The following is a 56,130-nucleotide window of genomic DNA, read 5'->3' as shown; positions in this document are numbered from 1 at the left end:
GACGTGATATCCGTCCAGGCCGTTTTCGTTTTGCAGCTTCCAGTTGCCGTCGTAGGTGTAGGCGGACTTGCCCGGCAGCACTTCCAGCTCACCGGTGGCCGATTGCGCCACCATCATGTCGAAGAACACTTTGGCATCGCCCAGGAAGTCCTCCAGGCTGTTGGTGCCGTTCACGTCCAGGCTGATAAACACAAAGCCCCTGTAGCTTTCGATGCGCGCTTTTTTCAGGCCGCGGGTGGCCTTGTCGAAACCTTCCGGGTATTCCCCCGGCGCCTTGACCTTTACCAGTCGGCCATCGCTCTTGTAGCACCAGGCGTGGAACGGGCAGGTGAAGGTGGACTGGTTACCCTTGCCCACGCGGGTGAGGGTGGTACCGCGATGCTGGCAGGCGTTGATCAACGCGTTGAGTCGGCCTTCGCCGTCACGGGTGATGATCATCGGCTGGCGCCCGGCGCGCATCGTCACGAAGTCGTGGTTATTGGCCAGTTCGCTTTCGTGGCAGGCATAGATCCAGTTCTTCTCGAAGATCAGCTCCATCTCCAGGTCGAACAACTCGGGCTCGGTGAACATGTCGCGGGCGATGCGGAACACTTCATCCGCCGGGCGAAAGTCCAGGCAGCTTTCGATAAAGGATTTCCATTGCTCGACGGTTCTTGCACCACTCATGGGAGGCACCTTTTGATCATGGCTAAACGGTGAGCCATTAAGCGGCTGCGATGCGGTGGCGGGCTATCCGCTTAATGGGGGAACGTAGGCCGCAAAGTTGGGCAGCAAATACCCATGGCGGTGCGCGCCGGTGACGGCATGCGCTACTGTGATGGCGGGCGATGGTCGCAAAACCCTGGGGTTTATCCACATAGTCGACTGTTGCTATCCACTCAGTGAGAACTGCGCTGGCGTGGCCTGGAACTTGCTGTCGACGTTCAACGACGCGCCGTCAGAGCGCGCAAACGCCTAACCGCCGTGGGTGCACCCTGATGACTAGTCAGACACGCGATATTCATATTCAACGCTTCGACCTGGAGGGCGCGTGCAGCTGGATGTCCGGCATCTGCGGGCCCCATCGCCTGGCGACGGCAACGCCCGAGCGCCTGCGCTTTCACCACAGCGCCAACGTGTTCAAATCCCGCGCCACCACCCTGGGCGTGATCGAGTACGGCACCGATGTGACCATCGACATCGAAGACGCCGAGCACTTCAGCAGCTACAGCTTGAGCCTGCCACTGGTGGGCGAGCAGGAGCTGAGCAAGAACGGTGAGCGCCTCAGCTCCAACCGCGACCAGGGCGTGATCATTTCACCCAATGAGCATCAGGTGCTGGCGATTTCCGGTGACTGCCGCAAGTTGCAAGTGGTGATCACCCGCGCAGCGATGAGCGAGTCGCTGGAAGGTTTGCTGCAACGGCCCATTGATGCACCGCTGCGCTTTGAGTCGGTGATGGATGCCGTGGACGGCGCCCCGGCTTCGTGGTGGCGCATGGCGCGTTACTTCATCGCCGAACTGGAATGCAGCAGCGAACTGTACGAACAGGCGGCGTTTACTCGCGACCTGGAAAGCTCGCTGATCAAGGGCCTGATCCTGGCCCAACCAAATAACTACTCTGAAGAACTGCGCGACGTGCTGGGGGTGAAACTGCCGCACTACCTGATTCGCGCCCGGCAATTTATCCACGACAACGCCCGTGAAGCGCTGCACCTGGAAGACCTGGAAGCGGCGGCGGGCGTGTCGCGGTTCAAACTGTTCGATGCGTTTCGCAAGTACTTCGCGCTGTCGCCCATGGCGTATCTGAAGAAGCATCGGTTGGGGGCGGTGCGCCAGGAAATTCTGGAGCAGGGCTCGATTCGCACTATTTCTGAAATCGCGCTGGGGTGGGGGTTTACGCATTTGGGGCGGTTTTCGGCGGAGTACCGCAAGCTGTTCGATGAGTCGCCCAGCCAGACATTGCAGCGCAAGCGCCTGCGCGTTACTTGAACCGGCTGGGGATCAAAATGTGGGAGCTGGCTTGCCTGCGATAGCGGTCGGCCAATCAATACGATGCCAACTGATCCAACGCCATCGCAGGCAAGCCAGCTCCCACATGGACTATGGGGCGCCTGGAAAATCTCAGATCAACTCTTCAACCAGTTGCAGGCAATGAGTCAGCCCCGGCGACTGATCATTCACCCGCCGGCTGAGGATGATCGGCGAGCTCGCCGTTGCCTCCACCACCGGCGTATAGCCAATATCCGCCCGATGCAGCACCTGCACCGACGCCGGCACCAGCGTCACCCCCATGCCTGCGCCGACCAGGCCGATAGCGGTCTGCAATTCGTTGGTCCACTGCGCCACCTTCACGCTCAAGCCATGGGCGTCGAACAGTGCGATCACATGGTCGGCATAACTGGGGCGCGGGTTGCCGGGGTAGAGCACAAAGGGTTCGGCGGCCAACTGGGCGAGGGTGGCCGGGGCGCCCAGCAACGGGTGACCGCTGGGCAGCACGGCCACCAGGCGGTCTTCCACCAATACACGCTGGACGATGGCCGGGTCGTCAATGCGAATACGCCCGAAGCCCACGTCAATGCGGCCCGCCTTGAGCGCTTCGACCTGCTGCAACGTCGTCATCTCCGACAAGCCCAACTCCAGTTCCAGGGCCTCGTGAGTGCGCAGGCGCCGAATCAATTCCGGCAGCACGCCGTACAAGGTCGAGGGCGCAAAGCCGATGCCCAGCCAGGTTTTCTCGCCTTGGCCGATGCGCCGAGTGTTATCGCAGACCTTGCCCAGTTGTTCGAGCAACACATTGGCATGCTCATAGAAAAACCGTCCGGCCTCGGTCAGGCGCAATGGCCGACTGCGTTCCAGCAACACCACCCCGAGTTCATCCTCCAGTTGCTGGATCTGCCGGCTCAACGGCGGCTGGGCGATGTGCAAACGTTCGGCGGCACGGGTGAAGTTGAGGGTCTCGCCCAACACCTGGAAGTAGCGCAGGTGACGCAGTTCCATATCGACTCCTTTTATACCTTGAGGGTATTGCTTGAGACCAATTCTATATTGGAAGCCCGAAAAAATGCGGAACAGAATCGACGCAAATCTATAAAGAACCCAACGGGTATTGCCATGCCGATTTGCGCCATCAAGTCGATCGAAACTGTCATCGTCGACCTCCCCACCATACGCCCGCACAAGCTGGCGATGCACACGATGCAAAACCAGACCCTCGTTATCATCCGTCTGCGTTGCACCGACGGCATCGAAGGCATCGGTGAAGCCACCACCATCGGCGGCCTGAGCTACGGCAACGAGAGCCCCGACAGCATCAAGGTCAATATCGACCGCCACTTCGCGCCGCTGCTGATCGGCCAGGACGCGAGTAACGTCAATGCCGCCATGTTGCGCCTGGAGCGCAGTATTCGCGGCAACACCTTTGCCAAGTCCGGTATCGAAAGCGCCTTGCTCGACGCCCTCGGCAAACGCCTTGGGCTGCCGGTCAGCGAGCTGCTTGGCGGGCGTGTGCGGGACGCGTTGCCAGTGGCCTGGACCCTGGCCAGTGGTAATACCGAACAAGACATCAACGAGGCCGAGAAGATGCTCGACCTGCGCCGTCACCGTCTCTTCAAATTGAAGATCGGCGCGGGGGAGGTCAACCGCGACCTGGCCCATGTGATCGCGATAAAAAAGGCCCTGGGCGAGCGCGCCAGTGTGCGCGTCGACGTCAACCAGGCCTGGGATGAAGCCGTGGCCCTGCGGGCGTGCAAGGTGCTCGGCGACCACGGTATCGACCTGATCGAACAACCGATCTCACGCAATAACCGTGGTGGCATGGCCCGGCTCAACCTGTCGAGCCCGGCGCCGATCATGGCCGATGAGTCCATCGAATGTGTCGAAGACGCCTTCAACCTGGCGCGTGAAGGCGCGGCCACGGTGTTCGCCCTCAAGATCGCCAAGAACGGCGGCCCTCGCGCTGTATTGCGCACGGCGGCGATTGCCGAAGCGGCCGGCATCGGCCTGTACGGCGGCACCATGCTTGAAGGTGGCATTGGCACCCTGGCCTCGGCCCATGCCTTTCTCACGCTGGACACACTGGCGTGGGGCACCGAACTGTTCGGCCCGCTGTTGCTCACCGAAGACATTCTTGCCGAGCCACCGGTGTACCGCGATTTCCAGCTGCATGTGTCCACTGCGCCGGGCCTGGGCCTGACGCTTGATGAAGAGCGCCTGGCGTTCTTTCGCCGTGACAAACACTAAGAGGCCCTTGCCATGTTGTTCCACGTAAAAATGACCGTGAACCTGCCCCTCGACATGCACCCCGAGCGCGCCGCCAGCCTCAAGGCCGAGGAGAAAGCCTTGGCGCAACGCCTGCAACAAGAGGGCAAATGGCGCCACCTGTGGCGCATCGCCGGGCACTACGCCAACTACAGCGTGTTCGATGTCGACAGCGTGCAGGACCTGCACGACCTGCTGATGCAACTGCCGTTGTTCCCCTACATGGCCATCGAAGTGAATGCGCTGTGCCGCCATCCGTCGTCGATCCATGCGGACGACCGCTGAGCCGGCTTGCACCTATAACTACAAGATGAGGAATGCACCATGTCCATCCGCCTGTCCCAGACTGCCCACGCCCAACAGTTTCTCGAAGAAGCCAGCGGTAACCTCAATGACGCGGGCAACCCACGCACCAAGGCGCTGATCTACCGGCTCCTGCGCGACACCGTGAACATCATCGAAGACCTGGAAGTGACCCCGGAAGAGTTCTGGAAGGCGGTCAACTACCTCAATGAGCTGGGCAAAAACCAGGAGGCCGGCCTGCTCGCGGCCGGCTTGGGCCTGGAGCATTACCTGGACCTGTTGATGGACGCCGCCGACGAGCAGGCCGGCAAGTCGGGTGGCACGCCGCGCACCATTGAAGGCCCGTTGTACGTGGCCGGTGCGCCGCTGTCCAAGTACGAGGCACGGCTGGATGATGGCAAGGACGACGCGGTGCCGTTGTTCATGCGCGGGCAAGTACGCGATACCGAGGGCAAGCCGTTGGCAGGGGCAATTGTGGATGTGTGGCAGGCCAACACGGGCGGGACCTATTCGTGGTTCGACCCGAATCAGTCTGAGTTCAACCTGCGCCGGCGCATCGAGACCGACGCCCAGGGCAACTACCGTTTTCGCAGCATCGTACCTTCGGGCTACGGCTGCCCACCGAGCGGGCCGACGCAGCAGTTGCTCGACCAGTTGGGGCGCCACGGGCAGCGGCCGGCGCATATCCACTTCTTCATCTCGGCGCCGGGGCACCGGCACCTGACCACGCAGATCAACCTGTCGGATGACCCGTACCTGCATGATGACTTTGCCTATGCCACCCGGGATGAGCTGATTGCCGAGATTCGCTTCAGCGACGACCCGCAACTGGCGCGGGAGTTTGGCGTGCAGGGGCGGTTTGCGCAGATTGATTTTGACTTTGAGTTGCAGGTGGCGGATGCGCCAATAGAGCAGCAGCGCATGCAACGAGTGCGTGCTCTGGAAGACTGATCAACTCGGTCAACTGTGGGAGCTGGCTTGCCTGCGATAGCGGTGGAACATTCACCACCGCTATCGCAGGCAAGCTAGCTCCCACATTGGTTTTAGGGTGTTTGTGTTATTTGCGCACGACCAGGTCCAACACCTCATCCCGGTCCTTGATCTTCTGCAGCACGATCTCCGAACGGATATCCATCACCCCCGCCGTGCGGTTCAGGTGGTTCACGATGAAGTCCGAGAAGTGCTTGAGGTTGCGCGCCTGCACCCGCAGCACATAGTTGCTGGCGCCAGTGATCACATAGGCGCTCGCCACCTCCGGCCAGCCTTGCACCTTCTTGATGAACGTCTCATGCCAGTCCTCCACATCCTGGCGCAACGACAGGTGCACGATGGCTTCCAACTCGATCCCCAACTGCTCGGCATTCAATACCGCGCGGTAACCGCTGATGATTCCTTCGCTCTCCAACAGGCGCAAACGGCGCAGGCACGCCGACGGCGACAGCGCGACTTTTTCCGCCAGTTCCTGGTTGCTGATGCGGCCATCCTGTTGCAGGAAATGCAGGAGGCGCAGGTCGGTGGCGTCGAGAATCATGCTTGGAAGATATCCGCGTATTTGGAGGTTAAATTCGAATTTCCTACAGCTTAAATAGCCGTTTACCCACCACTTTGCACGAAAATTCTCTAAAAGTTCGTTCATTATTTGGTCCATCCTCACTTATAAAACCAGGACGACCCATGACCACTCGAAGCCATTGCCAAGCCCTCGACGCCCAGGACCCGTTGGCCTCCCTGCGCGCCCAATTCGCCTTGCCCGAGGGGGTGATCTACCTCGACGGCAACTCCCTCGGCGCGCGCCCGGTGGCGGCGCTGGAGCGGGCACAACAGGTGATCGCCGAGGAGTGGGGCAATGGCTTGATTCGTAGCTGGAACAGCGCCGGCTGGGCGGATTTGTCCCAGCGCCTGGGCAATCGCCTGGCGCCGTTGATCGGTGCGCGTGACGGCGAGGTGGTGATCACCGATACCACCTCGATCAACCTGTTCAAAGTGCTCAGCGCCGCCTTGAGTGTGCAGCGCCAGCGTACGCCGGCGCGTAAGGTCATCGTCAGCGAAGCGAGCAACTTTCCCACCGATTTGTATATCGCCGAAGGCTTGGCCGAACTGCTGCAACAAGGCTATTCCCTGCGCCTGGTGAACAGCCCGGCCGAACTGCCCCAGGCCATCGATGCAGACGTGGCGGTGGTGATGCTCACCCACGTCAACTACAAGACCGGCTACATGTACGACATGGCGGCGCTGACCGCACTGAGCCACGAGTGCGGCGCGCTGAGCATCTGGGACCTGGCGCATTCTGCGGGCGCGGTGCCTGTCGACCTGCACCAGGCCAATGCGGATTATGCAATTGGCTGCACCTACAAATACCTCAACGGCGGCCCGGGCTCCCAGGCGTTTGTGTGGGTCAACCCGGCGTTGGTCGATGTGGTGCGCCAGCCGTTGTCCGGATGGTTCGGGCATACCCGGCAGTTCGCCATGGAGTCTACCTACGCCCCCAGCGCCGGCATCGCTCGCTACCTGTGCGGTACGCAGCCGATTACCTCGCTGGCCATGGTGGAGTGTGGCCTGGAGATTTTTGCCCAGACCGACATGGCCAGCCTGCGCAGCAAATCCCTGGCACTGACCGACCTGTTTATCGCATTGGTCGAAAGCCGCTGCGCCGCCCACGGCCTGGAACTGATCACCCCGCGTGAACACGCCCGGCGCGGCAGCCACGTCAGCTTTGAACACCCCGAAGGTTACGCGGTGATCCAGGCCTTGATCGCCCGAGGCGTGATCGGCGATTACCGTGAACCGCGGATCATGCGTTTTGGCTTCACGCCTTTGTACACAAGCTTCACCGAGGTATGGGACGCCGTGGAAATCCTCGGAGAAATACTCGACAAGCGCACGTGGGACCAGGCGCAATTCAAAGTGCGCAACAGCGTCACCTAACAACACAAACCCACTGTAGGAGCGAGCTTGCTCGCGAAGATCGTCAACAATAACGCGCGAATGCTGAATGCACGCGGCGTTCTCAGGTTTTTCGCGAGCAAGCTCGCTCCTACAGAAAACAAGCGCTTACTGTGCAATCACAATAATAAAGGGGCACACCAGTGACCACGCCAGACAACGGCTTTGCAGAGATTACCCACCGTGAACTGGGCCTGAGGCGCCAGCTCACTTCCGGCCAGATGAGCATGATCGCCATCGGTGGCGCCATCGGCACCGGGCTGTTCATGGGCAGCGCCTACGCCATCGGTTATGCCGGGCCGAGCGTGCTGGTGAGCTACGCTATCGGCGCGTTGATTACCTTGCTGCTGATGGGCTGCCTGGCGGAGATGACGGTGGCCCATTCCACCTCCGGCTCCTTTGGCGCCTATGCCGAGTTCTACATCAGCCCGTTGGCCGGGTTCCTGGTGCGGTATGCCTACTGGGCGGCGATTGTGCTGGCGGTGGGCGCCGAGGTCACGGCGGTGGCGATGTACATGAAGTACTGGTTCGCCAACGTGCCGGAGTGGGTATGGATCGTGTCGTTCTCCAGTGTGCTGATTGTGCTCAATGCGATCAGCGTGAAGACCTTCGGCAACTTCGAATACTGGTTCTCGACGATCAAGATCAGCGCCATTGTCGGTTTCATCATCCTGGCGGTGTATGTGGTGTTCGGCTCCGGCAACCCTGACTACGGGGTACAGAACTACACGGCCCACGACGGGTTTTTTCCCCATGGCTTGAGTGGCATGTGGATCGCGGTGATCGTGTCGATCTTCAGCTACCTCAGCGTCGAGATGATCGCCGTGGCCGCCGGTGAAGCCGCCGACCCGGAGCAGGCGGTGAAGAAAGCCTTTCGCGCTACCATCGTGCGGTTGGTGGTGTTCTACCTGCTGACCCTGGCGCTGATGCTCGCCATCGTGCCCTGGAACCAGGCCGGCCAGGCCCAGAGCCCGTTTGTTACGGTGATGCAGACCATCGGCATTCCCGGCGCCACCGGGGTGATGAATTTCGTGATCCTGATCGCGGCGCTGTCGGCCATGAACAGCCAGCTCTACATCACCACGCGCATGATGTTCAGCCTGTCGCGCGCCGGTTTTGCGCCCAAGTCCATGGGCGCGTTGAGCAAGAACGGCATCCCGCTGAATGCGCTGCTGCTGTCCAGCTCGGGCATTGCCCTGGCGACCTTGCTCAACGTGGTGTACCCGGAAAGCTCGTTCACCCTGATGATGGCGATCTCGATGTTTGGCGCGATCTTCACCTGGTTCATGATCTTCCTCACGCACCTGTTTTTCCGCCGCTATCGCAAGCGTCATGGCGGGGCGAAGTTGTCGTTCCAGTTGCGGTTTTTTCCCTACAGCACGCTGCTGGGGCTGGTGCTGATGGGGGCGGTGATGATCACCACCTATTTCACCGAAGCGTTCAAGATGACGCTGGTGTTTGGCGTGCCGTTCCTGCTGATTCTGTCGGCGGTCTACTACACCTTCTTCCACAAACGTACATCATCTGTAGGAGCGAGCTTGCTCGCGAAAAACCCGAGAGCCCCACGTTAAACCAGATAGCTCGCGTTATCGTTGACGATCTTCGCGAGCAAGCTCGCTCCTACAGGGTGCCTTGAGCGCAGCGAGTAAGGTGCTGGCGTAACCGGGCAATTGCTCGAACGAGCGTGCGCATAACAGCAGTTTGCGGCAGGCCCATTCCTCTTGCAGGGGGTGAGCCTTGAAGCGGCGCGCAGGTGGCCAACGGTCCAAGGCGGCCTGAGGCACGATGCCCAGGCCGGCACCGCCGGCGACCATGCGAATCACCCCGTCAAAGCTATCGGCGCGGATACGTGTGTGCAGGCGAAAGCCTGCGTGCAACGCCTGTTCCTCCAGGTACACCGCCAGCGCGCTGTTGGCTGCCAGGCTGACGTAGTCGTATTGCAAGCTGTCGATAAAACTCGCGCTGGTCAACGGGTGGTCCAGGGGCATGATCAGCACCAGCGGGTCGTCGCGAAACGCCAGGGTCTGCAAGCCGTGGGTGTCTACCGCATCGGAAATAATCCCCAGGTCGGCGGTGCCCTGGCGCAAGGCGTGGGTAATGCGCAGGCTGGGCAACTCTTGCAGGTCGATATCGAGGTTGGGGTGTTTGCGCAGAAACTGTGCGAGCAGTTCCGGCCGGTATTCGCTGAGGGCGGTGGTGTTGCATAGCAAGCGTACCTGGCCTTTGACGCCATTGGCGTATTCGGCCAAGTCCTGTTGCAGGTGGTCGGCCTGTTGCAACAGCAGGCGAGCATGCCGCGCCAGGGCTTTGCCCGCGGGTGTCGGGGTGACGCCACGGCGGCCGCGCTCGAGAAACGCGATGCCCAGTGAAGACTCCATGGCTCGGATGCGTGCACTGGCGGCAGCCAGGGACAGGTGGCTGCGGGCCGCGCCGGCGGTGATATTGCCGGTGTCCAGGATGTGCAGGTAAAGGCGCAGGTCGATCAGGTCAAAGTGCATGAAGTATCCCAGTGACTGGAGGGGCCTCATCGCAGGCAAGCCAGCTCACACATTTGAATGTATTCACAATTCAAGGTGTGGGAGCTGGCTTGCCTGCGATAGCGGTATCAGCCTCACACAAAACAAGAGGCTGCCTCAGTATATGGCGAATTTTCAGCCTCTCTCCTGCCCTGCACAATCGGCGCATGAATACCTTCCTCGCGTTCTACCAAAACCTCGGCCCCGCCCTGACAGCGTTGGTCATCACCACTTTCCTACTGGCCGGTACGGTCAAGGGCGTCATCGGCCTGGGCCTGCCCACCGTGGCCATGGGCATGCTTGGCCTGGCTATGTTGCCCGCGCAGGCTGCGGCATTGCTGATCATTCCTTCGACGGTGACCAACCTCTGGCAACTCACCTGTGGCGGCCACTTGGGTGCCTTGCTCAAACGCCTGTGGCCGATGCTGTTGCTGATTTTCCTCGGCACCGGGCTGGGCACCTTGTGGCTGGGCATGGGCAGTGGGCCTTGGGTGGTGCGTGCCTTGGGCGCGGCGTTACTGGTGTATGCCTTGAGCGGGTTATTCCTGCCGACCTTCAGGGTCGAACCCCGCACTGAGCGTTGGCTGGGGCCCTTGTGCGGGCTGCTCACCGGCATCATCACCTCGGCCACCGGTGTCTTCGTGATCCCTGCGGTGCCGTATCTGCAGGCGCTGGGCTTGAGCCGTGATCAGTTGGTGCAGGCGCTGGGGCTGTCATTCACCGTGTCGACACTGGCGCTGGCCGCCGGGCTGGCTTGGCGTGGTGCGTTGGGCGGTGCTGAAGTCGGTGCGTCGGTGTTGGCGCTGTTGCCGGCCTTGCTGGGGATGTGGCTGGGCCAGGTGGTGCGTCGGCGCATCAGTGCCCTGTGGTTTAAACGTGGATTTTTCACCGGCATGGCGTTGTTGGGAGGCCATTTGTTGCTGGCTGGTTAATAATGACCGGGCATTTGTCAGCTGTTTAATGAAGGACTGCCCGTGAAAGCCCGATCTGATGAGCTACAGATTTTTGTCAGCGTGATCGAGTGCGGCTCGATTTCCGCCGCCGCCGAAAAAGTCGGGCAAACGCCATCGGCGGTCAGCCGCACCTTGTCGCGCCTGGAAGCCAAGCTCGACACCACCTTGATCAACCGCACCACGCGGCGCATGGACCTGACCGAAGAGGGCAAGTACTTCTTCGAACAGGCCAAAGTGATCCTGGCGCAGATGGACGAGCTGGAAGAGCGCCTGTCCTCGCGCCAGAAAAAACCGGCCGGGCGCCTGCGTATCAACGCCGCCGTGCCGTTCATGCTGCATGGGATCGTGCCGTACATCGCCGAGTTTCGCAGTCTCTATCCGGATATCCAGCTGGAGCTCAACAGCGATGACTTGATCATCGACCTGCTGGAGCAAAGCACGGACATCGCCATTCGCATTGGCGCCCTGGCCGACTCGACCCTGCATGCGCGCTTCCTGGGCAGCACGCCGCTGCATGTCCTGGCCAGCCCCGGCTACCTCAAGCAGCACGGCACGCCGACGACCGTTGCCGAGTTGGCTGATCACACCTTGCTAGGCTTCACCCACACCGAAACCCTCAACCACTGGCCGCTGCGCCATGGCGACGGTGACCGCTGGCTGATCCAGCCCGGCGTCAGCGCGTCCAGTGGTGAAACCTTGCGGCAGTTGGCGCTGGAAGGGCAGGGCATTGCTTGCCTGTCGAACTTCATGACGGTGCACGACCTTGAAGCCGGGCGCCTGGTGCCGTTGCTGGAGTCGTTCAACAGTGGCTATCGCCAGCCGATCCACGCGGTGTTCTACCGCAACTCGCAATTGGCGTTGCGCATCCAGTGCTTCCTGGACTTTATTCAGGCCAAGCTGGCGCGGTATGCGCGCTGATTCGTGATCTGAGCGCAAGAGTGAATTGGGCCGCACGGGCTTATTCAGGCAGCAGTGGGGGTTGGATACTGGGCGCATTACTTACCCAGTCAGGAGCAACCTCCATGAATGTATTCGTTACCGGCGCCGCAGGGTTTATCGGCGGTTCCATCGCTACCGGCCTGGTCAACGCCGGCCATCACGTCACCGGCCTGGTGCGCAGCGCCGAGCAAGCTGCCGAAATGACCGCCCTGGGCATCACGCCCGTGATTGGCACCCTCGACGACGCAACGGTATTGACCGAGCAGGCGCAGAAGGCTGATGCGGTGATCAACGCCGCCAGCAGCGACCATCGCGGCGCCGTGCAAACCTTGCTGGCCGCTTTGAAAGGTTCGAACAAGCCGTTCCTGCATACCAGCGGTTCGAGCATCGTAGGGGATGCGTCGGGCGGCAAGGCCAGCGATGTCATCTACTTCGAAGACAACCTGCCTGAGCCGACCGTCGACAAGGCCGCCCGCGTGGCCATCGACAACCTGATCCTGGCGGCTGCCAACGACGGCGTGAATTCGGCGGTGATCTGCAACACCCTGATCTACGGCCACAGCCTGGGCGTGAAGCGTGACAGCGTGCAATTGCCGCGCTTGCTCAAGCAGGCACGCAAAAGCGGGGTGGTGCGCCATGTGGGCCCCGGCCAGAACATTTGGTCCAACGTGCATATTGAAGACGTGGTGGCCTTGTATCTGCTGGTGTTGACCAAGAACGTACCGGGCACTTTCTACTTTGTGGAAAGCAGCGAAGCGGCGTTCATCGACATGACCACGGCGATTGCCCAAGCCCTGAACCTGGGCAAACCACAGGATTGGCCATTGGCCGAAGCTGAGGCCGAGTGGGGCTATGAAATGGCCAACTACGGGTTGGGCTCCAATAGCCGAGTGCGTGGCAAGCACGCCCGTGAATTGTTGGGATGGGCGCCTCAGCGCACGTCGGTGGTGGAGTGGATTCGCGACGAGATGGTGTGATGTTCGCTTAGCACCGCGGTGCTGCCTTCGCGAGCAAGCCCGCTCCCACATTTGAATCTATTCACAGATCCAAATGTGGGAGCGGGCTTGCTCGCGAAAGGCGCGACTCGGTATATCGGACCAGACACTTCACTAGCCCCATCCGCCGCAATTCCGTACCATTCCCCGCCTTATCCCCCGCAACTCCCTGGTACTCCATGAACCTCACCCGTCTGCGCGCCGACGCCCTGGCCGGCCTCACCACGTCTTTCGCCTTGCTGCCCGAATGCATCGCCTTTGCGCTGGTGGCCCATCTCAACCCGCTGATGGGCCTCTACGGCGCTTTCATCATTTGTACCCTCACCGCATTGTTCGGCGGCCGTCCCGGCATGGTGTCCGGTGCGGCAGGTTCCATGGCAGTGGTGATCGTCGCGTTGGTGGTGCAACACGGCGTGGAGTATTTGCTGGCGACGGTGTTGCTCGGCGGCTTGATCATGGTCGCCTTCGGCCTGCTGCGCCTGGGCAAGCTGGTGCGCATGGTGCCGCATTCGGTGATGCTCGGCTTCGTCAACGGCCTGGCGATCATCATTGCGCTGGCGCAACTGGAGCATTTCAAGAGCGGTGAAACCTGGCTCAGCGGCACGCCGTTGTACGTAATGGCTGGGCTGGTGGCGGCAACCATGGCCATTGTGTACCTGTTGCCGCGCCTGACCCGTGCCGTACCGCCCGCGCTGGCGGCGATTCTGAGTGTTGGCGTGGCGGTGTACCTGCTCGGTTTGCCGACCCGTACATTGGGGGATATGGCGCACATCGCCGGTGGCTTGCCGACCTTCGCGCTGCCGCAGATCCCCTGGACCCTGGAAACCCTCGGCATCATCGCGCCGTACGCGTTTTTGATGGCGATGGTCGGCCTGTTGGAAACCCTGCTGACCCTCAACCTCACCGACGAAATCACCGAGACCCGTGGTTATCCCGACCGCGAAAGCGTGGCCCTGGGCGCGGCGAATATGGTCTCGGGCCTGTTCGGCGGCATGGGCGGTTGCGCGATGATCGGGCAAACCGTGATCAACCTCAGCTCCGGCGGGCGTGGGCGTTTCTCCGGGGTGTTTGCCGGGGTGATGATTCTGTTGTTCATTCTGTTTCTGTCGCCACTGATCGAGCGGATCCCGCTGGCGGCGTTGGTGGGTGTGATGTTCGTGGTGTCGCAACAGACCTTCGCCTGGGCGTCGCTGCGAGTGATCAACAAGGTGCCGCTCAATGATGTGCTGGTGATCATGGCGGTGACGATCATCACCGTGTTCACCGACCTTGCCACCGCCGTGCTGTGCGGTATCGTCATCGCCGCGCTGAACTTCGCCTGGCAGCAGGCGCGGGAACTGTACGCCGATGAACACCTGGAGGCCGATGGCAGCAAGCTCTATCGGCTGCACGGCACGTTGTTCTTTGCCTCGACCACGCCGTTTTTGAACCAGTTCGACCCGGCCAACGACCCGGCCCAGGTCACGCTGGATTGCCGTCACCTGAGCTTTGTCGACTATTCGGCGATTGCCGCGTTGATGACCCTGCGCGAGCGCTACACCAAGGCCGGCAAGCACCTGCGGGTGCTGCATTTATCCGAGCGCTGCAAAAAACTGCTCAAGCGCGCCAAGGTCCACCACGACTGAACCTTTACCTCTGTAGGGGCGAGGGGGACGCCTAGTTCTTGCTCGCGAAAATCGTCAACGATAACGCTGGCATTCTGATGCGCTGCGGCGTGCTCGGGTTTTTCGCGAGCAAGCTCGCTCCTACAGGGGGCGAGAGGGGGCGAGGTCGTTATTACGAGGGGGCGAGGTCGTTATTATGGGCCGACCAGGTCTTCCAGCTCTTGGGCGCGGGTCTGGGTCATGTCCAGCACGCAGCCTGTGCCATTGACCTGATCAATCGTGCCGCCAGTGGCACTGCCGGCGAAGGCGCAATTGGCGTCGCGGTATTTGATCCACAGGCGCTGCACGTCTTGCAGTTGTTGTTTGCGCGCGCCTTCCTGGGCGGCGAGAGCGGTCTTGTAGGCGCGGTTCAGGCGGTCGTCCTGTACCTTGGTTTGCTTGGCATTGCAATTGACCATGTCTGCGGTGGTATTGGCGCTGTCCATGCATGTTTTCAAGGCAGGGTTGTCGGCGGCATACGCGCTGCCGCACAAGAGCAGGACGCTGGCGGCAATTGTGGTGCGAATCATGAGCGGTTTCCTGGGCAGTGGATGCGCAGTCTATGACTCAAGGGCGGCGTTTGAGTTTCCGCCTTCTCTGATCTTCATGTAAGAACACCCCCCGAATTTTCATCCGCCACCGTCGGGCATGTCCCCCAGCGACAGCGCTTATCCGTGGGCGAAAATTACTTTCATAAAAATTGAAAATGCTCCTCGGGAATGATTTATGAGTTTCACAACCAATTCGACGTGACCCTTTCCGAGGAGTACCGCATGGCCGCATTACCGGGCTTCGGGCTGTTGGCATACGCTGCCATCGCCATCATTGCATTGATCGTGCTGATTGCACGCTACCGACTCAACCCCTTTATCGTGATTACCCTGGTGTCCATCGGCCTGGCGCTGATGGCCGGGATGCCGGCGGACACCATCATGGGTTCGTACGAGGCGGGTGTCGGCAAGACCCTGGGGCATATCGCCCTGGTGGTGGCGCTGGGCACCATGCTCGGCAAGATGATGGCCGAATCCGGTGGCGCCGAGCAGGTCGCGCGCACGCTGATCAACCGCTTCGGTGAACGCAATGCTCACTGGGCGATGGTGTGTATTGCGTTTTTGGTGGGGCTGCCGCTGTTTTTCGAAGTCGGCTTTGTGTTGCTGGTACCGATTGCCTTTACCGTGGCGAGGCGCGTGGGCGTGTCGATCCTGATGGTCGGGCTGCCGATGGTTGCCGGCCTGTCGGTGGTGCATGCGTTGGTGCCGCCGCACCCGGCGGCAATGATGGCGGTGCTGGCTTATAACGCCTCGGTCGGGCAGACGGTGCTGTATGCGATCCTGATTGGCATCCCCACGGCGATCATTGCCGGGCCCGTCTACGCCAAGTTCATCGTGCCGCACATTCATTTGCCAGCGGAAAACCCGCTGGAGCGCCAGTTTATTGAGCGTGAACCGCGTACGCGCCTGCCCAGTTTTGCACTGACCATGGGCACTATCCTGTTGCCGGTGGTGTTGATGATGATCGGCGGCTGGGCCAACGTGATCTCCACGCCGGGCAGCGGTTTCAACCAGTTCCTGTTGTTTATCGGCAACTCGGTGATCGCCCTGTTGGTGGCGACCCTGGTGAGCTTCTGGACCTTGGGCCTGGCCCAGGGCTTTAACCGCGAGTCGATTCTCAAGTTCACCAACGAATGCCTGGCGCCGACCGCCAGCATCACCTTGCTGGTGGGGGCGGGCGGCGGGTTGAACCGCATCCTGGTGGATGCCGGGGTCACCCATGAAATCCTCGGCCTGGCCCATGCGTTCCAGTTGTCGCCGCTGGTGATGGGCTGGCTGTTCGCCGCGTTGATGCGCGTCGCCACCGGCTCGGCCACGGTGGCCATGACCACCGCGTCCGGGGTGGTCGCGCCGGTCGCCTTGGGCCTGGGTTATCCACACCCTGAATTGTTGGTGCTGGCGACCGGTGCGGGCTCGGTGATCTTTTCCCACGTGAACGACGGTGGCTTCTGGCTGATCAAGGAATACTTCAATATGACGGTTATCCAGACCTTCAAGACCTGGACCGTACTGGAGACCCTGATTTCGCTGGTCGCCTTCGGCCTGACCTACGGCCTGTCCCTTGTTTTATGAGCCTGTAACCCGGAGCCCCCATGGACATCCTCTATCAGATCCGCGCCCGCCAGGACGCTTTCAGTGCCGGCGAAGGGCGTATCGCCAAGCTGATGCTCGAGGATGTGGGCTTCGCCGCCTCCGCCAGCCTGGAGGAACTGTCGCAACGGGCCGAGGTGAGTACCGCCACCTTGTCACGCTTTGCCCGCAGCGTGGGCTGCCGTGACTTGCGCGATTTGCGCCTGCAATTGGCCCAGGCCAGTGGTGTGGGCAGCCGCTTCCTCGACCCGGCGGGCAAGCCAGAACAGTCAGCGTTTCATCGCCAGATCCTGGGGGATATCGAGGCGACGTTGCGTCTACATCTGTCGGGTTTCAACCAGCGCAGTTTCGGCGATGCGGTCAAGCTGTTGGGCAAGGCGCGGATGATCCATGCGTTCGGCATGGGCGGGCCGTCGAGCCTGTGCAGCGATGAGTTGCAGGTGCGCCTGGTGCGTCTGGGCTATCCGATTGCCGCCAGCCATGACCCGGTGATGATGCGTGTCACGGCCGCGACCCTGGGGCCCGAACATGCCGTCATTGTCTGCTCGCTCACGGGCCTGACCCCCGAGTTATTGGAAGTGGTGACGCTGGCGCGCAACTACGACGCGCGCATCATTGCCATCACCCTTGCCGATTCGCCCCTGGCGCAATTGGCGGATGTCGTGCTGCCGCTGCAATCGGCGGAAACCAGTTTTATCTACAAGCCCACTGCGGCGCGCTACGGCATGCTGCTGGCTATCGACCTGCTCGCCACTGAACTGGCGCTGGCCCTGCCGGACGACAACCAGGAACGCCTGCGCCGGATCAAACTCGCCCTGGACGATTACCGCGGCGGCCCTGGCAGCCTGCCGCTTGGAGACTGATATGAAGTACGACACGCTGATTCGCCAGGCGCTGATCATCGATGGCAGTAACACCCCCGGGTATATCGCCGATGTGGGTGTGCACGCAGGGCGCATCCGCACGATTGGTGACTTGTCCACAGCCCAGGCCGAGCAGGTCATCGACGCCCATGGCCGAGTGTTGGCGCCGGGCTTTATCGACGTGCACACCCACGATGACACGGTGGTGATCCGCCAGCCTCAGATGCTGCCCAAGCTCAGCCAGGGCGTGACCACGGTGATTGTCGGCAACTGTGGCATCAGCGCCTCGCCGGTCAGTTTGCGCAGCGACCCGCCAGACCCGATGAACTTGCTGGGCACCCGCGAGGCGTTCTCTTATCCACGGTTTGCCGACTACTGCGCCGCGGTGCAACGGGCCGGCCCGGCGGTGAACGTCGCCGCGTTGATCGGCCACACGGCACTGCGCAGCAACCATATGGACGACCTGCACCGCACTGCCACACCCTATGAAATCGCGGCCATGCGCGTGCAGTTGCAGGAAAGCCTGGAGGCCGGTGCCCTGGGTTTATCCACAGGCCTGGCCTACGCCAGTGCGTTCAGCGCCGAGACCGATGAGGTGCTGCAACTGACCCAAGAGCTGACGGCCTACGGCGCGGTGTACACCACCCATTTGCGCAGCGAGTTCGAACCGGTGCTGGAGGCGATGGATGAGGCGTTCTTGATCGGCCGCGAGGCGAGGGTGCCGGTGATCATTTCCCACCTTAAATGCGCCGGCGCCGGTAATTGGGGGCGCAGCCCACAGCTGTTGGCGGCCTTGGAAGCGGCGGCCAAAGATCATCCGGTGGGCTGTGATTGCTATCCTTATGCAGCCAGCTCCTCGACCCTGGACCTCAAGCAAGTGACCGACGCGTTTCGCATCACTATCACCTGGTCCACACCGCACCCGGAGATGAGTGGGCGCGATTTGCAGGAGATTGCCGCCGAGTGGGGCGTTTCGCTGATGGATGCCGCCCGCCGTTTGCAACCTGCGGGCGCGGTGTACTACGGCATGGATGAGGCAGATGTACGACGCATTCTTGCGCATCCGTTATCGATGGTGGGGTCGGATGGGTTGCCCGAAGACCCGTTTCCTCACCCGCGCTTGTGGGGCGCCTTCCCACGGGTGCTGGGGCATTTCAGCCGGGATGTCGGCTTGTTCCCGTTGCACACGGCGGTGCACAAGATGACTGGCTTGTCGGCGGCGCGCTTTGGGCTGGCCGAGCGTGGTGAGATCCGTGAAGGGCACTGTGCCGACCTGGTGTTATTCGACCCGCAGCGGGTGCGAGATGTGGCCGATTTCAAGGCACCCCAGCGCGCCGCTGAAGGGATTGAGGGGGTGTGGGTCAATGGCGTCTTGAGCTATCGCGAGGGGCAGGCCAACGGTGAGAGAGCAGGCCGGTTCCTGGCGCGCAACGGGGATTTGCGTGGCGGGTTTTCGTCTCTATAGTTGGGGTTCTTTTTAGATGGAGCTGTTGCCATGCACTTAGGAAAAGTCACCCCCATCCTGCGGATTTTCGACGAGGCCAAGGCGTTGGAGTTCTACGTCGATTTTCTGGGGTTCAAGGTTGATTGGCAGCATCGCTTCGAGGCGAATTTTCCGTTGTACCTGCAAGTGTCGCTGGGGGAGTGTGTGCTGCATTTGTCCGAGCATCATGGCGATGCTTCGCCAGGGGCGGCCGTGCGGATCCTGGCCCAAGGAGTCGATGCGTATCAGCAGCAGTTGCTGGGCAAAGCGTACCGTTATGCCAAGCCTGGGGTTGAAGATGCGCCCTGGGGGACGCGGGAAATGAGCATCCGCGATCCGTTTGGGAATCGGTTGGTGTTTGTTGAGGACAGCGAGGGCTGAGTGGCAAATTGCGGGCAATAAAAAACCGCCTTAGTAGGGCGGTTTTTTTTGCAAACCCAGTTAGTGGCTGGGGTTGCGGCTTCACAGGAGCACTGACGTGGTACCGATACTACTGTTGCTTTAGGGCCTTATGCAACACTCGACGACAAGCGGTTTTCCACCGCAGTACACATCTTTTTTATTAGTTAAATCTGCAAAAAACAGCAACAACTTTTAAGGCGAACTGAGTGGTGTTTGTCACACCTTGGTGCAGAGTGCTGAGCTAGTATCGCTCTCGTTCTGGGTACATCGTGAAGTAGGTTGACTGGGTTAGCGCGCAAATTTTGGACCGACCGCCACGGGCTAGTAATCCGTGCCGGATTCATGCGGGAGGACCATAAACCCAGCCGCCTCACAGGAGCACTGACGTGCATCCAAAGGCTCACATGTTCCGGTAAGTGCGCTGGAGGTAAGGCCCAACTCACGGAGGGCCGAGTATGTCTAAGTTTGCACGACGTACATGGAGCCTCGCAGTGAACTGCCTACGTGCTTATCACGTATGGAAGTTTCTGCGGGACAGCTTCGATGACCGTTAAGGTCTGAAAAGTTGGAGCCGCCTCGGTTCAGGCCGAGGCGGCTTTTTGGTGTTTTACACCCGGAAATGACTGACCATCTGCTGCAACTGGCTGCCCAACCGTGCCAGTTCCACGCTCGACTTGGCCGTCTCATCACTGGCAGTCGCGGTCTGCTCGGACACGTCCCGCACATTCACGATACTGCGGCTGATCTCTTCGGCCACGGCGCTTTGCTGTTCGGCGGCCGCGGCAATCTGCTGGTTCATCGACTGGATATTCGACACGGTGCGGGTGATGTTTTCCAAGGATACCCCGGCCTTGCGCGTCAGTTCGACGCTACTGTCGGTCAGGCTGCGGCTGTTGTTCATCACGCTGGCGACTTGTTGGGTGCCGTTCTGCAAGCCTGCCACCAGGCCTTCGATTTCCTCGGTGGATTTCTGTGTACGCTGCGCCAGGCCGCGTACTTCGTCGGCGACCACGGCAAAGCCACGGCCGGCTTCCCCTGCACGCGCAGCTTCAATGGCGGCGTTGAGGGCCAGCAGGTTGGTCTGTTCGGCCACGGCCTTGATCACGTCCATCACGCTGCCGATCTTGTTGCTCTCTTGTTGCAGGTGCGTCATGGCGTCGGTGGAGCGCGCTACTTCGGCCGCCAGGCGTTCGATCTGGGCGATGGCTTCGGCCACCACTTTATCGCCTTCGCGGGCCTGGCCGTCAGCGTCGGAAGCGGCTTGGGAAGCTTGCTCGGCATTACGCGCAACTTCCTGCACAGTGGCAGTCATTTCATGCATCGCGGTGGCGACCTGATCGGTCTCGATCTTCTGGCTGTTCACGCCGGCGCTGGTTTGCTCGGTCACGGCTGACAACTCTTCGGCGGCGCTGGCGATCTGAGTGACGCCGTCGCGGATGCCGCTGATCAGCTCGCGCAAGGTGGTGCCCATGCGCTGGATGCCTTGCTGCAACACGCCCAGTTCATCACGACGGGTCACTTGGATATTGTGGCTCAGGTCGCCCGAAGCGATGCGTTCCACCACGGCCAGCGTCTCCTGGATCGGACGGGTGATCTGGCGCGTGATCACCCACGCGGCAATCACGCCGACCAACAGGGCCAGTAAGGTGCTGATCAACTGCAGGCTGCGGGCCTGGGTGCTTTCAGCGTCGCGACGTTCCAGTTGGATGTCGTACAGCTTGTCGCTGATTGTCACGATGTCGGCGCCCTGGGTGGTCATTTCGGCACGGGCGGTGACGATATTGGCGTTGGCCGCTTTGTAGCTCTGCACCGCACTGCGATAAGCAACGAGGGCGGTTTCCAGCGAGGACAATGCGCTTTGCTGGCCAGTACCGAAGGCAACGCTGAGGCCTTTCAAACCCGCCACAGCTTTCTCCAGCTGTGTAGCAGCGCGCGCTTCGGTTTCTGCGTTGGGGCTATTGGTATAGCCGCGCACTTCGTAGCGAGCCTGCAGGAATTCGTTCTTGGCCTGGGTCACGGCCACAAACTGCGTGAAGCGTTCCGGGCTGTCGGGTGACTGCTGCACGCTGGTTTCCAGCGCATTGATTTGTGCGTTGGCGATGTCGGCCTTGGCGCCCATGACATCGCGCGCAGCGTTGCCATTGCGATAGGCCTCGCGCATTTTGTTCAGGGACTGGCGGTAAGCGGTAATCACGTCTTTCTGCTCATTGAGCAGCTTGAGGTTTTCCGGGCTCTTGAAGCTGTCCAGCAGCTTCTGTTGTTGGGCGGCGAAGGCATCGAGGCTGGTCTGCACGTTCTGCGCCACGGCCTCGTCGCCATTGGCCAGCATGTATTGCAAGCGCACGATACGCAGTTTGGTCAACGAGGCGTTGAGCTGAGTGATGTCGCTCATCCAATTGCTACGGTCGATCAAGCCGCCCAGGCTGGTCCAGCCCGTGAGCGCCAGGACTGAAGTGAGGACCAACACCAGGCCGAAGCCCAGGCCGAGTTTGAGATTGACACTGATGTTACCGAACCAGCTGTTCATCGAAAGCCCCTTGAAGAGTGATGTCTGTCTGCTGGACGGTGTGTTTTTGTTTGAGCCAGCCAAGATGTGTAGGGCTGTATCGGCGGGAAAGGATGATTCTGAAATACTTTTATTGGTCGTCGACGAAGGGTCGCTGGCGCGCTACGGCAAAGCCGGGGTGGGGCTGATCACGGCCCGCTCCTGTGTGCTAGTCTGCGGGCCCTTTTAGTTCTGGGCGGCGCGGGAAACCGTGGCGTCCTACAGCGGAGCCTCTTCATGTCCGAAGTTAATCTGTCCACCGACGAAACCCGCGTCAGCTACGGTATCGGCCGTCAGTTGGGCGACCAACTGCGCGACAACCCGCCACCGGGCGTCAGCCTGGACGCGATCCTGGCCGGCCTGACCGACGCGTTCGCAGGCAAGCCTAGCCGTGTTGACCAAGAGCAAATGGCGGCCAGCTTCAAAGTGATCCGTGAAATCATGCAAGCCGAAGCCGCTGCCAAGGCTGAAGCTGCAGCAGGCGCTGGCCTGGCCTTCCTGGCGGAAAACGCCAAGCGTGATGGCATCACCACCCTGGCTTCCGGCCTGCAATTTGAAGTGCTGACGGCCGGTACCGGCGCCAAGCCGACCCGTGAAGACCAAGTGCGTACTCACTACCACGGCACCCTGATCGACGGCACTGTGTTCGACAGCTCCTACGAGCGCGGCCAGCCTGCAGAATTCCCGGTTGGCGGCGTGATCGCCGGCTGGACCGAAGCCCTGCAACTGATGAATGCCGGCAGCAAATGGCGCCTGTACGTGCCGAGCGAACTGGCTTACGGCGCTCAAGGCGTTGGCAGCATCCCGCCGCACAGCGTTCTGGTATTCGACGTCGAGCTGCTCGACGTTCTGTAAAATCTGCTGGTTACCTGTTGGGACGAACGCGTTCGCCCCAACAGGCATTTGCCAGTTTCTTCATGGATGGAACTTGCCATTCAAGTCGGTCGCCGGGCGCAACGCTCGCGCATAGCAGAACAGAAACAGATTCCTCACCACTTCTTTCAGCACCCCAGGCTCACTGGAACTCAGGCCATTGACGTCCAGATCGCCCTGGTCCTGCAGCTCGTTCAGCGCTTCTTCTTCAAGCACCGCACAGACTTCACCGGTTTCCCGATGCAGGATTCGCAGGTAAGGGTGAGGGCGATCCAGCCAGGCATCTATCAAATAAGTCATGGTCGTTCTCCTTGATGGGTTTCAATGAGAATAATTCTTATTCGTAGAATAGCAAGCGTCTATTGGCAATTTCTGGTTTTTTCTGTGTGGGTATTGCGTTCGATCAACGCAGAGGGCAAAACGCCACCCCGCGGCGGGCGCGGGATGGAATGCAGCAGGATCAGACTTTGCGCACGAACTCGGACTTGAGCTTCATCGGGCCGATACCGTCGATCTTGCAATCGATGTCGTGGTCGCCGTCGCACAGGCGGATGTTCTTGACCTTGGTGCCGACTTTGACCACCAGGGAAGTGCCCTTGACCTTGAGGTCCTTGATCACGGTGATGGTGTCGCCGTCCTGCAGGACGTTGCCCACAGAGTCTTTCTTCACGGTTTCATCGCCAACCACTTCGGCCTCGCCAGTGGCGGACCATTCATGGGCGCATTCCGGGCAGATCAGCTGGGCGCCGTCTTCGTAGGTGTATTCGGAATTGCATTTGGGGCAGGGAGGCAACGTGCTCACTAAAGCTCCTAGAAAGTCAGGGATGGCTAAAAGTCGCACATTATATAGGGTTTTAAACGCGGGTGGGGTTGGACTCGTCCTAATGTGGGAGCTGGCTTGCCTGCGATAGCGGCAGTGAGTTCACTACAGTCATCGCAGGCAAGCCAGCTCCCACATTAAACAGCGCGAAATCAGTGAGTACGAGCGACCGCAAACTCACTCAGCTCAACCAGGGCATCCCGGTATTCGCTGGCCGGCAGCGCTTCCAAGCATGTGATCGCCCGCGCCACGTAGTCACGCGCCAGTTGCGCGGTGTACTCCAGGGAACCCGAGGCTTCCACAGCGGCACGGATGGCTTCCAGGTCTTCGATGCCGCCTTTCTGGATCGCCTTGCGCACCAGGGCAGCCTGTTCCGGCGTGCCTTCGCGCATGGTGTAGATCAGCGGCAAGGTCGGCTTGCCCTCGGCCAGGTCGTCACCGACGTTCTTGCCCAGGGTTTCGGCGTCGCCCTTGTAATCGAGCAGGTCATCCACCAGTTGGAACGCCACGCCCAGGTGATCACCGAACGTGCGCAGCGCCTCGGCCTGTTCGGCGGTGGCGCCACACAGCGCGGCGGCACTGTGGGTAGAGGCTTCGAAGAGCATCGCGGTTTTGCCGCGAATCACTTCCATATAGGTTTCTTCGGTGGTGCTGGCGTCGCGGACTTTGGACAACTGCAACACTTCGCCTTCGGCGATGATGCGTGTGGCCTGTGAAAGAATCTTCATCACGGGCATCGAGCCCAGCTCGACCATCATTTCGAACGAACGCGAATACAGGAAGTCGCCCACCAACACGCTGGGCGCATTGCCCCACATGGCGTTTGCGGTCTCGCGACCACGGCGCATGCCGGACATGTCGACCACGTCGTCATGCAGCAGGGTGGCGGTGTGCAGAAATTCGATGGTGGCGGCCAGCAGGCGCAGGTCGTCGCCTTGACGGCCCAGGGCCTTGCCACACAGCAACACTAATAAAGGACGCAGGCGTTTGCCGCCCGCCGACGTAATGTAGTCGCCAATTTTGGAGACCAGCGGCACTTTAGACGTCAGCTGCTGCTTGATGATGCCGTCGACGGCGCTAAAATCGTCCGCGACCGCGCGGTAGAAAGCTTGGGGTTGCATCAGCGACAGTCGCTCCAGAAGGGTTGCGCGGCATGCTAGGACCCTCACCCCGCAGTGTCAAGGCGCGATAGACGGCCCCTTGCAACACCTCTTTACCTTGCGTACAATCGCGCACCCTGAACTTCCTGGGCAGCACCTGCCTTACGCAATTGCATTCGGGACGTCCATCCCATGCAGCCATGCCAGCCAATACCTCTTCTTATAAAGCGCTGGGTGAGCAGGATTATCGGAGAAATACCATGTCGTACGCAGTAATTGTTACTGGTGGCAAGCAATACAAAGTCGCCCCAGGTGAATACCTGAAGATCGAGAAACTGGAAGTCGCTACTGGCGAATCCGTTACTTTTGATCGCGTTCTGTTGGTCGCCAATGGCGATGACGTGAACATCGGCGCTCCAGTTGTTGCTGGCGCTACCGTTGTGGCTGAAGTGATCTCCCAAGGTCGTCACGATAAAGTCCGCATCATCAAGTTCCGTCGTCGTAAGCACCACATGAAGCGTATGGGCCACCGCCAGTGGTACACCGAGATCAAAATCACCGGTATTCAGGCTTAATTTCAGCCTAATTCCTCACTAGGAGAATTGACTCATGGCACACAAAAAAGCTGGTGGTAGTACCCGTAACGGTCGCGACTCAGAAGCCAAACGCCTTGGCGTGAAGATGTATGGCGGCCAGAAAATCATTCCGGGCAACATCATCGTGCGTCAGCGCGGCACCCAATTCCACGCCGGTTACGGTGTTGGCATGGGTAAAGATCACACCCTCTTCGCTAAAATCGAAGGCGTGATCAAGTTCGAAGTAAAGGGCGCGTTCAACCGCCGTTACGTGAGCGTTGTCGCAGCTTAATTGCGAGATCGCTGGAAAAGCCCTGTCTTGCGACGGGGCTTTTTCGTTTGTGGAGTGAGTCTCTTGCAAAGCTGTCTGTGATGAGCTCAGGCGCTGGTTTGCGGTCGCTGATTGAGGTCGCTGCGCTCATTTTTGCAAGAGTCTTATGTCTTGGTTTCTTAAGCTCGTCCATGCGGCGAGAGGCGTTTTGTTATGAAGTTCGTTGATGAAGTTTCCATCCGAGTAAAAGCAGGCGACGGCGGTAACGGTTGCATGAGTTTCCGTCGCGAAAAATTCATCGAAAACGGTGGCCCGAACGGCGGTGACGGCGGTGACGGCGGTTCCATCTACATGATGGCCGACGAGAACCTCAACACCCTGGTCGACTACCGTTACACCCGGCACTTCGATGCCGAGCGTGGCTCCAACGGCGGCAGCACCGACTGCACCGGTAAAAAAGGTGAAGACCTGGTACTGCGCGTACCGGTCGGCACCACGATCATCGACTCCGCGACCCAGGAAGTGATTGGCGACCTGACCAAGGCCGGCCAGAAACTGATGGTTGTGCAGGGCGGCTGGCACGGTCTGGGTAACACCCGATTCAAGTCCAGTACCAACCGCGCACCGCGCCAGACCACGCCGGGCAAGCCAGGCGAGCAGCGTGACCTCAAGCTGGAAATGAAAGTACTGGCGGACGTGGGCCTGCTGGGCCTGCCGAACGCGGGTAAAAGTACCTTCATCCGCTCGGTATCGGCTGCCAAGCCGAAAGTCGCCGACTACCCGTTCACGACCCTGGTGCCAAACCTGGGCGTGGTCAGCGTAGACCGCTGGAAAAGCTTCGTGGTTGCCGACATTCCCGGCTTGATCGAAGGCGCTTCCGACGGCGCAGGCCTGGGTATCCGCTTCCTCAAGCACTTGTCCCGCACCCGTTTGCTGCTGCACCTCGTCGACATGGCACCGCTGGATGACACCAGTGCCGCCGATGCCGCCGAAGTCATCGTCAGCGAGCTGACCAAGTTCAGCCCGGCCCTGGCCGAGCGCGATCGCTGGTTGGTACTGAACAAGTGCGACCAGATCCTGGAAGAAGAGCACGAAGAGCGCGTCAAGGAGATCGTTGATCGCCTGGAGTGGGAAGGTCCGGTCTACGTCATCTCGGCCATCGCCAAAGAAGGCACCGAGCGCCTGACCCGCGACATCATGCGTTACCTGGAAGACCGTGCTGACCGCCTGGCGGCCGACCCGGTGTACAAGGCCGAACTCGCCGAGCTCGACCAGCAGATCGAAGACGAAGCCCGTGCCCAGTTGCAGGCTCTGGACGACCAGCGTGCCCTGCGCCGCAGCGGCGTGAAGTCGGTCCACGACATCGGTGACGATGATTGGGACGAAGAAGACGTGGATGATGAAGACGGTCCGGAAATCATTTACGTGCGTGACTGATCCGTTGCGATAAACTTGAACGCCGCTCCCTGGAGCGGCGTTTTGGTATCCGGGTATAACGTTATGGGCAGCGCTGGGTCGCGCGGCCCTCACTCTAAGGTTGAAGATGATGCGGAGCAAAGTGACAGGTGCGCAGCGCTGGGTCGTGAAAATCGGCAGTGCGCTGTTGACGGCGGATGGCAAAGGTCTGGATCGCGCAGCCATGAGCGTCTGGGTCGATCAGATGGTGGCCTTGCATGAAGCAGGCGTTGAGTTGGTGCTGGTGTCGTCCGGAGCGGTTGCCGCCGGGATGAGCCGCCTCGGCTGGACCGCGCGACCCAGCGCGATGCACGAACTGCAAGCCGCCGCCGCCATCGGCCAGATGGGCCTGGTGCAAGCCTGGGAATCCAGCTTTGCCGAGCACGGCCGCCACACGGCGCAGGTGCTGCTGACCCACGACGACCTGTCCGACCGCAAGCGCTACCTCAACGCCCGCAGCACCTTGCGCGCGCTGGTGGAGCTCAAGGTCATCCCGGTCATCAACGAGAACGACACCGTGGTCACCGACGAAATCCGCTTCGGTGACAACGACACCCTGGCCGCCCTGGTGGCCAATCTGGTAGAGGCCGACCTGCTGGTGATCCTCACCGACCGCGATGGCATGTTCGACGCCGACCCGCGCAACAACCCCGATGCCCAGCTTATCTACGAAGCCCGCGCCGACGACCCGGCGCTGGATGCGGTCGCCGGCAGTGTCGGCGGTGCCCTGGGTCGCGGTGGCATGCAGACCAAGCTGCGCGCTGCGCGCCTGGCCGCGCGTTCGGGGGCCCACACCATCATCGTCGGCGGGCGCCTGGAGCGCGTGCTCGATCGCCTCAAGGCCGGTGAGCGCATCGGTACGTTGCTGTCGCCGGAGCGCGGCATGCTGGCGGCGCGCAAGCAATGGCTGGCCGGTCATCTGCAAACCCGTGGCACCCTGGTGCTGGACGCAGGCGCAGTGGCGGCGTTGTCTCAGGGCAACAAGAGCTTGTTGCCGGTGGGTGTGAAGTTGGTGCAGGGCAGCTTCCGTCGTGGCGAAATGGTGGTGTGCGTCGCCCCAGACGGTCGCGAGATTGCGCGCGGCCTGGCCAACTACAGCGCCCTGGAAGCACAGAAGATTATTGGACAACCCTCCGACGCCATTGTCGGACTCTTGGGTTATATGGCAGAACCGGAACTGGTTCACCGCGACAACCTGATCCTGGTCTAACCATAGGAAATACACGATGCGCGTGATGAAGGGATTGCTCGGCCTGCTGTTGGCCATGCCGCTGCTGGCCTCGGCCGAAGAGGTCGGCCAGGTGTCGACGGTGTTCAAGTTCGTCGGCCCCAACGATCGGATTGTGGTCGAAGCGTTTGACGACCCCAAGGTCGATGGCGTGACGTGCTACCTGTCCCGCGCCAAGACCGGCGGCGTAAAGGGCGGCCTGGGCCTGGCCGAAGACCGTGCCGAAGCCTCGATCGCCTGCCGCCAGGTGGGCCCGATCCACTTCAAGGGTGAGCTCAAGGACGGCGACGAAGTGTTCAAGGAGCGCACCTCCCTGGTGTTCAAGACCATGCAGGTCGTGCGTTTCCTCGACAAGAAGCGCAACACCCTGGTGTATCTGGTCTACAGCGACCGCCTGATCGAAGGCAGCCCGCAGAATGCGGTGACGGCGATTCCTATTCTGCCCTGGCCGACCGCTCAGTAACCTGCAGGCGAGTTTCGTCACTGGCGTCTATGATTGCAGCTTTGCCGGTTGTAAGCTCCGAAGGGCTGCAATGCAAAGAACATGGGATATCTGGAGTTCGTCATGAGTGCTTTCCACGATCTGAAACTCAAAGCCTTGGACGGACGAGCGCTACCGCTGGCGCCTTTCAAGGGCCAAGTCGTGCTGGTGGTCAATGTGGCGTCCAAATGTGGTTTGACCCCGCAATACGCGGCGTTGGAGAACCTCTACGAGCAGTACAAGGACCAAGGGTTTACCGTGCTTGGCCTGCCCTGCAACCAGTTTGCCGGTCAGGAACCGGGCAGCGAGGAAGAAATCAGCGAGTTCTGTAGCCTGAACTACGGCGTGACTTTTCCACTGGGCAGCAAGATCGAGGTCAACGGCCCTGATCGGCACCAGTTGTACCGCTTGCTGGCGGGCGAGGGCGCTGAATTCCCCGGGGATATCACCTGGAACTTCGAGAAATTCCTGTTAGGTAAAGATGGCCGCGTACTTGCGCGCTTCTCACCCCGTACGTCCCCTGACGATCCCTCCATCATCCAGGCGATCGAAAAAGCCCTGAGCTGACTCCAATCTACTGTAGGAGCGAGCTTGCTCGCGAAAAACGCCAACGATAACGCGTCCTTCCTTAAGTACGTGGCGTCCTCGGGTGCTTCGCGAGCAAGCTCGCTCCTACAGGTATTCGGGTGCTTCTGTACCTTAATCATTTAGATCAATAGTGCTATGAGTGGCGCTGTGGTCTGCATATTATCCACGTCATAAATTTCTTTGCCGTGGAGCGTTCCATGCCCGTCCAAGCCTTGTTCAAACCCTTCCAGCTCGGTGCATTGCAACTGTCGACCCGCGTGGTCATGGCGCCCATGACCCGTTCGTTCTCCCCAGGTGGCGTACCCAACTCCAACGTCATCGAGTACTACCGCCGCCGTGCCGCTGCCGGTGTGGGCTTGATCATCACTGAAGGCACCGTGGTCGATCACCCAGCCTCCAACGGCTACCCCAACGTGCCGCATTTCTACGGCGAAGCCGCGTTGGCCGGCTGGAAGAAAGTGGTCGATGCGGTCCACGCCGAAGGCGCAAAGATTGTCCCGCAGCTGTGGCATGTGGGCAGTGTGCGCCGTATCGGCACCGAGCCTGACGCCAGCGTGCCGGCTTATGGCCCGATGGAAAAGCTCAAGGACGGCAATGTCGTTGTGCACGGCATGACCAAGCAAGACATCAAGGACGTGATCAACGCCTTCGCCCAGGCCGCCAAGGATGCCCAGGCGATCGGCATGGACGGCGTGGAAATCCACGGTGCCCACGGCTACCTCGTCGACCAGTTTTTCTGGGAAGGCAGCAACCAGCGCACCGACGAATACGGTGGCAGCCTGGCCAACCGTTCGCGCTTTGCCATTGAACTGATCCAGGCGACCCGCGCCGCTGTCGGCCCGGACTTTCCGATCATCTTGCGTTTCTCCCAGTGGAAGCAGCAGGACTACACCGCGCGCCTGGTACAAACCCCTGAAGCGTTGGGTGAGTTCCTCAAGCCACTGGCTGACGCTGGCGTGGATATTTTTCACTGCTCCACTCGCCGTTTCTGGGAGCCGGAATTTGAAGGCTCCGACCTCAACCTGGCCGGCTGGACGCGTCAGCTTACCGGTAAGCCAACCATCACCGTGGGCAGCGTGGGCCTGGATGGCGAGTTCCTGCAGTTCATGGTCAACACCGACAAGGTCGCCCAGCCTGCCAGCCTGGAGAAACTGCTGGAGCGCCTGAACAACGATGAGTTCGACCTTGTAGCCGTGGGCCGTGCGTTGCTGGTGGACCCGGATTGGGCCGTGAAGGTGCGCGAAGGGCGTGAGGGCGACATCTTGCCCTTCAGTCGTGAGGCGTTGATGACCCTGGTGTGAGCGGTGAGAGGGCAGGCACTCGCTGACTGTCCTCGCATACCCCACGCAACTGGCGCTCGAATTGCTCGATAATCGCCGGCCAGCCCTGACGGCTGGCATGTTGTCGGGCGTTCAAGCGCGCTCTGCGTAGCGTTTCGCGCTCCTCCAGCAGCCAGATGGCCGCATCGCAAAACGCGTTTTCATCCCCAGGCATTGCCAGTGCGCCGCTATAGCCATGACGCAGATGCTGGCTTGCGGCTGCTTGATCATAAGCCACCACGCCCAGGCCTGAAGCCATCGCTTCAAGTACCACATTGCCGAAGGTTTCGGTCAGGCTTGGGAACAGGAACAAATCCCCTGAGGCGTAATGCTTTGCCAACTCCTCGCCGCGTTGAGCTCCGCAGAACACCGCATCGGGCAAGTCACGTTCCAATGACGAACGTTGGGGACCATCACCGACGATAATCAGCTTCATGCGCCGCCTTGGGTAGGTAGCTTGCAATGCCTCAAAGCAGCGCTTGAGCAGCCCCAGGTTCTTCTCCTGGGCCAGGCGTCCCACATGCAGGACGGCAATATCGTCGTTCGCCAAGCCCCAATCATCACGCAAGGCATTATTGCGTTTGGCTGGATGGAACAGATGGCTGTCCACCCCCCGCGACAACATGCCCAGACGCTCGAAATGTCGACGCTCCAACTCCAGGCGCTGACTGGCGCTTGGCACCAGGGTCAGGCTCGAGCGGTTATGAAACCAGCGCAGGTAATGGGTGACCACGCGGCTCAACAGGCTCAAGCCATACTGGTTCGAATACTGCTGGAAATTGGTATGAAAGCCGCTGACCACGCTGATGCCCAGGCGCCGCGCGGCGCGCAACGCCGAAAGCCCCAGCGGCCCTTCGGTGGCGATATACAGCACATCGGGGCGCTGGCGCGTCCAGCGGCGCAGTAACTTGCGCATTGACGATTGGCCCCATTGCAGGCCTGGATAGCCGGGCAGTGGCCAGCCGCGGCACAGCAGCAGTTCATCGTCGCTGGGGCGGCTTTGGTCGGCACTCTGGCGTGGGCGTACCAGCTCGACCTGATGGCCGCGTGAGCGCAAACCTTCGCACAGGCGGCCAAGGGTATTGGCCACCCCGTTGATCTCCGGCGGGAAGGTTTCGGTAATGAGGGTGATGTGAAGCGAGGCTGTCGTCATGACCCACAGTGTCGGCGTGGGCCATGTCGCCATTGTGTCAGTGCGATGATGGATTTATGACTTGGCCACCGCTTGCTGCGCCATCGTTTCGGCGCCTTGTTCACGCACCCAGAACAACGTCGCGCCGGCCACCGCCGCTGGCATCATTAACAGGTTGACCACCGGCACCAGCAGCACCAGGTAAACAATGCCGCCAAAGCTCATGCTCTGCCAGCGCTTCTGGCGCAGCCACGCGAGCATCTCGTTCCAGCCCAGCTTGTGGTTATCGGCCGGGTAGTCGATGTACTGGATCGCCATCATCCACACGCCAAACAGCAGCCACAGCGGCGCCGCGATCAGGTTGACCACCGGGATGAACGACAGGATAAACAGGCCGATGGCACGTGGCAGGAAGTAACCCAGCTTGCGCATCTCCCGCGCCAGGGTGCGTGGGACCATGGCGGCCAGTTCAGCCCAACTGAACGGCGGGAAGTCATCGGTGCCACGTACCACGACCTCAACCTTCTCGGCGAGAAACCCGTTGAACGGCGCGGCGATGATATTGGCGAGCATGGTGAAGGTGAAAAACACCATCAGCACCACCAGCACCACAAACAGCGGCCACAACAGGTAATTCAAAAAGCCTAGCCAGTGGGGCAGCGTTGGCATCAAGCTATCGACCCACAGGCTGAACTGATGGCCGGCGAAATAGATCAACCCGACGAACAACACCAGGTTGATCGCCAACGGCAGCAACACGAACAGGCGCAGGCCAGGGCTCAACACCAGTTTGAGGCCTTCACGCAGGTATTGCGGGCCGGAAAGAGCAGGGGCGGGCATGGAGTACTCCGAGCAAAATGGCGAACGCGCCGACCTTACCGGCTTTGCTCCTGATGTGAAAGCGTGGGCAGGTAGGCGACATCCAGGGTTACAAAGGGGTCGATTAACTTGAATGCGCGCATAGAGAACACCTATGAGCTGGATTGTTAATGCGTATTTCCTTAATCTTGCCCCCCTCGATACGCTGCACCCATTATTTTTCAGGACCTGGCGAGTTAAAGCCTTCCCCAAGTGCTTCGCCGTCCTTTTTTATTCCCGCTGCCCTGTGGTCTGGGCGGTCGGTAGGAGTGAGTCATGTCAGATACCCGTCATTCCCGAGTGATTATTCTCGGTTCCGGCCCTGCCGGTTACAGCGCCGCTGTCTACGCTGCCCGGGCCAATCTAAAGCCGCTGCTGATCACCGGCATGCAGGCGGGCGGTCAGTTGACCACCACTACTGAAGTCGACAACTGGCCGGGCGATGTGCACGGCTTGACCGGCCCGGTGCTGATGGAGCGTATGAAAGAGCACGCCGAGCGCTTTGAAACCGAGATCGTCTTCGACCATATCAACAAGGTCGACTTCTCGAAAAAGCCTTACAGCCTGACCGGTGACAGCGGTGTGTACACCTGCGACGCGCTGATCATCGCCACCGGCGCCAGTGCTCGATACCTGGGCCTGCCGTCGGAAGAAGCGTTCATGGGCAAGGGCGTTTCGGCCTGCGCCACCTGCGATGGTTTCTTCTACCGCAACAAGCCGGTTGCCGTGGTCGGCGGTGGCAACACTGCCGTGGAAGAGGCGCTGTACCTGGCCAACATCGCCAGCACCGTGACCCTGGTTCACCGCCGCGAGACCTTCCGCGCCGAGAAAATCCTGATCGACAAGCTGCACGCCCGTGTCGCTGAAGGCAAGATCATCCTCAAGCTCAACGCCACCCTGGATGAAGTCCTGGGCGACAACATGGGCGTGACCGGTGCGCGCCTGAAAAACAACGACGGCAGCTTCGACGAGCTGAAAGTCGACGGTGTGTTCATCGCCATCGGCCACACCCCGAACACCTCGCTGTTCGAAGGCGTGCTGGAAGCCAAGGACGGGTACCTGGTGGTGCAGGGCGGCCGTGAAGGCAATGCGACTGCGACCAACATCGAAGGTATCTTCGCTGCCGGCGACGTGGCAGACCACGTCTACCGCCAGGCCATCACCTCGGCCGGCGCTGGTTGCATGGCGGCCCTGGATGCCGAGCGTTACCTCGACGGTTTGAAGGACGCTTCGTTCTAAACCCGTTGACTCAAAAAAGCCGGCTGCGAAGCCGGCTTTTTTATGTCTGCGATCCAGCCCACACAGTAAAACAAATGTGGGAGCTGGCTTGCCTGCGAAGGCGGCCTAACAGCCGACGCCAATCTACCTGACACCTCGCAATCAAACTGTGGGAGCGGGCTTGCTCGCGAAGGCGGTCTGGCAGTCAACACAGCTGGATTGTGTATATATCCATTCCTGCGGTAACGGCCCCCTAAAGTTCCGCCCTGACGGCGGCTCACTTTGCAAAAGCGGCAAAGTAAGCAAAACGCTCTTGCCCCACAACTCGGCACCTCGCTTGGGCTCGGTGTGCCCGTAATCCGCCAGTGATTCGGGGGGCCGCCGCCACGCGCCATCCATGGCGCGGGGCGGCTAAACCGGCATCCCTGCCGGTTTACCCCCCAAATCCCTGTCGAATTCCGGCCAGCGTGGTTTGACGGGGCGCCTAAGATCAAGATCAAGAGCGACTCGCTTCGCATCGTGGTTACCGGTCAGTTAAGCGGTCATCGCTTTCTGTAGGAGCGAGCTTGCTCGCGAAAAACGTCAACGATAACGCGTGCTTGCTGAATGAGCGCGGCGCCTTTGAGTTTTTCGCGAGCAAGCTCGCTCCTACAGGCATCAGGGCACGCCCGGCTCCCACATTGAGCGGGGTCGACGATGAAATCAGCGGCGGGTCAGAGGCTGTTCAGCAAATTTTACTGCGGCCAACCCATGGGCAATCAACGCCCGAATATTGCCATGGTCACTGCCGTCCGGAGTGGCTACCACCGACCGGTAATGCTCACCAAACGCCAGCAGTGCTTCCTGATCACTTAGCCCTTCCAGCAGCGCCAGACCCAAGGTCTTGCACGACCCTTCATTTTGCCCGGCGGCATTTTCCACACTGCCGTTGGTGAAGGCTTGCGGTTGGTAGTCGTAACCGGCGGCGATAAAGGCCAGGGTGTCGGCAAAGACATGTTCGCCGCTGTTGAGGCTGGCGCGCAGGGTATTCAAATCAGTCATCGGTTCTGGCTCTTTCTTAACGGGTGTAGGTGAGATTACCTATAGTAACTTTTTCAAGGTTATTTCGAACCACATGCAAGCTGACGGGCGGGTTAGAACGTCTTGCTTGCGCCGGCCACTATTGTTGCGCTGCACAGGTTGTCGAAGCCGGTAAAACTGGTGCATTCGGCTTTCGAGAGGTCGGTGTCGATATAGCTCAGCGACCAGTTAACGCCGACCAACTCGCGGCTGAGCTTGATTTCCCAGTTGTGATAATCGGCACGGCCGTTGCCGTTGTTACTGAAAAATACATCGTCTTTGTAGTCGACGTATTCATAGCGAGCTTCCAGGCCGACCTCTGCGGGCAGCACGGTGTGGTAACCGATGAACCACGATGACAGGTCCTCGTCTTGTTTACCCTTGTGGAACTCGCCATGTTCATCCTCGTAGTCAGGGCCTTTCATGTTGCGCACGTATTTGCCGCCGAGCAGAACGCCGTAAACATCCAGGACAGTCTTGAGTTCGCCCTGGTTGTAATCGCTTTGGCGCGGGTACTCATACTGCGTGTAGAAAGTGTCCAGGCTGATGCGGTCATGGATTTGCCAAAAATAGCCGGCGAAATATTCGATTTCCTGGCGCGTTTTGGAGCCATTGCCAAAGTCGACATTCGAGGTCCAGACGCCGGCGTACAAACCACTGGCGTGGTTGAGGGTAATCCCCAGTTGTGCGGCAGGGTCACCCAGGGTTTGCGAGATGCCACTGGTGCGATAGTCGCTGACCAGCGCGGGGTTGATGATGAGTTCGAAGCTGTCGTTGAGCTCGACGGCTTGAGCGTTGATCAGGGGCGTCAAGGCGAGCGCTGCAAGCGTGAAGACGGAAAGTGCGTTCATAGGAGTCTCTTATTGTTATGAGTGTGTGAGTTATTCCAGGCGCGACCGTGCCCAGCGCCGCTCTGGGAGCGGCGTCAGGTGTTTGCGTAATATTGAGCGAGTGGGTCAGATCTGTTTGCCGGAGAAGAAGGTGTTCAGGACCTTGGTCTCGAATAGCTCGTCGTCGCTGACCTTGAACACATCGCGATCAAGGACGATCAGGTCAGCCTGCTTACCGGGTTCCAAAGAGCCGATCTGTTGATCCAGGCGAAGGGTTTTAGCGGCGTTGAGGGTGTAGGCGTAGAACATGGTCTGGCGATCAAGGCTTTCCTTGGCGTTAAGCACCCCCAATGGGCCTTTACGCGTGCTGGCCTGAGCAATGGCATTCCACGGGTTGGGGCCAGAGACGGGCCAGTCACTGCCGCCCGCGATGGTTGCACCCGCGTCATGCAGGGATTTGGCGGGGTACAGGTGATCGTAGGCAGACGTACTGATGTAAGGCTTGACCAGTTCTTCGGTGTAACTCTCGCTGGTGGCCCACAGCAATTGCATGGAGGCAATGACCCCCAGTTGCTTGAAGCGAGGGAAGTCTTCTGGATCGACCACTTGCAAGTGGGCGAGGCTATGGGCCACAGGCGTCGGGTTGAGGCGGCGCGCATAATCGAAGCCATTGAGGGCTTCACGTACGGCGCGGTCACCGTCCGCGTGCACATGCATGATCCAGCCGCGCTTTTCCGCAGCCACCACCAACTCACCGAAATGCTTCGGATCGATCAGCAACTGACCGCGTTTATTAGTGTTTTTGTAGGGGGCGATGACCGCTGCGGTCTGCCCTGGAAACTCCATGATGCCGTCAGCAAAGATCTTGATGCCGGGGAATGTCAGGTTGGGCACGCCCTCGAATTTTTTCATCACCTTGGCCACGACTTCCAGGTCGGCCGGCTTGCTTTTGGAGTTGGTCAGCATCAAGGCCGCGACGTGGGCACTGAGTTCGCCCTTCTCGGCCAGTTCGCGGTAGAACGGCAGCACGCCGTAGCTCTGCTCCGTGGCGGTGAAGTCGAACAGCGAGTCGCCATTGCCGGCGTTTGATGCCGCATCCATCCACGCGGTGACGCCATAACCATTATTGACCTTCACCGCTTCGCGAGCGGCCTTGAGCATGATCTCTTTGCTCGGTGCAGGAACCTTATTGCGCACCTGATCCCAGCGAGACTCGGCAAAATAACCGGTGGGGGTGAAGTCGTTTTCGTGACCGATGTAGTCACGCTCGGTCGCAGGCAGGCCTTTTACCAGTGCTGCATCGACTTTCACACGCTTGAGCATGGCGTTGTTGGCCCAGCCGGTGTGGCCGTCGATGCCACTGAGCACCAGCGGTTGGTCGGCCCAGCGGCCGTGGTTGAAGATCTTGCCCAGTTCGCGGCTTTTATCCCAATAGGCCGAGCTGGTGCCGGCAATTAAGATGACGTCCCCGGATCTGGCCCGGCCTGCCTTATCTTGCTCGATGATCCATTGCTCAAGCTCGGGCAATGGCTTTTCTTCATCCAGCAAGTTGGCACCCAGGCTCGCGAGGCCCGCAGACACCGGATGGCTGTGAGTATCAATCATGCCGGGCATCAACACCTTGCCCGCAAGGTCGAACCGTTGAGTGTTGGCATCGGCGAGGGCATTGATCTGCGCATCGCTGCCGACTTCGAGGATTTTTCCGTTTTCCACCGCCACCGCTTGAGCCAGCGCTTGGCCGGGGACACCGGTGAAAACCTTGCCATTGGTGAATACCAGATCGGCTGCTGCCATGGCCTGCAGGGAGGGGACCGTTAACATCGCGGCCAGAACACAGGGAGTCAATCGCTTCATTCAAAGGTCCTTTTTATTGGTTTTGTTCTATTGAGGTTTTAGCGACGCGGCACAGTGGCCGGCGAACGCACGGTTCCTTGTTTGAAGTCGATAATGCGGGCGCAAGAAGGCTGGCCTCTATCCGATTTACGCTTGCGTGCGCGCATCATTTTGGTGCGCAAGCGCTTGGGGGCCGATTCAGCGGGGACGCGAGAGTGTGCGGCTGGGGAGTTCACCAAAGAGCTGGTAATAGGCCTGGGAGAAACGGCCCAGGTGCCAGAATGACCAGCGCATGGCGACTTCCGCCACGGTCGTCTCTGCGGGCACCTTGCGCAGTAAGTCGCGGCGGGCAAAGTTCAATCGGCGTAACCGCTGCCATTGGCTGGGTGATACACCGATAGAAGACGTGAAGCGTTGTTGCAACTGACGAACAGACACCCCCGCGCCGTTGGCCAGTTGCAACACATTGAAGTGTTCTTGCGGGCTGGCCATGACCAGGTCGAAAACCCGTTGGATAAGACGGCGGTCATGGGCTCGGTGTTTCAGGCTTGCCAGGTCCGGCGTCTGGCTCGGGCAATCGAGGATATACAGGCAATCGTCGACCAGCTGTTGTGCCAGCCCTTCTTCAGGCACCGGGGATTGCCCCACGGCCAACCGTTGAAGCGTGCTGCTCAACCAGTGGCCAAAAACCTGGCTCTGCCGGGAAACCAGTGGGGTGAGGAGCATGCCATCCAGGCTGCTCAGATTCAGGCAATCAAGTTGCTTGAGGTATTGAGGGCCGATCACCACCGCGACTTCTTTATAGTTTTGCGGGGTGACCCAGGTGTTCTGACTGTCCTCGTTGAGCAGGTACAGCGATCCGTCACTGGTATCAAAACTGAAGACCAATGAACCGGCGGGCGCATGGAAATGCTGCTCCAGCCGCGTGTTCATCTGCTCTTCATACACCTCGATGCCGTCCAACTGCATGTACACAACTTTGCCCCGAAAATACCCTGGGGACATTTGCTGGTAGTGCTCCTGCCAGCCGGAAATCGCCAGTTGCTGATCCACATCCGCAGTATCAAAGGTTTGAATCTGCATGCTTTTGCTTTCCTGGTTTTTCCCGCGGGCTGGCCCCACGTCGTGAGGGCTTAGCGCCTAACCCTGGGGGTTGCCTTTGGCAAACGCGGCCTGTTGGTCGGCGTTGGCTTCTTGCTGGTATTGGGCTTTCCACTCGGCGTACGGCATGCCGTACACCACTTCACGGGCGTCATCGAGGCTGAGCTCGATCTGGCGCTCGTCGGCTTCGGCCTTGTACCACTTGGACAGGCAGTTGCGGCAGAAGCCGGCAAGGTTCATCAGGTCGATGTTCTGCACATCCTTGCGGCTGTCCAGGTGGGCTACCAGTCGGCGAAAGGCGGCGGCTTCGAGTTCGAGGCGTTGTTGGTCGTTCATAGGGCTCACTTGCTATCAGCGGCTGGCGGCCAGAGTGATCGAAACCGACTCGGCAAAACGCAGCGCGTGGGGTTTGTCTACTTCGACTTCGGCGTACAGCACCGATTCGTTGCTCATCACCAGGTCCAGCAGTTCCTGGGTCAGGCGCTCCAGCAGGGCAAAGCGATTGCCTTCGACGTGAGCGATGATGGCCTTGGTGATGGTGCGGTAGTTCAGGGCGTGGTCGATGTCGTTGTCACGTACGGCTTCCTGGGCGGCATACAGGATGGTCAGGTTGATCAGCACATCCTGCTTGTTGAGGATTTCGTCCTCGTTGATGCCGATAAAGGTGCGCAGGCACAGGTCCTTGACCCGGATACGCGCCATGCCTGGTTGAAGTTGTGGCATTGCTACTTGCTCCGTCCAATCAGTTGCAGGAACTCCATGCGGGTGGTGTTCGACTCGCGAAAGGCGCCGAGCATCACCGAGGTGTTCATGGTTGAATTCTGTTTCTCTACGCCGCGCATCATCATGCACATGTGCTTGGCTTCGATCACCACCGCCACGCCGGCGGCCTGGGTCACGTCCTGGATGGCGTCGGCGATTTGCCGCGTGAGGTTTTCCTGGATCTGCAGGCGTCGGGCGAACATGTCGACAATGCGCGCCAGTTTTGACAGGCCCAGCACCTTGCCGGTCGGAATATAGGCCACATGGGCCTTGCCGATAAAGGGCAGCAGGTGATGCTCGCACAACGAATACAACTCGATGTCCTTGAGGATCACCATCTCGTCATTGTCCGACGCAAACAGCGCGCCGTTGACGATTTCTTCCAGGTTCTGCTCATAGCCATGACACAGGTACTGCATGGCCTTGGCGGCACGCTTGGGCGTATCGAGCAGGCCCTCGCGCTGCGGGTCTTCGCCCAGGCCCTTGAGGATTTCGCGATAGTGGTGGGGCAGGGATAAGGTCATACAACATCCTCAAAAACGGCTTACTTGATATGCCGCCCACCGTTGACGGTCAGGGTGGTACCGGTGACATAGGGGTTGTCCAGCAGGTAACGCACGCTCTGGTAGATCACCTCGGGCCCGGGCTCGATGCCCAGGGCCGACTTGGCCAGGACCTTGGCGCGATAGGTTGCGTCATCGCCTTCGTTGAACATCACCATCGCCGGGGCGATGCCGTTGACCTTGATCAGCGGCGCAAACTGCGCGGCAAACGATAACGTGAGGCTGTCGAGCCCGGCTTTGGTGGCGCAATAGGCGATGTGCTGCCGGCTGCCCTTGCGCACCACGTCATCGCTGATATGCACGATATCGGCGGGTGTCGAACGTTGCAGCAAAGGTGAACAATGCAGGTTGATCAGGTACGGCGCAAGCATGTGCACGCTGAACATGTCGATAAAGGCACGGCTTTCGTCGCCCGGAGTTTCCGCGACCCAGGCTGAAGCGTTGTGGATGATTGCGCGCAAGCTTTGGGTATGGGTTTTCACTGCGCCAATGAAAGCCAGCACGCCGGCTTCGCTGGAGAAGTCGGCAAACACGCCGATGGCGCCTCGCTCACGCAGCGCCTGCACGCCGGGGCGTTCGCTGCGGTAGCTGAACATCACCGATTGGCCCTCATCCAGCAGGCGCTCGGCGCAATGCAGGCCGACACGCTGGCTGGCACCGGTGATCAGGATCGGAGCGTTGGTTGCATTCATGGGAGGCTCAAGTCGCTGGCAGGCTCAAACTATACCAGCGCCCCGGCCTCCCTGTACTCAAGCGGCGGCTTCGGTGACCTTGCGAGGGGGCGAGGGGTGCAGCCAGTTCGCCAGCAGGTGGGTCGACAGCGGTATAAAAAGGTAAACCATCAGCGGGGTCAGGGCAGCGGTGCTCACCAGTACACGGCTGAACAGGTCCAGCTCATTGAGCAGCGAGCCCAGGCCGAAGTTGAACAGCAGCGATACCGGGAAAAATGCCAGCCAGATGGCCACGGCCTGTTTCCAGCGTGGCGGGCGGGCACCTACTGCGCCAAACCAGCCATCGATACCGCTGACACGGTGCTCCGACGGGTCGGCAAACAGCTCGCTGCCACGGCTTAGCCACGCGCCGCGCGAGGCTGAGAATTCCCACGCATGCAGGGTTTTTTCATCGGCAAAGCGGAAGATGATCTGGAACTCATCATCATGAGGCGGCGGGGCCAGCACGCCGGAACCCAGGTAACCGGGGAAGTCAGTCGCCAATTGCTCGCCTTCGCGCAGCCAGGCCATCAACTCTTCGTAGCGACCCTTGGCCACGCGGCGCGCAACCATCAAGGTGACGGGTGAGGTAGACATCGTATATCTCCAAATCAGCAAGTGCGCCGAGCCGGGTAGGCTGTGCACGGACGAAGCTGCGGGGTGGTGCAGCGACGCAAAAGAACAGGCAAGGATTATTCCGGATTTGCCCAAATACGCCAGAAACTTCGGATGGATCGCCGTAGATCTTGAATCATGCAGTTCAATCGGCGTTAAATGGTGTTCAAATTCATACAAGTTTTTAGACCGCTGATGCCCGAAATCACTGCGCCTCTTCGCGAAACGACACCCGACAGCCACACTGACTGCGAGGGGCTGTTTCCGATTCGTGAAGTGGCAAGACTCACGGGTGTGAACCCGGTGACGTTGCGTGCGTGGGAGCGTCGCTACGGTTTGATCCAGCCTTTACGCACCGAAAGTGGGCACAGGCTTTACTCAAGCACCGATATCGACACCGTGCACCGCATCCTCGACTGGATCGAGCGGGGCGTGGCGGTGAGCAAAGTCGGCAAGCTTTTGGCGCGCGACCCACAGGCCAACGAACCGGCCACGGCGTCACGCAGCGATACCGAACTGGAGTGGCGCCAGTGGCAGGCGCAACTGCGGCTGGCCATCAGTGCTTTTGATGATCGTGAGCTCGACCGGTTGTATGGCCAGATCTTCAGCGTCTATTCGACGACCGTGGTGTTCCAGGACATTTTGGTCCCGCTGTGGCAGCAGTTGTTACGTCACCAAGGCCGCTTTGGCCAAGCCAGCGAGTGGCTGTTCTTCGATAACTTCCTGCGCTCGCGCGTCGCACGCTGTCTGCAAATGGCCTGTGCCTCACCCGTGCCCAGGGTGTTGCTGTCAGCCATTGCCGGAGAGTGCCGTGAGCTGGAGTTACTGGTGGCGGGCTTGTTGATGTCGAGCGAGAAGCTGGCGGTCAAGGTCCTGGGCGTTGGCCAGCCACTGGATGAATTGACGCTGATCTGCGAGCGCACCCGACCGCAAGCCTTGGTGCTGTTTTCCAACCACGCCCCTGGCACAGAGTTGGCGTCGCGGCTCAATCGCCTGGCCTTCACCCTCGATTGCCCGTTGTTACTGGCTGGAGAAGCGTCGGACCTGGCAGAGCACAGCCTGGACGGTTCGTCGATTGGTTGCCTGGGCAATGACGGACGCTTGATGCCGCGCCGCTTGCAGCAACTGCTCAGCGGCCATCTGGGGCCCGAGTCTCAGGCGTGAACGTGCGGATGCACCAGGCGGTGTTGGTGCAGGATGAACTGGCGTAGCCGTTCGATCTCATCGGCATCGCTCTGGCTCAGGCGATAAGCGAACAAGCCTCGGGCGGTTTCGCGCTCCAGCGTGCCGCGCAGGGCGATGCGCTCGTAGCCGGAAGGGCTGAACCACAGGGAAAAGGTCTTCGGCGGTTTGACCCGGCCACGCACTTCTACCAACACACCTTTGAATGACACTTCGTGCACCCACAACGCGCTGGAGTAGCCCTTGATGTTTTCCAGCGCCACCGGCGTTTCAAGGGCCAGGCGCCACGGGCGGATCATCGGCCCGTCTTCAAAAATGCTCGGTACGCCCAGGCGCAAATGCACAGCGTGAAACTCATCTTCCACCAGGTGCAACGGGAAGGTGAGTTGCTGGTTGTCGAACTGCGCCTGGATGGTGACTTGGTCGTGAGCCGCTAGCCGCGTGAGCAAATCGCGAATCTGTGCCCCGCCATTAACCGTCAGGCTCGACCATGCATCCCGCAGGTTGAGCTGCGGGTTGTGCTGCATGTCCTGGATAAAATCCAGTTCGTCCTGCGTCAATAGCGTGTCGCGTTGCATTGATCTAGCTCAAGGCTGAGGCATTAAAAAGCCATTATCGCTCTAAAGACCGCGTTTTTTACAGTTTGTTAAATCCACTCGTCGCCTTGAGTGCCGCGAGCTCGCTCTTGAGCTCGGCCAGCTGGGCTTCCAGTTGGGCGACACGCTGTTGTGCCTTGACTTGAGTAGTGACGTCTTTCTGCACGCCGACGAAATAGGTTTGCTTGTCGACCTCGTTGTACACGGTGGAAAGCGATAGCTCGTTCCAGAAAGGCGTGCCGTCCTTGCGAAAGTTGCGCAGGATCTCCCTGCAGGCGCCGCCGCTGTCGAGCGCGTCACGAATGGCGATCAAGGCCGGTTGGTCGCGGTCGCCCGACTGCAGGAAGCGGCAGTCCTGATACAGGATCTCGTCGAGGGTATAGCCGGTCAGCCGTTCGAAGGCCGGGTTGACGTAGATCAGCGGTTTGTCTTTGCCTTCGCGTTCGGCAACGACGATCCCGTCGTTGGACGCATTGACGACCATTTGCAGCAGTTTGGCGTTAATCATTGAGCGGTCCCTGGCCTGATTTTGACCTTGCCAGTTTATGGCAAGTCTTGAATGTTGCACGGCGCGCACTGAAATATTCCCACAGGCTGCTAATATCCCACGCTTTCACTCAACTACAGGATCAGATTGATGAAAGTCGCCATCCTCTCCGGCTCGGTCTACGGTACGGCTGAAGAAGTCGCTCGCCACGCGCAAGAAATCCTCAAGGACGCAGGTTTCAACGCCTGGCACAACCCTCGTGCCACGCTGGCAGACGTGCAGGCCTTTGCTCCCGAGGCATTCCTTGCGGTGACCTCGACCACCGGCATGGGCGAGCTGCCCGACAATCTGCAACCGCTGTATTCGACCATTCGCGACCAACTGCCCGCCGCCTGGCGCGGCCTGCCAGGTGCAGTCATCGGCCTGGGCGACGCCAGCTACGGCGATACCTTCTGTGGCGGCGGTGAACAAATGCGCGAATTGTTCGCCGAACTGGGTGTCCACGAAGTGCTGCCAATGCTGCGCCTGGACGCCAGTGAAAGCGTTACTCCGGAAGCTGATGCCGAGCCTTGGCTGGGCGAGTTGGTCACTGCGCTGCGCGGTTGAATACCCGAGAGCGCCGTTATTGACGGCGCTTGTTTGACCCATATCTGTACTATTCTCATGACTGACTCGCTCAGTCATCAAGCTGGCTGCCAAGGAAACTCCTTGCGCCTCGGCGTCTGACTAGACTGGCTCTCACTTTAGACACAATAAGAAGTGCGCCAAGGAGGTCATTGCCATGAGCCTAGCCCCTGCTCCATCGCCACAAAACGTCAAAGCCCAGGTCAGCGCCGCCGAATGGCAAACCCGCGTGGACCTGGCGGCCTGTTATCGGCTGGTGGCCATGCACGGCTGGGATGACCTGATCTTCACGCATATTTCGGCGAAGGTGCCGGGCACTGAAGATTTCCTGATCAACCCCTATGGGCTGATGTTCCACGAGATCACCGCGTCGAGCCTGGTCAAGGTTGACCAGGCCGGCAATAAGCAAATGGACAGCCCCTACGAGATCAACCCGGCGGGCTACACCATCCACAGCGCCATCCACGAAGTGCGCCACGATGTGACCTGCGTGCTGCATACCCACACCGCTGCGGGTGTGGCGGTATGTGCGCAAAAGCAGGGCGTATTGCCCATCAGCCAGCAATCGCTGTTCGTGCTGTCGAGCCTTGGCTATCACGCCTATGAGGGCGTGGCGCTCAATCACGAGGAAAAGGCCCGCCTGCAAGCGGATTTGGGCCAGAACAATTTCCTGATGCTGCACAACCACGGCCTGCTGACCTGCGCCGGCAGCATCGCCGATACCTTCCTGATGATGTTCACCTTCCAGCGCGCTTGCGAGATCCAGGTACTGGCCCAGAGCGGCGGCACCGAGTTGATCGCAATCGAGCCGCAGATTCTCGCCGGTGCCAAGGCGATGGTGGCAGCTGTCACAAAAAGCGCCCAAGGTATGGGCGGTGCGCTGGCCTGGCCGGCACTGCTGCGCAAATTGGACCAACAGGACCCCGGGTATAAAAGCTGATGCCACTCGCCGAGATACCGCTCAGAGCCTGGCGCAAGCGCGGCCAGGACTTCGTCTTTCGTGGCCACACCGTGCGGTATTGGGTGGCCGGGCAGGGTGAGCCGTTGCTGCTGATTCATGGTTTCCCCACGGCCAGCTGGGACTGGCATTACCTGTGGCAGCCCCTGGCCCAGCGCAACCTGGTAATTGCCTGCGACATGCTCGGCTTTGGCGACTCGGCCAAACCCTTGAACCACGACTATTGCCTGCTGGAACAGGCCGACTTGCAACAGGCGCTGCTTGAGCACCTGCGCGTAGAGCAGCCGGTGCATGTGTTGGCCCATGACTATGGCGACAGCGTCGCCCAAGAGTTATTGGCCCGGCATTACGAGGGGCAGTTCCAGATGGCGAGTTGTGTATTTCTCAACGGCGGGCTGTTTCCGGAAACCCATCGGCCGGCGCTGGTGCAAAAGCTATTGCTCAGCCCTCTGGGCTGGATGATCGGTCGTGCCTTTGGGCGCAATGCCTTGGCCAGCAGTTTCAACCAGATCTTCGGCCCCCAGACGCGACCCAGTGAAAGTGTGCTGGATGATTTCTGGAGTTTGATCAGTTGCAACGACGGCCCGCGTATTCTGCACAAACTCATCGCCTACATTCCCCAACGCCGTCGCCTGCGCGAGCGTTGGCTGGCGGCCATGCAGCAAGGCGAAGTGCCGTTGCGGGTGATCGACGGCGAAGTAGACCCGATTTCCGGTGCCCATATGGTCGAGCGCTATCGCCAACTGGTGCCCAAGCCCGACACGATAAGGCTGGTCAATATCGGCCACTACCCGCAGATCGAGGCGCCGGTCCAGGTACTCAGGCACTACCAGGCGTTTCGTGAGCGCATCGGCCAGCCTTCACCGCGTGCGGCCTATTCCTGAGCCTGCGCATCATCCCGCTGCCTTATCAGGCACCATTCAGCCCTGGACGTCTTTATTGTGACCAAAGGCTGCCTGCGTGACACTCTGCCTATTCCCATTGTCGCCAGCGGAGTTCGGTATGAGTGAGTCAGTGCAGTTCCAGGATAAGGTCGTGATCGTCACCGGCGCCGGTGGTGGCTTGGGCCAGGCCCATGCGCTGCTGTTCGCCAAGCACGGGGCCAAAGTGCTGGTCAACGACCTGGGTGGCTCAACCCAAGGCGAGGGCGCCAATGCCTCGGCGGCCGACCGGGTGGTGGCGCAGATTCGCGCGGCGGGCGGCATTGCCGAAGCCAACCATGACTCCGTCACCGACGGCGACAAAATCGTACAGAACGCCTTGGATGTTTTCGGCCGGGTCGACGTGGTAGTCAACAACGCCGGGATCCTGCGCGACAAGACCTTCCATAAAATGGATGACAGCGACTGGGATCTGGTTTACCGGGTGCATGTCGAAGGCGCCTACAAAGTCACCCGCGCCGCCTGGCCGCATTTGCGCGAGCAGGGTTATGGCCGGGTGATCTTCACGGCGTCGACGTCCGGTATCTACGGCAACTTCGGCCAGTCCAACTACGGCATGGCCAAGTTGGGCCTGTATGGCCTGACCCGCACGCTGGCGCTGGAAGGGCGCAAGAACAACATCCTGGTCAACGCGATTGCTCCTACCGGTGGCACGCGTATGACCGAAGGGCTGATCCCGCCGCAAGTGTTCGAGCGGCTCAAGCCAGAACTGGTCAGCCCGCTGGTGGTGTACCTGGGCAGTGAAGCCTGTGAGGAAACCGCAGGCTTGTTTGAAGTGGGTGGCGGCTGGATCGGCAAGACCCGCTGGGAGCGTAGTCTGGGTGTGGGTTTTGATCCCGAGGCCGGTTTTTCGCCGGAAGATGTGGCCGCGCACTGGCAGCAGATCTGCGACTTTGAAGGGGCTGCGCACCCCAAGGACAACATCGAGGCGTTGAAGGAAATGATGGCCAACTTGCAGAAGTTCAGCCTCTGATCATTGCCGGTAAATCAATGAATCCCACGGGGCGTCGATGACGCCCCGTTTTATTTTTGGCATAAAAAAGGCCGCTGCATAGGCAGCGGCCGAAGTAAGACGTTGGATCAAGGAGCGACAAATCAACGTCAGTGAACACCGAGAACAGACTGATTACTGGATCAATCCGCTATAAATCAGCTTTTCTCCCTGATGCGGGAGCGGGCTCTTTGCCCTGAAAGCCAGGCAAGAATAATCGGTTGTAACAGAATGAGTAATAGCAAATCGGGACAAGGACTATTACCGGATCGGCAATAATTACAAGGCGTCATCGATTCTTCTGATAACCCTTCATCCATCGCATGCATGCCACGAGGCCAACGCCCGGCCAGAGAGCCCCTTCATCCTTTCGAGCGACAACACGAATACCTCCTTGGTGCGCTTATCGCTCCTCAAGGGCGGCAGTAGGGTGGGGCCTTCTGTCACTCACCGGGGAAGACGCATGACAAAAACAATAATGCGCGCCATCTTCACGCCACAGGCGCTGGCCACTGCGGTTGCGCTGGGCTGCTGTGCCCAGGCGCAGGCTGTTTCGTTCAACATCGGCGAGATCGAGGGGCAATTCGACTCTTCGCTGTCGGTCGGCGCCAGTTGGGGCATGCGCGATGCCGATAAAAGCCTGGTCGGCACCGTCAATGGCGGGACGGGCCAGGCGTCCACCGGGGATGACGGGCGCCTCAATTTCAAGAAGGGCGAGACCTTCTCCAAGATCTTCAAGGGGCTGCACGACCTTGAGTTGAAGTACGGCGACACCGGCGTATTCGTGCGTGGCAAGTATTGGTACGACTTTGAACTCAAGGACGAAGACCGCGAGTTCAAGCCCATCAGCGACCACAACCGCAAGGAAGGCGCCAAATCCAGCGGTGCGCAGATCCTCGATGCCTTCGTCTACCACAACTACTCCCTGGGCGACCTGCCCGGCACCGTGCGCGCCGGCAAGCAGGTGGTCAGTTGGGGCGAAAGTACCTTCATCGGTAATTCCATCAACAGCATCAACCCGATCGACGTGTCGGCGTTCCGCAGGCCCGGTGCCGAGATCAAGGAAGGCTTGATCCCGGTGAACATGCTGTTTGCCTCCCAGAGCCTGACCAATCAACTGACCGTCGAGGGTTTCTACCAGCTGGAATGGGACCAGACGGTGCTCGACAACTGCGGCACCTTCTTCGGCGGGGACGTGGCGGCGGATGGCTGCACCAATAACTACACCGTGGGCAGCCCGGCGATCCGACCGCTGCAACCGGTGGCCGCTGCCTTTGGTCAAGGGTTTGGCGTGACCAATGAAGGCGTGATTGTACGGCGTGCCGGTGACCGCGATGCGCGCGACTCCGGCCAGTTCGGCGCGGCCCTGCGCTGGCTGGGCGATGACACTGAATACGGCCTGTACTTCATGAACTACCACAGCCGCACACCGACCGTTGGCACTCTGACTGCCAATACCAACCTGGCCACCATCGGGCGCATCATCAACACCGCCAACGCCCTGGCGCCCGGCTCCGGTGCTGGTTTGGCGCAAAGCACCATGCTTGGCCGTGGCCAGTACTACCTGGATTACCCGGAAGACATTCGCCTGTTCGGCGCCAGTTTCTCCACCACCTTGCCCACGGGTACGGCGTGGACCGGTGAGATCAGCTATCGGCCCAATGCGCCGGTGCAGCTCAACACCACTGACCTGACCCTGGCCCTGGTCAATCCCATCGCGGGCCAACTTGCTTCACCCATCCGCAGCAATTTCGGCGACGACAACAAAGGCTACCGCCGCAAGGAAATCACCCAGATCCAGAGCACCATGACTCAGTTCTTCGACCAGGTACTGGGCGCCGAGCGCCTGACCCTGGTGGGCGAAGCGGCGGTGGTGCACGTCGCGGGCCTGGAAGACAAAAGCAAGCTGCGCTACGGCCGAGACTCGGTATACGGCGCCTATGGTTTTCAAGGTGACACCGACGGTTTTGTCACCTCCACCTCGTGGGGCTACCGGGCGCGGGCGATCCTTGACTACAACAACGCCATTGCCGGTGTGAACCTCAAGCCCAACCTGTCCTGGTCCCATGACGTCGCGGGCTACGGCCCTTAACGGCCTGTTCAACAAAGGCGCCAAGGCCATCAGCGTCGGCGTGGATGCGGACTATCGCAGCACCTACACCGCAAGCCTGAGCTACACGGATTTTTTTGGCGGTGACTACAACACCCTGACCGACCGCGACTTCCTCGCCCTCAGCTTCGGCGTGAACTTCTGATCTGGCTTAAAAGAAGGACAAGACCCTATGCGTAAGATGATTGCAGTGTTGGCCCTGAGCGTATTGGCCGCCAACGTAATGGCGGCGGTATCGCCCGAAGAAGCCGCCAAGCTCGGCACTACCCTCACCCCGGTCGGCGCCGAAAAAGCCGGCAACGCCGACGGCTCGATCCCGGCCTGGACCGGCGGTATCCCGAAAAACGCCGGCGCAGTGGACAGCAAGGGCTTCCTGGCTGACCCCTTCGCCAACGAAAAACCGCTGTTCGTGATCACCGCCGCCACGGTGGACAAGTACAAGGACAAACTCTCCGACGGCCAAGTGGAGATGTTCAAGCGCTACCCAGAAACCTACAAAATCCCGGTATACCCCAGCCACCGCACGGTCAACTTGCCGGCGGACATTTACGAGTCGATCAAGCGCAGCGCCGTGAATGTGAAGGCGATCAACGATGGCAACGGCCTGGAGAACTTCACCGGCAACCGTTACTACGCGTTCCCCATCCCGAAGAATGGTGTGGAGGTGCTGTGGAACCACATCACCCGTTACCACGGCGGCAACCTGCGGCGCATCATCACCCAGGCCACGCCCCAGACCAATGGCAGCTACACGCCGATCCGTTTCGAAGAGGAAGTGGCGGTGCCGCAAGCCATCCCGGATATCGACCCGGCCAAGGCTGCCAACGTGCTCAGCTATTTCAAGCAGTCGGTCACCGCCCCGGCGCGGTTGGCGGGCAACGTGCTGCTGGTGCATGAAACCCTCGACCAGGTGAAGGAACCGCGCCTGGCCTGGATCTACAACGCCGGCCAGCGCCGGGTGCGGCGTGCGCCGCAGGTGTCCTACGACGGCCCAGGCACCGCCTCCGACGGCCTGCGCACCACCGACAACTTCGACATGTTCTCCGGCGCGCCCGACCGTTATGACTGGAAACTGGTGGGCAAGAAGGAGATGTACATTCCCTACAACAGCTACAAGCTCGACTCGCCGAGCCTCAAGTACGACGACATCATCAAGGCCGGGCACATCAACCAGGACCTGACCCGTTACGAACTGCACCGCGTGTGGGAAGTGGTCGGCACCGTCAAACCCAGCGAGCGGCACATCTACGCCAAGCGCCACATGTACATCGACGAAGACAGCTGGCAAGTCGCGCTGGTGGACCACTACGACGGCCGCGGCCAACTGTGGCGCGTCGCCGAAGGCCATGCGCAGTTCTACTACGACCACCAGGTACCGGCCTACACCGTGGAAACCCTGTACGACCTGATTGCCGGGCGCTACATCGCGCTAGGCATGAAGAACGAAGAGAAAAGCAGTTTCGTGTTCGGCTTCGCGGCCAAGGCGGCGGACTACACCCCGGCGGCACTGAGGACGGAGGGCGTTCGCTGACTCCGCATCGAAGTGAGGTTGAAAATGTGGGAGCTGGCTTGCCTGCATTAGCCATAGGTATCAACGCTGTCGCAATCAACGGTAACCACGATGTGAAGCGAGCCGCTCTTGATCTTGATCTGCTTTTGATCTTAGGCGCCCCGTTAAACCACGCTGGCCGGAATTCGACAGGGATTTGGGGGGTAAACCGGCAGGGATGCCGGTTTAGCCGCCCCGCGCCATGGATGGCGCGTGGCGGCGGCCCCCCAAATCACTGGCGGATTACGGGCACACCGAGCCTAAGCGAGGTGCCGAGTGGTGGGGCAAGAGCGCTTTGCTTACTTTCGCGCTTTTCGAAAGTGAGCCGCCGTCAGGGCGGAACCCTAAGTGGCCGTTACCTAAATAACGGATATGTACCCGGTCCAACTGTGTTGACTGTTAGGCCGCCTTCGCAGGCAAGCCAGCTCCCACATTTGGACTGCGGCGCGTCAGCTAGATCAGCGTCGTACCGAAGTGGTGTAGATACCGATGGCCATTCCAGGTAACCCAGCTCCCACACCGAATGGTGTCCACCGCGATTTTTATGGTCTTCAATCACCCCGCTGAATACTTCTTCAACAACCGCCAACCACAGGTCTAGGGTGACGCAACAATAAAAACAGCAGGATGCAGCAATGACCGCCATGACCCGCTGCCTGGACCGTCCTGGATGCATGCCACGGCTGTCCGCCCACCACCTGTTGCGTCCGCGCTTGTCACAGCCTTTGCTCGCGGCGCAGGCGCGTGTGAAGTTGCTGTGCGCGCCCGCTGGCAGTGGCAAGAGTGCACTGCTCGCCGAGTGTGCACTGCAGGCGCCGGCGGGGTGCCAGGTTCATTGGGTGCCGCTCCATGGCGCAGCACTCAGCCCGTTGGAGTTGTGCACACGGCTGGCGCAGCACCTGGGCCTGGTGTTTGTCGATGAAGCCACCTTATTGCTCGACCTCAGCCACTGGCCCAAGCCTGTGTGGCTGTTTCTGGATGATTTCTGCCGCCTGCCGGCCCCCGAATTGGACGCGTTGCTCGACCGTCTGCTCAGCGCCAGCAGTGCGCAACTGACGTGGTGGCTGGGTGCGCGGCGGCGCCCGGTGTGCAACTGGCCGCGCCTGTTGCTGGAGGACGAATTGCTGGAATGCAGTGAGTTGTCGTTCAACGTTGCGGAGGTCCAGGCACTGCTCGCCCCAGGGCAGAGCGGTGACAGCGTGATGCAGTTCAGCGGCGGTTGGTGTGCCGGTGTACGCATCGCCGCGCTGGGCGATAACCACCCCGACAAGACCTTGCTGGATTACCTGCAACACGAACTCTTCAGTACCTTGCCGACGCCATTGGTCGAAGCCTGGCACGTATTGGCCCACCTGCCACGCTTCAACCCAGGCTTGTGTGAACACCTGTTCGGCCATGGTGACGGCGAACAGTACCTGCGCGAGCTACAAGCACTCGGTGCATTTATCCAGCCCTGGGAAGGCACCGGCGACTGGCTGCAGGTGTTTGCACCGCTGACGCGACTGCTGCGCGACGAACCCTGGCCGGCCAAGCGTTCGTGGCACCGCCGCGCCTGCCAATGGTTCAGCGCCGAGCGCGACTGGCAAGCCGCCTTCGAGCAGGCATTGCTGGCGCAGGAATATGAAGTGGCGGTGAACCTGTTGCAGCACTTCAGTTTCGAGGACCTGTTTCGCCAGCAGAACGCCGTGCTGCTGTTGCGCCTGCATGAACAGCAGGGCGATGAACTGATGTTGGGCTCGGCGCAGTTGGTGGGGCTGCTCACGGCCGCGTTGTTGTTTGCCGGGCGCTTCGAACAGGCAGCCTTGTGCATCGAGCAACTGGCCCGCTTTGCCCCGCAACCGACGGCCGCCGCGCAACGCTATCTGCTGGCGCGCTGGCAGGCGCAATGGGGCTGGTTGCTGCATTTGAGCGGCGATGCTGAACGCTCCAGCGAGCATTTTCTTGAAGCCCTGCAAGCGCTGCCCGACAGCGCCTGGACATCGCGTCTGATGTGCCTGTCGGGCCTGACCCAGCAAGCCTTGCTGCGCGGTGAGTTGGAGGCCGCCCAACGTTTGAACCGTGAAGCGCTGTGCCTGGCTCGGTCCCACGGTTCGCTGGTATTGGAGGCCCTGCTGGAGTTGGATCACGCCCAGTTGTTGGAACAGCGTGGCGCGCCGTACCGGGCGCAAAGCCTGTTGGAAACGGTGCAAGCGATGTTGGCCGGGCAACGGCTCACCGCCGGGCCGTTGGTGGGGCGTATTGTCCTGCGGCGCGGGCATCTGGCCTTGCGTCAGGGCCAGGACGGCCTGGCCGCCGAATGTTTCGAGGCTGGCTTGAGCATGTGCCAGCAGAGCCAGGACAAGCGCGTGCTGTATGGCTTTCTGGGCCTGGCGCTGTTGGCTGCCAATCGTGGCGACTACGCCCAGGCGTTCATTCAATTGCGCGACGCCGAGCGCCTGATGCAGCAGCGCCATGTGCCCGACACGGTGTACCGCGCGGTACTGCTGTTGGTCAGCGGGCACTTCTGGTTGCAGCAAGGCCGCGCCGAATTGACGGTGCAAGCCGTGCGCCGGGTGTTGCGCCACTTTCGCGGGCCTTGCGCCAAGCAGGCACCGCCGGCCACCTTGGAACTGATCCCGCGCCTGGAATATTTGCTGGTGCTGGCCGAGGTCAAGCTGGGCTGTGCCGAGCAACCCATCGCACGGCTCAATGCCTTGCTCGACACCTCACGGCAACGCGGCATGCTGTGCCTGGAAACCGAATTGCACCTGGTGGTGGGTGAAGTGACCTGGCAACTCGGCGACCCGGCGTTGGCGCGCCGGTCGCTGCAAGCTGGCTTGGCGCTGGCGGAGCGCTGCCAGGTGCAGCAGGCGGTCCGCGAGTTGCGTTTGCGCGCGCCGGGGCTTTTAAGCGAGCTGGGCCTGGAGCCCCAGGCCGCGCCTGCCGGGGCGGCGCAGAACCCGCTGAGCCAGCGTGAACTGGAGGTGCTGCAACTGATCGCGCTCGGCAACTCCAACTTGGAAATCGCTGATCGCCTGTATATCTCCCTGCACACCGTCAAGACGCATGCGCGGCGTATCCACAGCAAACTCGGGGTAGAGCGACGCACCCAGGCGGTGGCCAAGGCGAAGACGTTGGGCTTGATGGTCTAGGCGCAGAATGCCTGGCGGTATTGGCTCGGCGTGGCGCCCATGGCGTGGCGAAAACGCTGGTTGAAATGGCTGGCGCTGGAAAAACCGCACAGCAAGGCCACCTCACTGATCGCTAAAGCACTGCTGCGCAGCAGGTTTTGCGCTCGCGCCAGACGCCGTGCCAGCAGGTACTGATGGGGCGGCACACCGAAGCTCTGGCGGAACATCCGGGCGAAATGGTATTCGGACAGCGCACACATGGCGGCCAATTGGCCGAGGCTGATGGCGTCTTCCCTATGCTGGTCGATGTACTCCACCAACCGCCGCCGTTGGTGCGCGGCCAAACCGCCTTTCAAGCGCAAGCCTTCGCGGGCGCCGACCTGGCTGAGCAAGGTATGGCTGAGCAGTTCATGGGCCAGGCTGCTCGTCAGCAGTCGCTCGCCGGGCTCGTGCCAGTTGAGGCTGACCAACTGGTGAAAACGCCGGGCCTGGAAGGGGTCTTCAAGGAAGGTGCCCTCACGCAATTGCAACTCCCGTGGCTCACGGTCCAGCAGGGTGACGCAGCCGAGGGCAAATTGTTCCGGGCTGAAATACAGGTGGGCCAGGCGAATATCGCCATTGATCACCCAGGCCGACTGATGCTCGGCCGGCAGGATGCACAGTTTGTCGGGGCCACCCTTGAGGCCCGGCTGATCACGCCGAAAGGTGCCCGTGCCGCCGCCGATGTAGCAGGACAAGGTGTGATGGCTGGGGGCCTGGTAATCCTGGGCGTCATGGTGGTTGCTCCACACGGCCGCAGCCAATCCGTCACCGAGCTCGGCGCAGGCTTGCAGGCGCGCGTGGGGCGAGCGGTTGAGGGCTTGGAAGACGTGCAGCGATTGCAGCTCTGGCATGGTGTGTTCTCCGACACTTTGCATCCTACGCTCCACCGCTGGCGCTGTGAGCCCATCGCCCGACAAAAGCGCAAGAATGTGCAAGAGCCTGCGAGGGGGTGAAGGCCACACTGTGGCTCAATCGACGGAGCCGGCTATGAATCTTTTCCTGTATCTACTCACGGTGCTCATCTGGGGCACCACCTGGATCGCCCTCAAATGGCAGTTGGGCGTGGTGGCGATTCCTGTGTCGATTGTCTATCGCTTCGGCTTGGCCGCCCTGGTGCTGTTCGTGCTGTTGCTGCTCAGCCGCAAGTTGCAGGCGATGAACCGGCGCGGGCACCTGATCTGCCTGGCGCAGGGGCTGTGCCTGTTCTGCGTCAACTTCATGTGCTTTCTCACCGCCAGCCAATGGATCCCCAGTGGCCTGGTGGCGGTGGTGTTTTCCACGGCGACCTTGTGGAACGCGCTCAATGCCCGGGTGTTTTTCGGCCAGCGGGTGGCGCGCAACGTGCTGATGGGCGGCGCGCTTGGGCTGCTGGGGCTGGGCTTTTTGTTCTGGCCGGAGCTGGTTGGGCATACCGCCAGCCCGCAAACCTTGCTGGGCCTGGGCTTGGCGCTGCTGGGCACGCTGTGCTTCTCGGCGGGCAACCTGCTGTCCAGCCTGCAACAGAAGGCCGGGCTCAAGCCGCTGACCACCAATGCTTGGGGCATGGCCTATGGGGCGGCGATGCTGGCGACCTATTGCGCGGTGCGTGGCATTCCCTTCGAGATGGACTGGAGTGCACGGTATATCGGTGCGCTGTGGTACCTGGTGATCCCGGGCTCGGTGATTGGTTTTACCGCTTACCTCACTCTGGTGGGCCGCATGGGGCCGGAGAAAGCGGCGTATTGCACGGTGCTGTTTCCGGTGGTGGCGTTGAATGTGTCCGCATTCGCCGAGGGCTACCAGTGGACGGCGCCGGCGTTGATGGGGCTTGTGCTGGTGATGCTGGGGAATGTGCTGGTGTTTCGTAAGCCTCGGGCCATCGTGCCGGGCCTCAAGGCTAGCCGGGTCTGAATGAGGGAGCTGGCTTGCCTGCGATAGCGGCAACGCTTATCTACCAGACACCCCGCGATCCAACTGTGGGAGCGGGCTTGCTCGCGAAGGCGGCCTGACAGTCGACACCGTTGGATTGTGTGTATATCCATTGCTGCGGTAACGGCCGCTTAGGGTTCCGCCCTGACGTGAACTGCCCCCCGAATGTTGGACACCTGCCCCCTCGGGAGAGTGTTCCATGACGAAATACAACCTAGCGCTCAAGCAATCATTGATTGAAGAGTGCCTGTCTGCCAGTAGTGTTCATGAGGTGGCC

The 56,130-nt window shown here is 60.5% G+C and carries 53 protein-coding genes and 3 pseudogenes (1 of these 56 only partly in view); 32 read left to right on the top strand and 24 right to left on the bottom strand.

Features of this window, described 5'->3' with window-relative positions:
* Window positions 1–666, bottom strand: the beginning of a protein-coding gene (gene antA / locus MF6394_RS28485; protein WP_047711775.1) for an anthranilate 1,2-dioxygenase large subunit. The gene continues 726 nt to the left of window position 1, outside the view; the window shows 666 of its 1,392 coding nt (coding positions 1–666); the start codon lies at window positions 664–666; its stop codon lies off the left edge, out of view.
* A gap of 311 nt (window positions 667–977) precedes the next feature.
* On the opposite strand from antA, the gene MF6394_RS28480 reads away from it, so the two are divergent.
* Window positions 978–1,970, top strand: a complete 993-nt coding sequence (locus MF6394_RS28480; protein ID WP_078468027.1) for an AraC family transcriptional regulator — start codon at window positions 978–980, stop codon at window positions 1,968–1,970.
* Between the two features lie 132 nt (window positions 1,971–2,102).
* Here MF6394_RS28480 and MF6394_RS28475 read toward each other — a convergent pair whose 3' ends face one another.
* A complete protein-coding gene (locus tag MF6394_RS28475; RefSeq protein WP_044274383.1) occupies window positions 2,103–2,978 on the bottom strand; it encodes a LysR family transcriptional regulator in 876 nt (291 codons plus the stop codon).
* A gap of 114 nt (window positions 2,979–3,092) precedes the next feature.
* On the opposite strand from MF6394_RS28475, the gene MF6394_RS28470 reads away from it, so the two are divergent.
* The 3 genes from MF6394_RS28470 to catA are packed head-to-tail and all read left to right on the top strand — an operon-like array spanning window position 3,093 to window position 5,492.
* The gene (locus tag MF6394_RS28470; RefSeq protein ID WP_078468026.1) at window positions 3,093–4,220 is read left to right on the top strand and encodes a muconate cycloisomerase family protein; all 1,128 of its coding nucleotides are present in this window, start codon (window positions 3,093–3,095) and stop codon (window positions 4,218–4,220) included.
* A 12-nt stretch (window positions 4,221–4,232) separates the two neighbouring features.
* Window positions 4,233–4,523 (top strand): muconolactone Delta-isomerase, encoded by a 291-nt coding sequence (gene catC, locus MF6394_RS28465; RefSeq protein ID WP_014719906.1) that lies wholly within the window; start codon window positions 4,233–4,235, stop codon window positions 4,521–4,523.
* 39 nt (window positions 4,524–4,562) lie between these two features.
* Window positions 4,563–5,492 carry a catechol 1,2-dioxygenase gene (catA, locus tag MF6394_RS28460; RefSeq protein WP_047711770.1) on the top strand — a complete coding sequence of 310 codons (930 nt, stop codon included), beginning with the start codon at window positions 4,563–4,565 and terminating at the stop codon, window positions 5,490–5,492.
* Between the two features lie 106 nt (window positions 5,493–5,598).
* Here catA and MF6394_RS28455 read toward each other — a convergent pair whose 3' ends face one another.
* On the bottom strand, window positions 5,599–6,072 hold the full coding sequence (locus tag MF6394_RS28455; protein WP_003176072.1) for an Lrp/AsnC family transcriptional regulator: 474 nt from the start codon (window positions 6,070–6,072) through the stop codon (window positions 5,599–5,601).
* A gap of 143 nt (window positions 6,073–6,215) precedes the next feature.
* Here MF6394_RS28455 and kynU point away from each other — a divergent pair, with 143 nt between their 5' ends.
* Together kynU and MF6394_RS28445 are read left to right on the top strand one after the other, a co-directional pair.
* The gene (gene kynU / locus MF6394_RS28450) at window positions 6,216–7,466 is read left to right on the top strand and encodes a kynureninase (RefSeq protein ID WP_047711769.1); all 1,251 of its coding nucleotides are present in this window, start codon (window positions 6,216–6,218) and stop codon (window positions 7,464–7,466) included.
* Between the two features lie 161 nt (window positions 7,467–7,627).
* On the top strand, window positions 7,628–9,055 hold the full coding sequence (locus tag MF6394_RS28445; RefSeq protein WP_069557796.1) for an amino acid permease: 1,428 nt from the start codon (window positions 7,628–7,630) through the stop codon (window positions 9,053–9,055).
* Between the two features lie 15 nt (window positions 9,056–9,070).
* On the opposite strand, the gene MF6394_RS28440 is transcribed toward MF6394_RS28445, so the two are convergent.
* The gene (locus tag MF6394_RS28440) at window positions 9,071–9,982 is read right to left on the bottom strand and encodes a LysR substrate-binding domain-containing protein (protein ID WP_078468025.1); all 912 of its coding nucleotides are present in this window, start codon (window positions 9,980–9,982) and stop codon (window positions 9,071–9,073) included.
* 185 nt (window positions 9,983–10,167) lie between these two features.
* Between MF6394_RS28440 and MF6394_RS28435 the strand changes: the two genes are divergently transcribed.
* The 4 genes from MF6394_RS28435 (at window position 10,168) to MF6394_RS28420 (ending at window position 14,512) form a co-directional block, all read left to right on the top strand.
* Window positions 10,168–10,932 (top strand): sulfite exporter TauE/SafE family protein, encoded by a 765-nt coding sequence (locus MF6394_RS28435; RefSeq protein ID WP_078468024.1) that lies wholly within the window; start codon window positions 10,168–10,170, stop codon window positions 10,930–10,932.
* A gap of 42 nt (window positions 10,933–10,974) precedes the next feature.
* On the top strand, window positions 10,975–11,871 hold the full coding sequence (locus MF6394_RS28430; RefSeq protein WP_044274372.1) for a LysR family transcriptional regulator: 897 nt from the start codon (window positions 10,975–10,977) through the stop codon (window positions 11,869–11,871).
* A 104-nt stretch (window positions 11,872–11,975) separates the two neighbouring features.
* Complete coding sequence (locus MF6394_RS28425) at window positions 11,976–12,869, top strand: NAD-dependent epimerase/dehydratase family protein (protein WP_078468023.1); 894 nt, start codon at window positions 11,976–11,978, stop codon at window positions 12,867–12,869.
* Between the two features lie 197 nt (window positions 12,870–13,066).
* Entirely contained in the window at window positions 13,067–14,512 is a 1,446-nt protein-coding gene (locus MF6394_RS28420) for a SulP family inorganic anion transporter (protein ID WP_078468022.1), read from the top strand.
* 173 nt (window positions 14,513–14,685) lie between these two features.
* On the opposite strand, the gene MF6394_RS28415 is transcribed toward MF6394_RS28420, so the two are convergent.
* A complete protein-coding gene (locus tag MF6394_RS28415; RefSeq protein WP_044274368.1) occupies window positions 14,686–15,060 on the bottom strand; it encodes a lysozyme inhibitor LprI family protein in 375 nt (124 codons plus the stop codon).
* Window positions 15,061–15,249: 189 nt separating this feature from the next.
* Between MF6394_RS28415 and MF6394_RS28410 the strand changes: the two genes are divergently transcribed.
* From MF6394_RS28410 to MF6394_RS28395, 4 genes are read left to right on the top strand one after another with little or no spacing between them, the layout of a single operon-like run.
* The gene (locus tag MF6394_RS28410; protein WP_032895331.1) at window positions 15,250–16,653 is read left to right on the top strand and encodes a GntT/GntP/DsdX family permease; all 1,404 of its coding nucleotides are present in this window, start codon (window positions 15,250–15,252) and stop codon (window positions 16,651–16,653) included.
* Between the two features lie 20 nt (window positions 16,654–16,673).
* Window positions 16,674–17,534 (top strand): MurR/RpiR family transcriptional regulator, encoded by an 861-nt coding sequence (locus MF6394_RS28405; protein WP_044274366.1) that lies wholly within the window; start codon window positions 16,674–16,676, stop codon window positions 17,532–17,534.
* A gap of 1 nt (window position 17,535) precedes the next feature.
* Window positions 17,536–18,999 carry an N-acyl-D-amino-acid deacylase family protein gene (locus MF6394_RS28400; RefSeq protein WP_078468021.1) on the top strand — a complete coding sequence of 488 codons (1,464 nt, stop codon included), beginning with the start codon at window positions 17,536–17,538 and terminating at the stop codon, window positions 18,997–18,999.
* Window positions 19,000–19,029: 30 nt separating this feature from the next.
* Complete coding sequence (locus MF6394_RS28395; protein ID WP_078468020.1) at window positions 19,030–19,398, top strand: glyoxalase superfamily protein; 369 nt, start codon at window positions 19,030–19,032, stop codon at window positions 19,396–19,398.
* 628 nt (window positions 19,399–20,026) lie between these two features.
* On the opposite strand, the pseudogene MF6394_RS35275 reads toward MF6394_RS28395, so the two are convergent.
* Window positions 20,027–20,623, bottom strand: a pseudogene (locus tag MF6394_RS35275) (methyl-accepting chemotaxis protein); the annotation flags it as partial.
* 306 nt (window positions 20,624–20,929) lie between these two features.
* Window positions 20,930–21,946, bottom strand: a pseudogene (locus tag MF6394_RS35270) (methyl-accepting chemotaxis protein); the annotation flags it as partial.
* 255 nt (window positions 21,947–22,201) lie between these two features.
* Between MF6394_RS35270 and MF6394_RS28380 the strand changes: the two are divergent.
* Window positions 22,202–22,819, top strand: a complete 618-nt coding sequence (locus MF6394_RS28380; protein ID WP_003194089.1) for an FKBP-type peptidyl-prolyl cis-trans isomerase — start codon at window positions 22,202–22,204, stop codon at window positions 22,817–22,819.
* 60 nt (window positions 22,820–22,879) lie between these two features.
* Here MF6394_RS28380 and MF6394_RS28375 read toward each other — a convergent pair whose 3' ends face one another.
* From MF6394_RS28375 to MF6394_RS28365, 3 genes are all read right to left on the bottom strand, one after another.
* Window positions 22,880–23,137, bottom strand: a complete 258-nt coding sequence (locus MF6394_RS28375) for a PA4570 family protein (RefSeq protein ID WP_005791321.1) — start codon at window positions 23,135–23,137, stop codon at window positions 22,880–22,882.
* 160 nt (window positions 23,138–23,297) lie between these two features.
* Window positions 23,298–23,639 carry a zinc ribbon domain-containing protein YjdM gene (locus tag MF6394_RS28370; protein WP_003194087.1) on the bottom strand — a complete coding sequence of 114 codons (342 nt, stop codon included), beginning with the start codon at window positions 23,637–23,639 and terminating at the stop codon, window positions 23,298–23,300.
* 170 nt (window positions 23,640–23,809) lie between these two features.
* The gene (locus MF6394_RS28365) at window positions 23,810–24,778 is read right to left on the bottom strand and encodes a polyprenyl synthetase family protein (protein WP_003194086.1); all 969 of its coding nucleotides are present in this window, start codon (window positions 24,776–24,778) and stop codon (window positions 23,810–23,812) included.
* Window positions 24,779–25,017: 239 nt separating this feature from the next.
* On the opposite strand from MF6394_RS28365, the gene rplU reads away from it, so the two are divergent.
* The 7 genes from rplU to MF6394_RS28330 all read left to right on the top strand — a co-directional run bounded on the left by rplU (window position 25,018) and on the right by MF6394_RS28330 (window position 30,656).
* Complete coding sequence (gene rplU, locus MF6394_RS28360) at window positions 25,018–25,332, top strand: 50S ribosomal protein L21 (RefSeq protein ID WP_007950961.1); 315 nt, start codon at window positions 25,018–25,020, stop codon at window positions 25,330–25,332.
* A gap of 34 nt (window positions 25,333–25,366) precedes the next feature.
* Window positions 25,367–25,624, top strand: a complete 258-nt coding sequence (rpmA, locus tag MF6394_RS28355) for a 50S ribosomal protein L27 (protein ID WP_003176049.1) — start codon at window positions 25,367–25,369, stop codon at window positions 25,622–25,624.
* A gap of 192 nt (window positions 25,625–25,816) precedes the next feature.
* Window positions 25,817–27,040 (top strand): Obg family GTPase CgtA, encoded by a 1,224-nt coding sequence (gene cgtA, locus MF6394_RS28350; RefSeq protein ID WP_003194084.1) that lies wholly within the window; start codon window positions 25,817–25,819, stop codon window positions 27,038–27,040.
* Between the two features lie 109 nt (window positions 27,041–27,149).
* Window positions 27,150–28,268, top strand: a complete 1,119-nt coding sequence (gene proB, locus MF6394_RS28345) for a glutamate 5-kinase (protein ID WP_078468019.1) — start codon at window positions 27,150–27,152, stop codon at window positions 28,266–28,268.
* A gap of 16 nt (window positions 28,269–28,284) precedes the next feature.
* On the top strand, window positions 28,285–28,749 hold the full coding sequence (locus tag MF6394_RS28340) for a CreA family protein (RefSeq protein ID WP_003194082.1): 465 nt from the start codon (window positions 28,285–28,287) through the stop codon (window positions 28,747–28,749).
* A gap of 102 nt (window positions 28,750–28,851) precedes the next feature.
* Window positions 28,852–29,334 (top strand): glutathione peroxidase, encoded by a 483-nt coding sequence (locus MF6394_RS28335; protein WP_044274351.1) that lies wholly within the window; start codon window positions 28,852–28,854, stop codon window positions 29,332–29,334.
* Between the two features lie 218 nt (window positions 29,335–29,552).
* Window positions 29,553–30,656 carry an NADH:flavin oxidoreductase gene (locus tag MF6394_RS28330; RefSeq protein ID WP_047711762.1) on the top strand — a complete coding sequence of 368 codons (1,104 nt, stop codon included), beginning with the start codon at window positions 29,553–29,555 and terminating at the stop codon, window positions 30,654–30,656.
* On the opposite strand, the gene MF6394_RS28325 is transcribed toward MF6394_RS28330, so the two are convergent.
* Window positions 30,625–31,827: a glycosyltransferase family 4 protein gene (locus tag MF6394_RS28325; protein ID WP_069557789.1), complete on the bottom strand. Its 1,203-nt coding sequence runs from the start codon at window positions 31,825–31,827 to the stop codon at window positions 30,625–30,627. The two genes, MF6394_RS28330 and MF6394_RS28325, sit on opposite strands and share 32 nt — an antisense overlap.
* Window positions 31,828–31,881: 54 nt before the next feature.
* On the bottom strand, window positions 31,882–32,646 hold the full coding sequence (cysZ, locus tag MF6394_RS28320; RefSeq protein WP_044274345.1) for a sulfate transporter CysZ: 765 nt from the start codon (window positions 32,644–32,646) through the stop codon (window positions 31,882–31,884).
* Between the two features lie 294 nt (window positions 32,647–32,940).
* On the opposite strand from cysZ, the gene trxB reads away from it, so the two are divergent.
* A complete protein-coding gene (trxB, locus tag MF6394_RS28310) occupies window positions 32,941–33,903 on the top strand; it encodes a thioredoxin-disulfide reductase (RefSeq protein ID WP_003194076.1) in 963 nt (320 codons plus the stop codon).
* Between the two features lie 681 nt (window positions 33,904–34,584).
* Here the strand turns inward: trxB and MF6394_RS28300 are convergent.
* The 9 genes from MF6394_RS28300 to MF6394_RS28260 all read right to left on the bottom strand — a co-directional run bounded on the left by MF6394_RS28300 (window position 34,585) and on the right by MF6394_RS28260 (window position 41,337).
* Window positions 34,585–34,923: a HopJ type III effector protein gene (locus tag MF6394_RS28300; RefSeq protein WP_044268381.1), complete on the bottom strand. Its 339-nt coding sequence runs from the start codon at window positions 34,921–34,923 to the stop codon at window positions 34,585–34,587.
* Between the two features lie 92 nt (window positions 34,924–35,015).
* The gene (locus MF6394_RS28295) at window positions 35,016–35,792 is read right to left on the bottom strand and encodes a TorF family putative porin (RefSeq protein ID WP_078468016.1); all 777 of its coding nucleotides are present in this window, start codon (window positions 35,790–35,792) and stop codon (window positions 35,016–35,018) included.
* Window positions 35,793–35,897: 105 nt separating this feature from the next.
* Window positions 35,898–37,625, bottom strand: coding sequence for an amidohydrolase (locus MF6394_RS28290; protein ID WP_078468015.1), 1,728 nt, complete (start codon window positions 37,623–37,625; stop codon window positions 35,898–35,900).
* Between the two features lie 177 nt (window positions 37,626–37,802).
* A complete protein-coding gene (locus MF6394_RS28285; protein WP_078468014.1) occupies window positions 37,803–38,687 on the bottom strand; it encodes a helix-turn-helix domain-containing protein in 885 nt (294 codons plus the stop codon).
* Window positions 38,688–38,744: 57 nt separating this feature from the next.
* Window positions 38,745–39,041 carry a DUF1244 domain-containing protein gene (locus MF6394_RS28280; RefSeq protein ID WP_056788738.1) on the bottom strand — a complete coding sequence of 99 codons (297 nt, stop codon included), beginning with the start codon at window positions 39,039–39,041 and terminating at the stop codon, window positions 38,745–38,747.
* A gap of 15 nt (window positions 39,042–39,056) precedes the next feature.
* Window positions 39,057–39,428 (bottom strand): dihydroneopterin triphosphate 2'-epimerase, encoded by a 372-nt coding sequence (folX, locus tag MF6394_RS28275; RefSeq protein ID WP_003194073.1) that lies wholly within the window; start codon window positions 39,426–39,428, stop codon window positions 39,057–39,059.
* A 2-nt stretch (window positions 39,429–39,430) separates the two neighbouring features.
* The gene (gene folE, locus MF6394_RS28270) at window positions 39,431–39,991 is read right to left on the bottom strand and encodes a GTP cyclohydrolase I FolE (RefSeq protein ID WP_003194072.1); all 561 of its coding nucleotides are present in this window, start codon (window positions 39,989–39,991) and stop codon (window positions 39,431–39,433) included.
* Window positions 39,992–40,011: 20 nt separating this feature from the next.
* Window positions 40,012–40,722, bottom strand: coding sequence for a dihydromonapterin reductase (folM, locus tag MF6394_RS28265; protein ID WP_047711756.1), 711 nt, complete (start codon window positions 40,720–40,722; stop codon window positions 40,012–40,014).
* A 57-nt stretch (window positions 40,723–40,779) separates the two neighbouring features.
* Window positions 40,780–41,337, bottom strand: coding sequence for a hypothetical protein (locus tag MF6394_RS28260; RefSeq protein ID WP_057710535.1), 558 nt, complete (start codon window positions 41,335–41,337; stop codon window positions 40,780–40,782).
* A gap of 213 nt (window positions 41,338–41,550) precedes the next feature.
* Between MF6394_RS28260 and MF6394_RS28255 the strand changes: the two genes are divergently transcribed.
* Window positions 41,551–42,519 carry a MerR family transcriptional regulator gene (locus MF6394_RS28255; RefSeq protein ID WP_078468035.1) on the top strand — a complete coding sequence of 323 codons (969 nt, stop codon included), beginning with the start codon at window positions 41,551–41,553 and terminating at the stop codon, window positions 42,517–42,519.
* Here MF6394_RS28255 and MF6394_RS28250 read toward each other — a convergent pair.
* Together MF6394_RS28250 and MF6394_RS28245 are read right to left on the bottom strand one after the other, a co-directional pair.
* Window positions 42,510–43,115, bottom strand: coding sequence for a hypothetical protein (locus MF6394_RS28250; RefSeq protein ID WP_020302026.1), 606 nt, complete (start codon window positions 43,113–43,115; stop codon window positions 42,510–42,512). The two genes, MF6394_RS28255 and MF6394_RS28250, sit on opposite strands and share 10 nt — an antisense overlap.
* Window positions 43,116–43,173: 58 nt before the next feature.
* Window positions 43,174–43,641 carry a PAS domain-containing protein gene (locus tag MF6394_RS28245; protein ID WP_047711753.1) on the bottom strand — a complete coding sequence of 156 codons (468 nt, stop codon included), beginning with the start codon at window positions 43,639–43,641 and terminating at the stop codon, window positions 43,174–43,176.
* 129 nt (window positions 43,642–43,770) lie between these two features.
* On the opposite strand from MF6394_RS28245, the gene MF6394_RS28240 reads away from it, so the two are divergent.
* The 7 genes and pseudogenes from MF6394_RS28240 (at window position 43,771) to MF6394_RS28205 (ending at window position 53,924) form a co-directional block, all read left to right on the top strand.
* Window positions 43,771–44,226: a flavodoxin gene (locus MF6394_RS28240; RefSeq protein ID WP_044268352.1), complete on the top strand. Its 456-nt coding sequence runs from the start codon at window positions 43,771–43,773 to the stop codon at window positions 44,224–44,226.
* A 175-nt stretch (window positions 44,227–44,401) separates the two neighbouring features.
* Entirely contained in the window at window positions 44,402–45,184 is a 783-nt protein-coding gene (locus tag MF6394_RS28235) for a class II aldolase/adducin family protein (RefSeq protein WP_044268349.1), read from the top strand.
* Window positions 45,184–46,086 (top strand): alpha/beta fold hydrolase, encoded by a 903-nt coding sequence (locus MF6394_RS28230; RefSeq protein ID WP_078468013.1) that lies wholly within the window; start codon window positions 45,184–45,186, stop codon window positions 46,084–46,086. The genes MF6394_RS28235 and MF6394_RS28230 overlap by 1 nt, the downstream gene beginning before the upstream one ends.
* Window positions 46,087–46,204: 118 nt before the next feature.
* Window positions 46,205–47,116, top strand: coding sequence for an SDR family oxidoreductase (locus MF6394_RS28225; RefSeq protein WP_044268345.1), 912 nt, complete (start codon window positions 46,205–46,207; stop codon window positions 47,114–47,116).
* Between the two features lie 481 nt (window positions 47,117–47,597).
* Window positions 47,598–49,389, top strand: a pseudogene (locus MF6394_RS28220) (DUF1302 domain-containing protein).
* Between the two features lie 27 nt (window positions 49,390–49,416).
* Entirely contained in the window at window positions 49,417–50,775 is a 1,359-nt protein-coding gene (locus tag MF6394_RS28215; RefSeq protein WP_078468012.1) for a DUF1329 domain-containing protein, read from the top strand.
* 653 nt (window positions 50,776–51,428) lie between these two features.
* Window positions 51,429–53,924 (top strand): LuxR C-terminal-related transcriptional regulator, encoded by a 2,496-nt coding sequence (locus MF6394_RS28205; protein WP_078468011.1) that lies wholly within the window; start codon window positions 51,429–51,431, stop codon window positions 53,922–53,924.
* On the opposite strand, the gene MF6394_RS28200 is transcribed toward MF6394_RS28205, so the two are convergent.
* The gene (locus MF6394_RS28200) at window positions 53,921–54,796 is read right to left on the bottom strand and encodes a helix-turn-helix domain-containing protein (protein WP_044268336.1); all 876 of its coding nucleotides are present in this window, start codon (window positions 54,794–54,796) and stop codon (window positions 53,921–53,923) included. The genes MF6394_RS28205 and MF6394_RS28200 overlap by 4 nt on opposite strands.
* Before the next feature lie 136 nt (window positions 54,797–54,932).
* Between MF6394_RS28200 and MF6394_RS28195 the strand changes: the two genes are divergently transcribed.
* Window positions 54,933–55,835, top strand: coding sequence for a DMT family transporter (locus tag MF6394_RS28195; protein WP_047711745.1), 903 nt, complete (start codon window positions 54,933–54,935; stop codon window positions 55,833–55,835).
* The last annotated feature ends 295 nt before the right edge of the window (window positions 55,836–56,130 follow it).

Source organism: Pseudomonas sp. MF6394, assembly GCF_002018845.1.
GTDB lineage: Bacteria > Pseudomonadota > Gammaproteobacteria > Pseudomonadales > Pseudomonadaceae > Aquipseudomonas > Aquipseudomonas lactis.
The sequence above is the reverse complement of the archived record's forward strand: the minus strand, read 5'-3'. Positions and strand labels throughout refer to the sequence as shown.

Coding starts and splice junctions, on each gene's coding strand:
- MF6394_RS28480 (WP_078468027.1), top strand. CDS start 978: ATGACTAGTCAGACACGCGATATTCATATTCAACGCTTCGACCTGGAG.
- MF6394_RS28475 (WP_044274383.1), bottom strand. CDS start 2,978: ATGGAACTGCGTCACCTGCGCTACTTCCAGGTGTTGGGCGAGACCCTC.
- MF6394_RS28470 (WP_078468026.1), top strand. CDS start 3,093: ATGCCGATTTGCGCCATCAAGTCGATCGAAACTGTCATCGTCGACCTC.
- catC (WP_014719906.1), top strand. CDS start 4,233: ATGTTGTTCCACGTAAAAATGACCGTGAACCTGCCCCTCGACATGCAC.
- catA (WP_047711770.1), top strand. CDS start 4,563: ATGTCCATCCGCCTGTCCCAGACTGCCCACGCCCAACAGTTTCTCGAA.
- MF6394_RS28455 (WP_003176072.1), bottom strand. CDS start 6,072: ATGATTCTCGACGCCACCGACCTGCGCCTCCTGCATTTCCTGCAACAG.
- kynU (WP_047711769.1), top strand. CDS start 6,216: ATGACCACTCGAAGCCATTGCCAAGCCCTCGACGCCCAGGACCCGTTG.
- MF6394_RS28440 (WP_078468025.1), bottom strand. CDS start 9,982: ATGCACTTTGACCTGATCGACCTGCGCCTTTACCTGCACATCCTGGAC.
- MF6394_RS28435 (WP_078468024.1), top strand. CDS start 10,168: ATGAATACCTTCCTCGCGTTCTACCAAAACCTCGGCCCCGCCCTGACA.
- MF6394_RS28425 (WP_078468023.1), top strand. CDS start 11,976: ATGAATGTATTCGTTACCGGCGCCGCAGGGTTTATCGGCGGTTCCATC.
- MF6394_RS28420 (WP_078468022.1), top strand. CDS start 13,067: ATGAACCTCACCCGTCTGCGCGCCGACGCCCTGGCCGGCCTCACCACG.
- MF6394_RS28415 (WP_044274368.1), bottom strand. CDS start 15,060: ATGATTCGCACCACAATTGCCGCCAGCGTCCTGCTCTTGTGCGGCAGC.
- MF6394_RS28410 (WP_032895331.1), top strand. CDS start 15,250: ATGATTTATGAGTTTCACAACCAATTCGACGTGACCCTTTCCGAGGAG.
- MF6394_RS28405 (WP_044274366.1), top strand. CDS start 16,674: ATGGACATCCTCTATCAGATCCGCGCCCGCCAGGACGCTTTCAGTGCC.
- MF6394_RS28400 (WP_078468021.1), top strand. CDS start 17,536: ATGAAGTACGACACGCTGATTCGCCAGGCGCTGATCATCGATGGCAGT.
- MF6394_RS28395 (WP_078468020.1), top strand. CDS start 19,030: ATGCACTTAGGAAAAGTCACCCCCATCCTGCGGATTTTCGACGAGGCC.
- MF6394_RS28380 (WP_003194089.1), top strand. CDS start 22,202: ATGTCCGAAGTTAATCTGTCCACCGACGAAACCCGCGTCAGCTACGGT.
- MF6394_RS28375 (WP_005791321.1), bottom strand. CDS start 23,137: ATGACTTATTTGATAGATGCCTGGCTGGATCGCCCTCACCCTTACCTG.
- MF6394_RS28365 (WP_003194086.1), bottom strand. CDS start 24,778: ATGCAACCCCAAGCTTTCTACCGCGCGGTCGCGGACGATTTTAGCGCC.
- rplU (WP_007950961.1), top strand. CDS start 25,018: ATGTCGTACGCAGTAATTGTTACTGGTGGCAAGCAATACAAAGTCGCC.
- rpmA (WP_003176049.1), top strand. CDS start 25,367: ATGGCACACAAAAAAGCTGGTGGTAGTACCCGTAACGGTCGCGACTCA.
- cgtA (WP_003194084.1), top strand. CDS start 25,817: ATGAAGTTCGTTGATGAAGTTTCCATCCGAGTAAAAGCAGGCGACGGC.
- proB (WP_078468019.1), top strand. CDS start 27,150: ATGCGGAGCAAAGTGACAGGTGCGCAGCGCTGGGTCGTGAAAATCGGC.
- MF6394_RS28340 (WP_003194082.1), top strand. CDS start 28,285: ATGCGCGTGATGAAGGGATTGCTCGGCCTGCTGTTGGCCATGCCGCTG.
- MF6394_RS28335 (WP_044274351.1), top strand. CDS start 28,852: ATGAGTGCTTTCCACGATCTGAAACTCAAAGCCTTGGACGGACGAGCG.
- MF6394_RS28330 (WP_047711762.1), top strand. CDS start 29,553: ATGCCCGTCCAAGCCTTGTTCAAACCCTTCCAGCTCGGTGCATTGCAA.
- MF6394_RS28325 (WP_069557789.1), bottom strand. CDS start 31,827: ATGACGACAGCCTCGCTTCACATCACCCTCATTACCGAAACCTTCCCG.
- cysZ (WP_044274345.1), bottom strand. CDS start 32,646: ATGCCCGCCCCTGCTCTTTCCGGCCCGCAATACCTGCGTGAAGGCCTC.
- trxB (WP_003194076.1), top strand. CDS start 32,941: ATGTCAGATACCCGTCATTCCCGAGTGATTATTCTCGGTTCCGGCCCT.
- MF6394_RS28300 (WP_044268381.1), bottom strand. CDS start 34,923: ATGACTGATTTGAATACCCTGCGCGCCAGCCTCAACAGCGGCGAACAT.
- MF6394_RS28295 (WP_078468016.1), bottom strand. CDS start 35,792: ATGAACGCACTTTCCGTCTTCACGCTTGCAGCGCTCGCCTTGACGCCC.
- MF6394_RS28290 (WP_078468015.1), bottom strand. CDS start 37,625: ATGAAGCGATTGACTCCCTGTGTTCTGGCCGCGATGTTAACGGTCCCC.
- MF6394_RS28285 (WP_078468014.1), bottom strand. CDS start 38,687: ATGCAGATTCAAACCTTTGATACTGCGGATGTGGATCAGCAACTGGCG.
- MF6394_RS28280 (WP_056788738.1), bottom strand. CDS start 39,041: ATGAACGACCAACAACGCCTCGAACTCGAAGCCGCCGCCTTTCGCCGA.
- folX (WP_003194073.1), bottom strand. CDS start 39,428: ATGCCACAACTTCAACCAGGCATGGCGCGTATCCGGGTCAAGGACCTG.
- folE (WP_003194072.1), bottom strand. CDS start 39,991: ATGACCTTATCCCTGCCCCACCACTATCGCGAAATCCTCAAGGGCCTG.
- folM (WP_047711756.1), bottom strand. CDS start 40,722: ATGAATGCAACCAACGCTCCGATCCTGATCACCGGTGCCAGCCAGCGT.
- MF6394_RS28260 (WP_057710535.1), bottom strand. CDS start 41,337: ATGTCTACCTCACCCGTCACCTTGATGGTTGCGCGCCGCGTGGCCAAG.
- MF6394_RS28255 (WP_078468035.1), top strand. CDS start 41,551: ATGCCCGAAATCACTGCGCCTCTTCGCGAAACGACACCCGACAGCCAC.
- MF6394_RS28250 (WP_020302026.1), bottom strand. CDS start 43,115: ATGCAACGCGACACGCTATTGACGCAGGACGAACTGGATTTTATCCAG.
- MF6394_RS28245 (WP_047711753.1), bottom strand. CDS start 43,641: ATGATTAACGCCAAACTGCTGCAAATGGTCGTCAATGCGTCCAACGAC.
- MF6394_RS28240 (WP_044268352.1), top strand. CDS start 43,771: ATGAAAGTCGCCATCCTCTCCGGCTCGGTCTACGGTACGGCTGAAGAA.
- MF6394_RS28235 (WP_044268349.1), top strand. CDS start 44,402: ATGAGCCTAGCCCCTGCTCCATCGCCACAAAACGTCAAAGCCCAGGTC.
- MF6394_RS28230 (WP_078468013.1), top strand. CDS start 45,184: ATGCCACTCGCCGAGATACCGCTCAGAGCCTGGCGCAAGCGCGGCCAG.
- MF6394_RS28225 (WP_044268345.1), top strand. CDS start 46,205: ATGAGTGAGTCAGTGCAGTTCCAGGATAAGGTCGTGATCGTCACCGGC.
- MF6394_RS28215 (WP_078468012.1), top strand. CDS start 49,417: ATGCGTAAGATGATTGCAGTGTTGGCCCTGAGCGTATTGGCCGCCAAC.
- MF6394_RS28205 (WP_078468011.1), top strand. CDS start 51,429: ATGACCGCCATGACCCGCTGCCTGGACCGTCCTGGATGCATGCCACGG.
- MF6394_RS28200 (WP_044268336.1), bottom strand. CDS start 54,796: ATGCCAGAGCTGCAATCGCTGCACGTCTTCCAAGCCCTCAACCGCTCG.
- MF6394_RS28195 (WP_047711745.1), top strand. CDS start 54,933: ATGAATCTTTTCCTGTATCTACTCACGGTGCTCATCTGGGGCACCACC.